At 62.3% G+C, this 54370-nt stretch carries 45 protein-coding genes and 1 tRNA gene; 14 read left to right on the top strand and 32 right to left on the bottom strand.

Going from position 1 to position 54370, the window contains the following annotated elements:
- Positions 1-263 precede the first annotated feature (263 nt).
- A complete protein-coding gene (gene gltX, locus ACTJJX_RS31230) occupies positions 264-1748 on the bottom strand; it encodes a glutamate--tRNA ligase (protein ID WP_003104596.1) in 1485 nt (494 codons plus the stop codon).
- Between the two features lie 37 nt (positions 1749-1785).
- Positions 1786-2706: a LysR family transcriptional regulator gene (locus ACTJJX_RS31225; RefSeq protein WP_003091419.1), complete on the bottom strand. Its 921-nt coding sequence runs from the start codon at positions 2704-2706 to the stop codon at positions 1786-1788.
- 102 nt (positions 2707-2808) lie between these two features.
- On the opposite strand from ACTJJX_RS31225, the gene ACTJJX_RS31220 reads away from it, so the two are divergent.
- Positions 2809-3843, top strand: a complete 1035-nt coding sequence (locus ACTJJX_RS31220; RefSeq protein WP_003104593.1) for an HlyD family secretion protein — start codon at positions 2809-2811, stop codon at positions 3841-3843.
- Positions 3844-3892: 49 nt separating this feature from the next.
- On the top strand, positions 3893-5392 hold the full coding sequence (locus tag ACTJJX_RS31215) for an MDR family MFS transporter (protein ID WP_073662552.1): 1500 nt from the start codon (positions 3893-3895) through the stop codon (positions 5390-5392).
- A gap of 3 nt (positions 5393-5395) precedes the next feature.
- On the opposite strand, the gene uvrB is transcribed toward ACTJJX_RS31215, so the two are convergent.
- Positions 5396-7408, bottom strand: coding sequence for an excinuclease ABC subunit UvrB (gene uvrB, locus ACTJJX_RS31210; RefSeq protein WP_003104590.1), 2013 nt, complete (start codon positions 7406-7408; stop codon positions 5396-5398).
- A gap of 187 nt (positions 7409-7595) precedes the next feature.
- On the opposite strand from uvrB, the gene ACTJJX_RS31205 reads away from it, so the two are divergent.
- The gene (locus ACTJJX_RS31205; protein ID WP_016852642.1) at positions 7596-8792 is read left to right on the top strand and encodes an amino acid aminotransferase; all 1197 of its coding nucleotides are present in this window, start codon (positions 7596-7598) and stop codon (positions 8790-8792) included.
- Positions 8793-8860: 68 nt separating this feature from the next.
- Positions 8861-8936 (top strand) — tRNA-Asn (locus ACTJJX_RS31200).
- A 72-nt stretch (positions 8937-9008) separates the two neighbouring features.
- On the opposite strand, the gene ACTJJX_RS31195 is transcribed toward ACTJJX_RS31200, so the two are convergent.
- From ACTJJX_RS31195 to mtnA, 22 genes are all read right to left on the bottom strand, one after another.
- Positions 9009-9338: a ComEA family DNA-binding protein gene (locus ACTJJX_RS31195; protein ID WP_003104586.1), complete on the bottom strand. Its 330-nt coding sequence runs from the start codon at positions 9336-9338 to the stop codon at positions 9009-9011.
- 190 nt (positions 9339-9528) lie between these two features.
- Positions 9529-11526: a polysaccharide biosynthesis protein gene (locus ACTJJX_RS31190; protein WP_003122257.1), complete on the bottom strand. Its 1998-nt coding sequence runs from the start codon at positions 11524-11526 to the stop codon at positions 9529-9531.
- 197 nt (positions 11527-11723) lie between these two features.
- On the bottom strand, positions 11724-12761 hold the full coding sequence (locus tag ACTJJX_RS31185; protein ID WP_003452706.1) for an MraY family glycosyltransferase: 1038 nt from the start codon (positions 12759-12761) through the stop codon (positions 11724-11726).
- The gene (locus ACTJJX_RS31180; RefSeq protein WP_016253165.1) at positions 12761-13723 is read right to left on the bottom strand and encodes a UDP-glucose 4-epimerase family protein; all 963 of its coding nucleotides are present in this window, start codon (positions 13721-13723) and stop codon (positions 12761-12763) included. The genes ACTJJX_RS31185 and ACTJJX_RS31180 overlap by 1 nt, the downstream gene beginning before the upstream one ends.
- Positions 13720-14850, bottom strand: a complete 1131-nt coding sequence (locus ACTJJX_RS31175; protein ID WP_003452711.1) for a glycosyltransferase family 4 protein — start codon at positions 14848-14850, stop codon at positions 13720-13722. The genes ACTJJX_RS31180 and ACTJJX_RS31175 overlap by 4 nt, the downstream gene beginning before the upstream one ends.
- A 43-nt stretch (positions 14851-14893) precedes the next feature.
- Positions 14894-16045, bottom strand: a complete 1152-nt coding sequence (locus ACTJJX_RS31170) for a glycosyltransferase family 4 protein (protein WP_003452713.1) — start codon at positions 16043-16045, stop codon at positions 14894-14896.
- Complete coding sequence (asnB, locus tag ACTJJX_RS31165; protein WP_023082221.1) at positions 16042-17925, bottom strand: asparagine synthase (glutamine-hydrolyzing); 1884 nt, start codon at positions 17923-17925, stop codon at positions 16042-16044. Before asnB ends, ACTJJX_RS31170 begins: the two co-directional genes overlap by 4 nt.
- Before the next feature lie 4 nt (positions 17926-17929).
- On the bottom strand, positions 17930-18901 hold the full coding sequence (locus ACTJJX_RS31160) for a glycosyltransferase family 4 protein (protein WP_169787782.1): 972 nt from the start codon (positions 18899-18901) through the stop codon (positions 17930-17932).
- Positions 18902-19097: 196 nt separating this feature from the next.
- Positions 19098-20522, bottom strand: coding sequence for an oligosaccharide flippase family protein (locus tag ACTJJX_RS31155; RefSeq protein WP_003122250.1), 1425 nt, complete (start codon positions 20520-20522; stop codon positions 19098-19100).
- A 198-nt stretch (positions 20523-20720) separates the two neighbouring features.
- Positions 20721-21743 carry an NAD-dependent epimerase/dehydratase family protein gene (locus ACTJJX_RS31150; protein ID WP_003122249.1) on the bottom strand — a complete coding sequence of 341 codons (1023 nt, stop codon included), beginning with the start codon at positions 21741-21743 and terminating at the stop codon, positions 20721-20723.
- A gap of 40 nt (positions 21744-21783) precedes the next feature.
- Entirely contained in the window at positions 21784-23052 is a 1269-nt protein-coding gene (tviB, locus tag ACTJJX_RS31145) for a Vi polysaccharide biosynthesis UDP-N-acetylglucosamine C-6 dehydrogenase TviB (RefSeq protein WP_003122248.1), read from the bottom strand.
- Positions 23053-23161: 109 nt separating this feature from the next.
- A complete protein-coding gene (locus ACTJJX_RS31140; protein WP_014602695.1) occupies positions 23162-24226 on the bottom strand; it encodes an LPS O-antigen chain length determinant protein WzzB in 1065 nt (354 codons plus the stop codon).
- Positions 24227-24610: 384 nt separating this feature from the next.
- A complete protein-coding gene (locus tag ACTJJX_RS31135) occupies positions 24611-24865 on the bottom strand; it encodes a lipopolysaccharide assembly protein LapA domain-containing protein (protein WP_003452745.1) in 255 nt (84 codons plus the stop codon).
- 25 nt (positions 24866-24890) lie between these two features.
- A complete protein-coding gene (ihfB, locus tag ACTJJX_RS31130) occupies positions 24891-25175 on the bottom strand; it encodes an integration host factor subunit beta (protein WP_003091441.1) in 285 nt (94 codons plus the stop codon).
- 136 nt (positions 25176-25311) lie between these two features.
- Positions 25312-26991: a 30S ribosomal protein S1 gene (gene rpsA, locus ACTJJX_RS31125; RefSeq protein ID WP_003091442.1), complete on the bottom strand. Its 1680-nt coding sequence runs from the start codon at positions 26989-26991 to the stop codon at positions 25312-25314.
- A gap of 267 nt (positions 26992-27258) precedes the next feature.
- Entirely contained in the window at positions 27259-27948 is a 690-nt protein-coding gene (gene cmk, locus ACTJJX_RS31120; protein ID WP_003106707.1) for a (d)CMP kinase, read from the bottom strand.
- The gene (locus ACTJJX_RS31115; protein ID WP_016852636.1) at positions 27948-30188 is read right to left on the bottom strand and encodes a bifunctional prephenate dehydrogenase/3-phosphoshikimate 1-carboxyvinyltransferase; all 2241 of its coding nucleotides are present in this window, start codon (positions 30186-30188) and stop codon (positions 27948-27950) included. The genes cmk and ACTJJX_RS31115 overlap by 1 nt, the downstream gene beginning before the upstream one ends.
- Positions 30181-31290 (bottom strand): histidinol-phosphate transaminase, encoded by a 1110-nt coding sequence (hisC, locus tag ACTJJX_RS31110; protein ID WP_003115433.1) that lies wholly within the window; start codon positions 31288-31290, stop codon positions 30181-30183. Before hisC ends, ACTJJX_RS31115 begins: the two co-directional genes overlap by 8 nt.
- Positions 31291-31358: 68 nt before the next feature.
- On the bottom strand, positions 31359-32456 hold the full coding sequence (pheA, locus tag ACTJJX_RS31105; protein WP_003091446.1) for a prephenate dehydratase: 1098 nt from the start codon (positions 32454-32456) through the stop codon (positions 31359-31361).
- Positions 32456-33541, bottom strand: a complete 1086-nt coding sequence (serC, locus tag ACTJJX_RS31100) for a 3-phosphoserine/phosphohydroxythreonine transaminase (RefSeq protein WP_003111764.1) — start codon at positions 33539-33541, stop codon at positions 32456-32458. Before serC ends, pheA begins: the two co-directional genes overlap by 1 nt.
- An 87-nt stretch (positions 33542-33628) precedes the next feature.
- Entirely contained in the window at positions 33629-36400 is a 2772-nt protein-coding gene (gene gyrA / locus ACTJJX_RS31095) for a DNA gyrase subunit A (protein ID WP_003091448.1), read from the bottom strand.
- 236 nt (positions 36401-36636) lie between these two features.
- Positions 36637-37713: an S-methyl-5-thioribose-1-phosphate isomerase gene (mtnA, locus tag ACTJJX_RS31090; RefSeq protein ID WP_003091449.1), complete on the bottom strand. Its 1077-nt coding sequence runs from the start codon at positions 37711-37713 to the stop codon at positions 36637-36639.
- A 109-nt stretch (positions 37714-37822) separates the two neighbouring features.
- On the opposite strand from mtnA, the gene ACTJJX_RS31085 reads away from it, so the two are divergent.
- The 8 genes from ACTJJX_RS31085 (at position 37823) to ACTJJX_RS31050 (ending at position 45731) form a co-directional block, all read left to right on the top strand.
- On the top strand, positions 37823-39157 hold the full coding sequence (locus ACTJJX_RS31085) for a TRZ/ATZ family hydrolase (protein ID WP_003116418.1): 1335 nt from the start codon (positions 37823-37825) through the stop codon (positions 39155-39157).
- A 150-nt stretch (positions 39158-39307) separates the two neighbouring features.
- On the top strand, positions 39308-40006 hold the full coding sequence (gene ubiG / locus ACTJJX_RS31080; protein ID WP_003122245.1) for a bifunctional 2-polyprenyl-6-hydroxyphenol methylase/3-demethylubiquinol 3-O-methyltransferase UbiG: 699 nt from the start codon (positions 39308-39310) through the stop codon (positions 40004-40006).
- Positions 40003-40683, top strand: a complete 681-nt coding sequence (mupP, locus tag ACTJJX_RS31075) for an N-acetylmuramic acid 6-phosphate phosphatase MupP (RefSeq protein ID WP_010895650.1) — start codon at positions 40003-40005, stop codon at positions 40681-40683. The genes ubiG and mupP overlap by 4 nt, the downstream gene beginning before the upstream one ends.
- Before the next feature lie 64 nt (positions 40684-40747).
- The gene (locus tag ACTJJX_RS31070) at positions 40748-41488 is read left to right on the top strand and encodes a YciK family oxidoreductase (RefSeq protein WP_003091453.1); all 741 of its coding nucleotides are present in this window, start codon (positions 40748-40750) and stop codon (positions 41486-41488) included.
- A gap of 158 nt (positions 41489-41646) precedes the next feature.
- The gene (locus tag ACTJJX_RS31065) at positions 41647-42375 is read left to right on the top strand and encodes an IclR family transcriptional regulator (protein ID WP_003091454.1); all 729 of its coding nucleotides are present in this window, start codon (positions 41647-41649) and stop codon (positions 42373-42375) included.
- Positions 42376-42390: 15 nt separating this feature from the next.
- Positions 42391-43326, top strand: coding sequence for a formimidoylglutamase (hutG, locus tag ACTJJX_RS31060; protein WP_003091455.1), 936 nt, complete (start codon positions 42391-42393; stop codon positions 43324-43326).
- 38 nt (positions 43327-43364) lie between these two features.
- Positions 43365-44579 (top strand): sodium/glutamate symporter, encoded by a 1215-nt coding sequence (gene gltS / locus ACTJJX_RS31055; protein ID WP_003105930.1) that lies wholly within the window; start codon positions 43365-43367, stop codon positions 44577-44579.
- 228 nt (positions 44580-44807) lie between these two features.
- Complete coding sequence (locus ACTJJX_RS31050; protein ID WP_003105929.1) at positions 44808-45731, top strand: GGDEF domain-containing protein; 924 nt, start codon at positions 44808-44810, stop codon at positions 45729-45731.
- Positions 45732-45837: 106 nt separating this feature from the next.
- Here ACTJJX_RS31050 and ACTJJX_RS31045 read toward each other — a convergent pair whose 3' ends face one another.
- A complete protein-coding gene (locus ACTJJX_RS31045; RefSeq protein ID WP_003116415.1) occupies positions 45838-46215 on the bottom strand; it encodes a hypothetical protein in 378 nt (125 codons plus the stop codon).
- A gap of 92 nt (positions 46216-46307) precedes the next feature.
- Positions 46308-47468 (bottom strand): 23S rRNA pseudouridine(2605) synthase RluB, encoded by a 1161-nt coding sequence (gene rluB, locus ACTJJX_RS31040; RefSeq protein ID WP_003113439.1) that lies wholly within the window; start codon positions 47466-47468, stop codon positions 46308-46310.
- A 147-nt stretch (positions 47469-47615) separates the two neighbouring features.
- On the opposite strand from rluB, the gene ACTJJX_RS31035 reads away from it, so the two are divergent.
- Positions 47616-48053, top strand: a complete 438-nt coding sequence (locus tag ACTJJX_RS31035) for an NUDIX hydrolase (RefSeq protein ID WP_003107683.1) — start codon at positions 47616-47618, stop codon at positions 48051-48053.
- Between the two features lie 89 nt (positions 48054-48142).
- Here the strand turns inward: ACTJJX_RS31035 and ACTJJX_RS31030 are convergent, their stop codons facing one another.
- Genes ACTJJX_RS31030 through zwf form a run of 3 tightly spaced genes read right to left on the bottom strand, consistent with a single transcriptional unit; the run spans position 48143 to position 50995 of the window.
- Positions 48143-48805, bottom strand: a complete 663-nt coding sequence (locus tag ACTJJX_RS31030) for a bifunctional 4-hydroxy-2-oxoglutarate aldolase/2-dehydro-3-deoxy-phosphogluconate aldolase (protein ID WP_003138452.1) — start codon at positions 48803-48805, stop codon at positions 48143-48145.
- A 17-nt stretch (positions 48806-48822) separates the two neighbouring features.
- On the bottom strand, positions 48823-49539 hold the full coding sequence (gene pgl, locus ACTJJX_RS31025; RefSeq protein WP_003113441.1) for a 6-phosphogluconolactonase: 717 nt from the start codon (positions 49537-49539) through the stop codon (positions 48823-48825).
- Complete coding sequence (gene zwf, locus ACTJJX_RS31020) at positions 49526-50995, bottom strand: glucose-6-phosphate dehydrogenase (RefSeq protein ID WP_320535442.1); 1470 nt, start codon at positions 50993-50995, stop codon at positions 49526-49528. Before zwf ends, pgl begins: the two co-directional genes overlap by 14 nt.
- Before the next feature lie 186 nt (positions 50996-51181).
- On the opposite strand from zwf, the gene ACTJJX_RS31015 reads away from it, so the two are divergent.
- Complete coding sequence (locus ACTJJX_RS31015; protein ID WP_003091466.1) at positions 51182-52039, top strand: MurR/RpiR family transcriptional regulator; 858 nt, start codon at positions 51182-51184, stop codon at positions 52037-52039.
- 8 nt (positions 52040-52047) lie between these two features.
- Here ACTJJX_RS31015 and ACTJJX_RS31010 read toward each other — a convergent pair whose 3' ends face one another.
- Together ACTJJX_RS31010 and oprB are read right to left on the bottom strand one after the other, a co-directional pair.
- Positions 52048-52899 (bottom strand): D-hexose-6-phosphate mutarotase, encoded by an 852-nt coding sequence (locus ACTJJX_RS31010; protein WP_003112064.1) that lies wholly within the window; start codon positions 52897-52899, stop codon positions 52048-52050.
- Positions 52900-53113: 214 nt separating this feature from the next.
- Positions 53114-54370: carbohydrate porin OprB (gene oprB / locus ACTJJX_RS31005; RefSeq protein WP_019396298.1), on the bottom strand; the 1257-nt coding region annotated here is incomplete at its 5' end.

Below are 54370 nucleotides of genomic sequence, written 5' to 3'. Positions count from 1 at the left end.
GGGATCGAACCGTCGACCTCTTGCATGCCATGCAAGCGCTCTCCCAGCTGAGCTATAGCCCCAAAGTACCGCTGGATCGCTTCACTTCGTTGAGTTCGTCGTGAAGACGGGGCGCATACTAAGGGCGAGGCTTGAGGCTGTCAACATTATTTTTCATCGAAACCTAAAAAATTTTACCGGAAGAACAATCACTTACCTCCCCTCCCCCAAAAACGAGGCCCGCAACTGGGCGGGCCTCGTCATCGACTGTGGAAGAAAGCCGGTCAGCCGGGAATGGCGTCGCGGATCTTCTCCCATTCCTTGGTTTCCTTTTTCGACGCCCCGCCCAGCAGCTCCAGGGCCTGGCGCAAGCGATAGCGCGACAGGTCGGCGCCAAGGATCTCCATGGCGTCCAGCACCGAAACCGAGCTGGCATGCCCGGTGATGGCCGGGAACATCAGCGGCATCACGTCGCGCAGCTTGAGCTGGAGGTGTTCGGCGACAGCCTGGATGCAGCCGGTGATGCGTTCCTTCTCCCACTGGCGCAGGGATTCGAGTTTCCACAGCACCAGTTGCAGGACCTGGCGGACCTGGGTCGGATCGAGCTTCTTGTGTTCGAACAGCGAAGCGTCCAGCGGCACCCCGCCGCTGAAGAAGAATCCGGCCAGCGGCGCGATCTGGCTGAAGTTCTCCACCCGTCCCTGCACGTGCGGAGCGATCTTCATCAGGTATTCGGGATTCAACGCCCACTTCTGCACCTCACGGGCGAACTCCTCCACGGACTGCTCGCGGATCCACTGCCCGTTCAGCCAGGAGAGCTTCTCCAGGTCGAAGATCGGTCCGCCCAGGGAGACGCGCGACAGGTCGAAATGCTCGATCATCTCGGCGAGGGTGAATTTCTCGCGCTCGTCCGGCATCGACCAGCCCATCCGCCCGAGGTAGTTGAGCAGCGCCTGCGGCAGGTAGCCCATGCGCTCGTAGAAGGTGATAGAGGTCGGATTCTTGCGCTTGGACAGCTTGCTCTTGTCCGGGTTGCGCAGCAGTGGCATGTAGCACAGCTGCGGCTGCTCCCAGCCGAAATACTCGTAGAGCTTGATCAGCTTGGGCGCCGACGGCAGCCACTCTTCGCCGCGCAGGACGTGGGTGATGCCCATCAGGTGGTCGTCGACCACGTTGGCGAGGAAGTAGGTGGGCAGGCCGTCGGCCTTCATCAGCACCTGCATGTCCATGCGATCCCACGGAATCTCGACATCGCCGCGGAGCATGTCCGGCACCACGCAGACGCCCTCGGTCGGCACCTTCATGCGGGTGACGTGGGACTCGCCGGCGGCGAGGCGGCGCTGCACCTCATCCTTCGGCAGGTGCATGCAGTGGCCGTCGTAGCGCGGGGTTTCCTTGCGCGCCATCTGCTCGGCGCGAACCGCATCGAGGCGCTCGGGCGTGCAGAAGCAGGTGAAGGCATGGCCCTTCTCGACCAGTTCGTCCGAATACTTCTTGTAGATATGCCCGCGCTCGCTCTGCCGGTACGGGCCATGCGGGCCGCCGACGTCCGGGCCCTCGTCCCATTCGATGCCGAGCCAGCGCAGGGCGTCGTAGATCTGCTGCTCGGACTCCCGCGTCGAACGCAGCTGGTCGGTGTCCTCGATGCGCAGGATGAACTGACCGCCGTGCTGACGCGCGAAGCACAGGTTGAACAGCGCGATGTATGCGGTACCGACGTGCGGGTCGCCCGTCGGCGACGGGGCGATGCGAGTACGAACAGTGGTCATGGAGACTCTCTTGCCAAGCGGAAGTTAAAACGGAAATTCAGGGGCGCGATGTTATCAGGCGGGCCGCCTCCGGCTCCAGTAAACGACCGGTGTCGGCCGGCAGGCGGCTGATCAGGAAATCGAGGAAGGCCTTGACCTTCATCGCCTGGAAACGCCGCGAAGGATAGACCGCATACAGTTCGCCGACCGGCAACGGCACGTCCGCCAGCAAACGCACCAGACGCCCGCTGTGCACGCTCTCCGCACAGATCAGCGCCGGTAGCGCGGCAATGCCGGCACCGGCGACCACCGCCTCGCGGGCGAAGGTGATGTTGTTGCAGGACAGCACCCGCTGGCAGGGCAGGCTGTCTCCGGAAAGCGGCCAGTAGCGCTGGGAGTCGGTGGACAGAAGGACCGCGCGATGCCCGGCAAGCTCGGCCACCGATGTCGGCGTGCCGTGCGCCGCCAGGTAGTCGGGGCTGGCGCAGAGCCAGCGGCTGGTAGAGAGCAGGCGACGGGCCACCAGGGTGGAATCCTCCGGCTGGCCGACCATGATCACGATGTCGACGCCCTCCTGCAGCGGATCGACGCTGCGCGAGGCCAGCTCGACCTCGGCGGTGATCTGCGGGTACTGGCGCATGAAGTCGCCCAGCAGGCTGGCGAGGAACATCTGGCCGAACTCTATCGGCGAGGTGATCCGCAGCAATCCCGACGGCGCCTGTTGCAACTGCATGACCGCCTGCTCGGCCTCGGCGAAATCGTGCATGATCTGCCGGCAGCGCTCGTAGTAGGCCTGCCCTACTTCGGTCAGGCGCAACTTGCGGGTAGTGCGATTGAGCAGGCGCACGCCCAGGCGCTCCTCCAGCAGGGCGATGCGCCGGCTCACCGTGGACTTCTGCATGCCCAGGCTCTGCGCGGCCTGGGTGAAGCTGTGGTACTCCACCACGCGGGTGAAGATCAGCGCATCATCAAGCCCCATTATTGTTCCCTATAAGCAACAAAGAGTCCGAAGTGTAGCGCCTATAACGTCCGGCGGAACACTGCTAGATTGGCCGAATTTTGCCGACGGAACACTCCACCCATGCCCGCCCAACTCAAACGTCGCCTGACCGTCTTCCTGGTGGCCGTCGGCCTGATCGCCCTGGCCTTCTTCCTGCACTGGTGGTTCATCGGCCGCCACGTGGAAAGCACCGACAACGCCTACGTCCAGGGCGAGATCACGCGGGTGGCCAGCCAGTTGGGCGCGCGGGTCGAGGAAGTCCTGGTGCGCGACAACCAGCACGTGGACAAGGGGCAGCTACTGGTACGCCTGGAAGACGCCGACTTCAAGCTCGCCGTCGAGCGCGCCCAGGCCGCGCTGGCCACCCGCGAGGCGGAACTGGCCCAGGCGCGCAGCAAGCTGGTGCAGCAGGGCAGCCTGATCGCCGCCAGCGCCGCCGACGTCAACGCCAGCCAGGCAACCCTCGGTCGCGCACAGATCGACCTGAACCGCGCCGAAGCCCTGCGCAAGCCCGGCTACGTTTCCGAGGAACGGGTCACCACCCTCACCGCCGACAACCATGTGGCTCGCTCGCAACTGGCCAAGGCCCGCGCCGACCTCGAGGCACAACGCGTCCAGCGCGACACCCTGGGCGCCGAGATCAAGCGCCTGGAAGCGCAGATCGCCAGCGCCCGCACCGAACTGGCGCAAGCCGAAATCAACCTGTCACGCACCCTGATCCATTCGCCGATCAGCGGCCTGGTCGGCCAGCGCAGCGCACGCAACGGCCAGTACGTGCAGGTCGGCACCCATTTGCTGTCGCTGGTGCCGGACGAAGACATCTGGGTCCAGGCCAACTTCAAGGAGACCCAGGTAGGCCGCATGCGCGACGGGCAGAAGGCGCGCCTGACCTTCGACGCCTTCCCCGACACGCCTATCGACGGCCGCATCGATAGCCTGTTCGCCGCTTCCGGCGCGCAGTTCAGCCTGCTGCCACCGGACAACGCCACCGGAAACTTCACCAAGGTGGTGCAACGCATCCCGGTGAAGATCGTGTTCGAGGCCGACAACCCGCTGCATGGCCGCATCCGCCCCGGCATGTCCGTCGAAGCCGAGGTCGAGCTCCGTGACCGCTGAGGCGCTGGCCCGGCCGCTTGGCGAACCGACCCGGCGCGACTGGATCGCGGTGCTCAGCGCCATGCTCGGCGCATTCATGGCGGTGCTCGACATCCAGATCACCAACTCCTCGCTGAAGGACATCCAGGGCGCGCTGGCGGCAACCCTCGAGGAAGGCTCGTGGATCTCCACCTCCTACCTGGTGGCGGAGATCATCATGATCCCGATGACCGCCTGGCTGGTGCAACTGCTCTCGGCACGCCGCCTGGCGGTGATGATCTCGGTGGGCTTCCTGGTGTCCTCGCTGCTCTGCTCGTTCGCCTGGAACCTGGAAAGCATGATCGTGTTCCGCGCCATGCAGGGTTTCACCGGCGGCGCGCTGATTCCGCTGGCGTTCACCCTGGCCCTGGTCAAGTTGCCGGAACACCACCGTCCGAAGGGCATGGCGCTGTTCGCCATCACCGCCACCTTCGCGCCCTCCATCGGACCGACCCTGGGAGGCTGGCTGACGGAAAACTTCGGCTGGGAATACATCTTCTATATCAACGTGCCGCCGGGCCTGTTGATGATCGCCGGGCTGCTCTACGGCCTGGAGAAAAAGGCGCCGCATTGGGAACTGCTGAAGAGTACCGACTACGCCGGCATTGTCACCCTCGGCATCGGCCTGGGCTGCCTGCAGGTCTTCCTCGAGGAAGGTCACCGCAAGGACTGGCTGGAGTCGCAACTGATCGTCAGCCTCGGCAGCGTCGCCCTGTTCAGCCTGGTCCTGTTCGTCATCCTGCAACTGTCGCGGCCGAACCCGCTGATCGACCTGGGCATCCTGCGCAACCGCAACTTCGGCCTCGCGAGCATTTCCAGCATCGGTCTGGGCATGGGCCTGTACGGCTCGATCTACGTACTGCCGCTGTACCTGGCACAAATCCAGGGCTACAACGCCATGCAGATCGGCGAGGTGATCATGTGGATGGGCATTCCCCAGCTGTTCCTGATCCCGCTGGTCCCGAAGTTGATGAGGCTGGTCTCGCCGCGCCTGCTCTGCGCCGCCGGCTTCGGCCTGTTCGGCCTTGCCAGCTTCTTCTCCGGGGTGCTCAACCCGGACTTCGCCGGACCGCAGTTCAACCAGATCCAGCTACTGCGCGCCCTCGGCCAGCCGATGATCATGGTGACCATTTCGCTGATCGCCACCGCCTACCTGCAGCCACAGGATGCCGGCTCGGCCTCGAGCCTGTTCAACATCCTGCGCAACCTCGGCGGCGCCATCGGCATCGCCCTGCTCGCGACCCTGCTCGACAGTCGCGCCAAGGTGTACTTCGACTATCTGCGCGAAGCCCTGGTGCCGACCAACCCGCAGGTCGACGAACGCCTCGCGCAACTCGCCGCGCAACTGGGCAGCCAGCAGGCGGCGCTGGGCAAACTCAGCGAGATCACCCACCAGCAGGCGATGATCATGGCCTACAACGATGCTTTCCATGTCATCGGCATGGTGCTCGCAGTGAGCATGCTCGCGGTGCTGCTGACCCGCTCGCTGCCGGCCGGCATCGGCACCCGCGCCGACGCCGGGGCTCACTGAGGATCAGACGTTGACCAGGCGCTCGCGCAGCGTCTGGATCTCGTCGCGCAGTTGCGCCGCCGCCTCGAACTCCAGGTCGCGGGCCAACTGGTACATCTTTTCCTCCAGTTGGCGGATGCGCTTGCTGATCTCGCTCGGCGAGCGCAGTTCGTTCTCGTAGCGCCCGCTCTCCTCCGCCACCTTGGCCACGCCCTTGCGCTTGCCGCGCGCGCCGGGCACCACGGCGCCTTCGAGAATGTCCTTGATGTCCTTGCGCACCCCCTTGGGCACGATGCCATGGGCTTCGTTGAAGGCGATCTGCTTGGCCCGACGCCGCTCGGTCTCGTCGATCGCACGCTGCATCGAGCCGGTGACGTTGTCGGCGTAGAGGATCGCCTTGCCGTGCAGGTTGCGCGCGGCACGACCGATGGTCTGGATCAGCGAGCGCTCCGAGCGCAGGAAGCCTTCCTTGTCCGCGTCGAGGATCGCCACCAGCGACACCTCGGGCATGTCCAGGCCTTCGCGCAGCAGGTTGATCCCCACCAGCACGTCGAACGCACCGGCGCGCAGGTCGCGGATGATCTCCACTCGCTCGACGGTATCGATGTCCGAGTGCAAGTAGCGCACCCGCACGTCGTGATCGCCGAGATAATCGGTGAGGTCCTCGGCCATGCGCTTGGTCAGGGTAGTCACCAGCACCCGCTCGTCCTTGGCCACACGCTGGCGGATCTGCGAGAGCAGGTCGTCCACCTGGGTCATCGCCGGACGTACCTCGATCTCCGGATCGACCAGCCCGGTGGGACGCACCACCTGCTCGATGACCCGCCCGGCATGCTCCGCCTCGTAGGGGCCCGGGGTGGCGGAGACGAAGATGGTCTGCGGACTCACCGCCTCCCACTCTTCGAAGCGCAGCGGCCGGTTGTCCAGCGCCGAAGGCAGGCGGAAACCGTATTCCACCAGGGTCTCCTTGCGCGAGCGGTCGCCCTTGAACATCGCACCGACCTGCGGAACGCTGACGTGCGATTCGTCGATAACCAGCAGCGAGTTGGCCGGCAGGTAGTCGTAGAGCGTCGGCGGCGGCTCGCCGGGGGCCCGCCCGGAAAGATAGCGCGAGTAGTTCTCGATGCCGTTGCAGTAGCCCAGCTCGAGGATCATCTCCAGGTCGAAACGGGTGCGCTGCTCCAGGCGCTGCGCTTCCACCAGCTTGTTGTTGTTGCGCAGGTAGTCCAGGCGTTCCTTGAGTTCGGCCTTGATCTGGTCGACCGCCTCCAGCAGCGTCTCGCGCGGGGTCACGTAGTGGCTCTTGGGGTAGAAGGTGAAGCGCGGCAGCTTGCGGATCACCTCGCCGGTGAGCGGATCGAAGGCCGAGAGGCTTTCCACCTCGTCGTCGAACAACTCGACACGAATCGCCTCGAGATCGGATTCGGCCGGGAAGATGTCGATCACATCGCCACGCACACGGAAAGTCGCACGGGCGAAATCCATGTCGTTGCGGGTGTACTGCAGGCTGGTCAGTCGCCGCAGCAGTTCGCGCTGGTCGATGCGGTCGCCGCGGTCCAGGTGCAGGACCATCTTCAGGTAGGACGCGGGATCACCGAGGCCGTAGATGGACGACACGGTGGCGACGATGATCGCATCCGGACGCTCGAGCAGCGCCTTGGTCGCCGACAGGCGCATCTGCTCGATATGGTCGTTGATCGAGGAGTCCTTCTCGATATAGGTATCGGAAGACGGGACGTAGGCCTCCGGCTGGTAGTAGTCGTAGTAGGAAACGAAGTACTCCACGGAATTGTGCGGGAAGAACGTCTTGAACTCCCCGTAGAGCTGGGCCGCCAGGGTCTTGTTCGGCGCCAGGACCAGGGTCGGGCGCTGCACCTGGGCAATCACGTTGGCGATGCTGAAAGTCTTGCCAGAGCCCGTCACCCCCAGCAGGGTCTGGTGCGAAAGCCCCGCCTCCAGCCCCTCGACCATCTGCCGGATGGCTTCCGGCTGGTCGCCGGCGGGCTTGAAGCGCGAGTCGAGTTGGAACGTATCCATGAAAAACCTCGCAGGGAGCTGTGACGCCAAGGAAAATCCGGCGTCAGAAATAGCTGAAAGCATGCACCTAAATGTCGCCGCATGCATCAAGGGGTGTCTATAATAACCCCCCGTTTGCGCAACCCTTTGCGCCCCCGCATAACGGGTTGCGTTGCCCTCCTCTCTTCACACTCCGAGCAGCCGCAAAATGAGTCTGTTTTCTGCCGTCGAAATGGCACCGCGTGATCCCATCCTTGGCCTGAACGAAGCCTTCAACGCCGATACCCGTCCGGGCAAGATCAACCTGGGCGTGGGCGTGTACTACAACGAGGAGGGGCGCATTCCGCTGTTGCGTGCCGTGCAGGCTGCCGAGAAGGCCCGCATCGAGGCCCACGCGCCGCGCGGCTACCTGCCGATCGAAGGGATCGCCGCCTACGACCAGGGCGTACAGAAACTGCTGTTCGGTAACGAGTCCGAGCTGCTGGCCGCCGGCCGTGTGGTCACGACCCAGGCCGTCGGCGGCACCGGCGCGCTCAAGCTCGGCGCCGACTTCCTCAAGCGCCTGCTGCCCGACGCCACCGTGGCCATCAGCGACCCGAGCTGGGAAAACCACCGCGCACTGTTCGAAGCCGCCGGCTTCCCGGTGCAGAACTACCGCTATTACGACGCCGCCAGCAATGGCGTGAACCGCGCCGGCCTGCTGGAAGACCTGAATGCCCTGCCGGCCCGCTCGATCGTGGTTCTGCACGCCTGCTGCCATAATCCGACCGGCGTCGATCTCGAGCTGGACGACTGGAAACAGGTGCTGGACGTGCTCAAGGCCAAGGGCCACGTGCCGTTCCTCGACATCGCCTACCAGGGCTTCGGCAACGGCATCGAGGAAGACGCCGCCGCGGTGCGCCTGTTCGCCCAGTCGGGCCTGAGCTTCTTCGTTTCCAGCTCGTTCTCCAAATCCTTCTCGCTCTATGGCGAACGCGTCGGCGCCCTCTCGATCGTGACCGAAAGCCGCGATGAATCGGCCCGCGTGCTGTCCCAGGTGAAGCGGGTGATCCGCACCAACTATTCGAACCCACCGACCCACGGCGCCAGCGTCGTCTCCTCCGTGCTCAACAGCCCGGAACTGCGGGCCCTCTGGGAGCAGGAACTGGGCGAGATGCGCGACCGCATCCGCGACATGCGCCTGGCGATGGTCGAGCAACTGGCAGCCCACGGCGCCAAGCGCGACTTCAGCTTCGTCGGTCGCCAACGTGGCATGTTCTCCTATTCCGGCCTGACCGCCGACCAGGTCGAGCGCCTGAGGACCGAGTTCGGTATCTACGCCGTCAGCACCGGCCGTATCTGCGTCGCCGCGCTGAACAAATCGAACCTGGAGACCATCACCAAGGCCATCGTCCAGGTCCTGTAGGGAAAATGGGGAAGTCATCGGGAGAGGCTTGACTTCCCCTTTTTAATCAGTAACATACGCCTCGCTGTTCCGCGATAGCTCAGTCGGTAGAGCAAATGACTGTTAATCATTGGGTCCCTGGTTCGAGTCCAGGTCGCGGAGCCAAATTCAAAGCCCTCGGCACATGCCGGGGGCTTTTTCGTTATCGGGACGAAAGTTCGCCCCTTCAGTCGCACCTCACTCGATGACGATCCGCGCCCGGTTCTTCTCCAGCAACGCCGGGCCTACCCCTTTCACTTCCAGCAGTTGATCCACCGAGACGAACGGACCATGGGCCGCACGATACTCGAGGATCGCCCTGGCCTTGGCCTCGCCGACACCGTTGAGCCCCCGTATCAGGGCGGCCTCGTCGACCGTATTGATATTGACCTGCTCCCCCGGCGACACGGTCGTCGCAGGTGTCGTTGCGGCCAGCGGATTCTTGGCGACGGCGACCGGTGCGGCGGAAGCCGAAAACGGAAGACAGGCGAACAGGATGAGAAGCAGAGCGGATTTGATTAGGTGCATGGGTGCACTCCTTCAGAGATGAATGACCACGTAGAGGGCTTCATGCCCATCCACGAAACCACCTTATCGCCGTGGAACGCGCCTGGATCGACAGCCCCAGCAAAGCAGTCGCTTCCTGGTCCGGCACCGGAAACATCGTACGGAGAAAACAAAAAAGGCCGCTAGGCGGCCTTTTCCGGAGAACGATGACTCAGGGTTCTCGCCGCCTCTGGCGATAGATCCAGTCGACGATTTCACCGTCAGGCGCATAGCCGCTGACGGTTTCCCGCAGCAACTGGCGAACCCGCGAGTAGTCGTCCTTCTCCACGGCGGCCAGCAACTGCTCCAGCACGACCTTGAAGGCCTCCCAGCTCAGGTGTTCCTCGTTGGCCCGCATGATCATCGGATGGTCGGTGGGATTCACGTTGTCACCGATCAGCAGCTCTTCGTAGAGCTTCTCGCCAGGACGCAGGCCACTGAACTCGATGGCGATGTCACCATGGGGCGAACGCTCGGAACGCACGCTCAGGCCGGACAGGTGGATCATCTTCTCGGCGAGCTCCAGGATCTTCACCGGCGGCCCCATGTCCAGCACGAATACATCTCCGCCCTGCCCCATCGAACCGGCCTGGATGACCAACTGCGCTGCCTCGGGAATGGTCATGAAGTAACGGGTGATGCTCGGGTGGGTGACCGTCACCGGGCCGCCGCGCTTGATCTGCTCGCGGAACAGCGGAATGACCGAACCGGACGAACCGAGGACGTTGCCGAAGCGGACCATGGTGAAACGGGTCTTGTTGACGTGATGCACGTCCTTCCGATCGCCGAACAGCACCGGTGCCGATTCGTTGCTGAGCGCCTGAAGGACCATCTCCGCCAGGCGCTTGGTGCTGCCCATCACATTGGTCGGTCGCACCGCCTTGTCGGTGGAAATCAGCACGAAGTTCTGCACGCCGACCTGCACCGCGGCCTGCACCGCATGCAAGGTGCCTATCACGTTGTTGAGAACGCCCTCGGCGATGTTGTGCTCGACGATCGGCACATGCTTGTAGGCCGCCGCATGGTAGACGGTATTGACCTTCCAGGTACGCATCACGTCCACCAGGCGCTCGGGATTGCGCACCGAACCGAGGATCGGCAACAGGTTCACCGAAAGCGACTCGCGCTTGATCCGACGCTCCAGTTCCTGATGGATGCTGTAGAGGTTGTATTCGCTGTGCTCGAACAGGATCAGCACGCTAGGCGAACAACTCATGATCTGCCGACAGAGTTCCGAACCGATAGAACCGCCCGCCCCAGTCACCATCACCACCTGACCGCGGATGCACCGTTCCAGCAGCTCCTTGCGCGGTGCGACGCTGTCGCGCCCCAGCAGGTCAGCGATGTCCACCTCCTGCAGGTCGTCCACCTTGACCCGGCCGCTGGCCAGGTCCATGAAGCCGGGCATGCTGCGCACGTGCAGCGGGAACGGCTCCAGGGACTCGAGAATCTCTCGGCGCCGGGCCCGAGTGGCGGAAGGAATCGCCAGGAGAACCTCCTGCGCGCCCGTCTCGTCGATCATCTGGCGGATATGCTTGGCGGTATAGACCCGCAGACCGGCGATGACCCGGTTGGCGATCTGCTTGTCGTCATCGATGAACGCCACCGGACGCATCGCCCGACCGAGACGCAATGCCGCAACCAACTGGTTGCCGGCCGCCCCCGCGCCATAGATGGCCACCCTGGGCAGGCCATCCTGGCGATTGAGAAATGGTACCGACTGCACAGCAGAGTACCAGTCGCCCATGAAATACTGGCGCATGGCCAGACGCAAGCCGCCGATCAGCAGCATGCTCAACCACCAGTAGTTGAACACCAGGGAACGGGGCACCACCGCCGGCGGGGAGCGGTACCAGTAGACCAGCAACGACAGGACCAGCGCGGAAATGGTGACGGCCTTGGCGATCGCGATAAGGGCGTCGTTGCCCAGGTAGCGCATCACCGCCCGGTACATGCCGAAGCGGATGAAGAGCGGGATGGCGGTTAGAGGCGCCGCTATGAACAGCCAGGCGTGATCCCCGAACGGATCGATCATGTCTTCGGTGCCGAGACGCACCAGGAAAGCCAGCCACAATGAAAGCCACACCAGGCCGATGTCCGTCGCAACCTGGAGAATGCGCTTCTGGCGGCGCGGCAATCCCAGGAGGCGTCCACGCAAGTTATCCAACATCCTATTAATCAGCCCCCTTCACTGCACCCGCATCCACCCGAACAAGTCCGGGCAGTCCATTTCCTTGGTCTGGCAAATACCATTCCGGAACCCAAATCACGCTATCGGCAGTAGTCACTACTGATCATCGCTTGCACATTCCTTTCATATTATACGTTCCCGGAAAATCGTCCCGCGCCTCCAGCCAACCGGGACATTCAAGCAGCGCGTGATTCCAGGACTCCGGCCTTAAAACGGAGCGCCAGGAACGCCAGAGGCAGGTAGCCAATCAACAAAGCAAGCATGCCGTCGATCTTCCCCGCTGCGACAAGCAGTGCCAGTGGCAACAACCAGAAGATGTTGATGCCTCCCACTGCCAGGGTAACAGGAAGATGACGCCCGTAATGACGAGAAGCATACTGGTATGCGTGACTGCGATGCGCCTCATAAACCTTGTCTCCCCGCAGCAACCGGCGCAACAAGGTCAGGGTGGCATCAACAATGAATACCCCCAGCAGGATGAGCCAACCCCAGAAGAGTTGCGGCGAGACCCATGCGGCTTGCAGGGAAAGGCCACCAATGATAACCCCCAAGAAACCGCTACCAGCATCCCCCATGAAGATCCGCGCAGGAGGGAAATTCCAGAAAAGGAACCCCGTCACCGCGGCTGCCAGCAGCGCCGCCAACCAAACGCCCTGGGATGCCTCATCGGAACCTACACCACTGACCACGACAAGCAGGGCAGCGCCAACGCACACACACACAGCCTCAACGCTGGCAATCCCATCGATACCGTCCATGAAATTGTAGAGATTGAGCATCCATACCAGATAGAACGCCGCAGCTATGTGTCCAACCCACCCCAGATCGACCACAAGGCCGAAAAAGGCCAATGCAGGCAAACCTCCAAGCCAGTACAGCAGCCAGCAAGCACCGGCGAAATGGCCGAGCAAACGCCAACGGGCAGCGATATGGCCATGATCGTCGAGGAAGCCCAGCAATGCGATCCCAATACCCGCCCCCAGGATACCAGTGGCCAGATCCGGTTTCACCGCGCCCAATATCGCCGCAAGCAGCACTGCCAGCAGGAAGGAGAGCACGATAGCGACACCGCCCCCCCTAGGCGTCGGCACCTGGTGAGAACTTCGAGCATTGGGTACATCGATCAAGCTGCGGGCAATCGCGTAACGGCGCAAGCCGGCGGTCAACAGCAGGGAAAGAGCGGCAACCGCCGGCAACAACAACCATAGATTCATCATTGGCGATCCAGGAAAGAGCGGGCGGTTTTCTCCAATGCCTGGTCCACCCCTACCGGCGGAGTCCAGCCAAGCACTTGGCGGGTTTTCATGATATCGACTTGCAATGAGCCGCACAGGCGGCGAGCAAATGCCTGCCTGTTCAGAACTTTCGCCGCTGCACCGATCCAACTGGCGGGAACAGGCAGCAGGCGAGCGGGAGCGCCCAAGGCGCGTCCCATTCTCCGCAGCAACTCGGTGGTGGAAAGATCCTCACCGTCGCTTACGAGGAAAACTTGCCCGACCGCAGCCGGATGCTCGATGCAGGTGATGATGAGGTCGACAAGATTATCCAGCGACACCAGACTACGCCGATTATGAATAGCCCCTAGAGGGAGGGGCACGCCGCGCTTCAGCCAGCGCATCATGGTCTGTACGTTGGCCTTGACCCCTGGACCATAAACCAGGACCGGTCGGATGATCACAACCTCCAGTCCGGTCTCTTCCGCCAGATCCAATAGCGCTTGCTCCGCTTCCCGTTTGGAAACGCCATAGGGATCGACAGGATTGGGCGGACTGTCCGCAGTATAGGGCCGACCGGGCTCAGTTCCCTCGCCATTGACCTTTATCGAGCTGATAAAGATGAAACGCCGCACTCCCCGGGATACGGCCTCCCGGGCCAGATCAAGTGTCCCCTGAACGTTGGCCTTGCGGAACTCGACGAGCGGATCGGAGGCCGTCTCGCTCATGACATGCACGCGGGCAGCGCAATGAACCACCGTATCGATGGCCGACTCCGCATCCCAGACAACAGAACTGCCCAGTTCACCCAGAAGCAAGGGAGTAACCCCTCGAGGCCAGGCCCCACCTCTTCGGCGGCACCCGGCCCAAACCTTGTACTGCCCGGAAGAACAGAGACTATTGACCAGCGCGGCCCCGATGAATCCGGTTGCCCCCGTTACCAATACATTATGTCGCGTCAAGCTCCGCTCCCTAGTGCCCGATAAATATCCAGGTGCTGTTGGACGATACTTTCGATCGCAAAATCACGCTCTGCCAACGCTCGCCCAGCAGCTCCCATCTTCTTGCGCAACTCTGGCGACTCAATAAGACGCTGAATGGCATCCGCCAGAGCAGCAGAATCACGCACCGGCACGAGCAGGCCCGTAACATCAGCCTGGATTGCATCCCGGCAACCCGGTACATCGGTCGTCACAACCGCACGCCCGCACGCCGACGCCTCGACCAGGACCTTGGGAAGCCCTTCACGATAAGAAGGCAGAACGACTATATGCGAACGGGCGAAGACAGACGCGATATCCTGGCGATAACCAAGACACTCGATCGTGCCTTCACTACGCCAACGCTCTAGTTCGGACGGCTCGATACTGGTGGGGTTCCCAGGATCCAGGTCTCCGACCAGTTGAAAATGTGCCGGTACGCTGCGCTGCCTAAGGATATTTGCCGCTTCGACGAATTCCAGCACACCCTTGTCCCTGAGCAACCGAGCCGCCAATGTGACCACCGGCGTTTCGGGGCTTTCCGGGGCCGGCTGGTACTGCGTCAGGTCGACCCCCGAACCGCGAATCAGGACGGACTTTTCAAAAGTGATCGCACCCAGGCCGATCAGCGCGTCCCGATCATCGGGATTTTGAAAGATGACACGCAACTTTTTCTTGCCCAAAGCCCGCCGATAAAGCCAGGCGACACAGGCACGAAACGCGCAGGCCTTCAGACCCTTGGCCATGAAAACGAAACCAAGTCCGGAAACGGCCGCCACGACCCCCTTCACCGGCGCCAAGCGTGCGGCGATACCGCCATAGATTACCGGCTTGATGGTAACCAGGTGTAAAACATCAGGCCGCAATCTCCACAAAAGGCGCCAGACATAAGTCAGCAGATACAGCTCTGAAAAAGGATTTTTTCCGCTTCTGGACAGTGGCAATTCATGATGCAGAAAACCTTGGGAGACGATCTTTTTCACCGCTTCACCAGGGCGTGTGGCGATATGTACCTGGAAACCAGCCTGCTGGGCTCCGACAGCGACCGGTAAACGGTGAGACATGAAGAAAGCCGGGTCGTTCACTATCATCAACAATACCGGCTTCATGCAAACTCCTCGATGCGTTTTACAAACATAACCTTCAAGCTCGTCAAGCTTTTCTTTTTACAAGAATGTCGCGATACAGACTCATGAAACGCTGAGAGGCACTGGCCATCGTGAAGTTCGAGTAAATCCTCTGTCTTGCAGCCTCACCAAGTGCCCGACGACCCTCGACATCCAACGCAATGAGATCCTCGATACCTTTGCCGAGCGCATTCGGATCCAAGGCCGGAACGACGACACCGTCGTTACCTAGCAAATAAGCCGCATCCCCCACATCAGTGGTAATACAAGGCAATCCCATGGCCATGGCTTCACCAAGAACATTGGGGAATCCCTCCGTGCGAGAATGCAGACAGAAGATATCCATGGCTTTCAGACACGAAGCTACATCTTGCCGCTCTCCAAGCAGGATGAAGCGCTCCGCATACCCGGTAGCTTCGATGAGGCGCTGCAATTCAGCATTGGAAGACAGCAGCTCCCGTCCCACCAAAAGAAACTTCAAGCGCGAATAACGTGGAGCCAGCAGACCGGCAGCTGCGACAAAGGAAGCATGATCCTTTACCGGGTGGAATCTGCCTAGACTGCCAATCACGATATCGCTGGCCTCTATACCAGATTCACTCCTGATAGCGGACCGCTGTTCGTCGGTCGCCTGCAGGCGAGTGAGATCGAAACCGTTGGGAATGACCAGCATCCTGCTTGCGTTGTAGCCAACAGCAATGTGTGAGCGCCTTGAGGCCTCGGCGGCGCAAACAATATATTTTGGCAAGAATCCGGATAGCCAGGCACACACCTTCCGTACCAGAACAGTCGTACTCTTGCCGCCCTCTTGAAGGTCGGTCGTGCGGACTCCCCATATAATCCCGCCAATACCGGCCATTCTGGCAGCCAATCCACCAAGAAGATCGGAATGATACATCCATGTTTGGACTATATCGGGCCTCCTTTCACGAAATATCCCTATCAGACGAAGGAGCACCCGAGGCATATCCCTCATCGAGGTCATGCCAAGCACATCAACAGATATACCAGCCTCAATCAGACCCTGCCCAAACTCACCAAGATCAGACAGTGAAATAATCGAATGTTCGAATTCACTGCCGCCATTTTGAGTCTCGATCAACCGCTTGAGCATTAGCTCAGCACCGCCGACTTTCTTCAGGCCGGCTATCACGTGGATAACTTTTACTGTGGTCATGACTCCAACCACGCTTGGAACATGAGAACACTCCAGAGGCGTCTTGAGTGGTCCCGCCTTCCCGCCAAGTGGTCGTTCCAGATCCTGCGTATCAACCTACTATCCAAATAACCTTCTTGCTGAAGGCGTCGCTCATCAAGCAGCGATTCAGCCCACTCTTTCAGAGGGCCTCTCAGCCAATCGGAGACAGGAACGGAAAACCCCTTCTTGGGCCGCTCTATGAGCTCTCGCGAAACATGCCTATACAAGACTTCACGAAGCAACCACTTTCCTTTTCCATTGCGAATCTTCATATGCAACGGCATGCGCCAAGCCAGTTCGAACACGCGATGGTCTATCAGTGGAACCCGGGTTTCCAGGCTGTTAGCCATCGCTGCTCTGTCTACCTTCACCAGAATGTCGTCAGGCATGTAGCCCTGAACATCCATGGCCATCATCCAGTGCTGGAACGAGTCCACCCTTGGCCATCTTTCTGGAGTATCCAATAGTGCCGTGTGACCCTTTGCACCTATGACCGGGTATTCGTGATTTCTCCAGTGACTGTTCAATCGATAGAAAAGCTCCTCGGCCGTCCTCGAAGCAAATACGTCACGCAGCTTCCCCAACTTGTCAGGTAAAGGTAAATCCTGAGCAAAAGCCGATGCGAAACGCCGCATGGAATGAGGAAATCGCTCCAGCATGCGCCAGACACGGGGAGTAAACTGATAGGGATTGTAGCCGCCAAACAGTTCATCACCACCATCTCCACTCAGCGCAACAGTAACTTGCTGCCTGGCCAATCCACTGACAATCAAGGTTGGTATCTGCGAACTGTCACCAAATGGCTCACAGTAGATCTTTGGCAAAGATGGAATTACATCTAGAGCATCTTTTGAATTGACATAGAGCTCTGTATGATCGGTACCGATATGTTCTGCAACCGCCTTTGCGTAAACAGCCTCATCATACCCAGGCTCATCAAAGCCAATAGAGAATGTCCGTATAGGGCGTGAGGACTGCTGCTGCATCAGCGCCACGACCGTACTACTATCCACCCCACCGCTCAGAAAAGCTCCCAAAGGAACATCGGAGACCATCTGATCCGATATGCTAGTTCTCAACTGGCTTTCCAGAAGATCAACTGCCTCGGCATCCGTTCCCTGGAATGGATTGGAGAGAGCCTCTTCTATCGCGGCGTTCGCACTCCAATAGGCAGCAGGTTCGCAGGTCTCGTTCAATGAACGTTCCGATAGGACCAAATAGCTCCCTGCCCTTAGCTTCCCGATACCTTTATAAATACTATAGGGAGCCGGGACATATCCATATCGTAGAAATAGGGCCAAGGCATCTCTATCAATATCCCCCCTAAAAAGCGGATGTTCTTTCAGGGCCTTCAGTTCGGATGCAAAAAAAAGCACGCCATTCTGCCAGCCCCAATAGAGAGGCTTTTCGCCCATTCGATCACGAGCCAGAGTAATTGTTTTCTCCTGTCGATCCCACAAGGCCAGAGCGAACATACCCACGGTGAGCTTGAGGGTACTCTCCACGCCCCATTGGGCAAAGCATGCCAATAAGGTTTCGGTGTCCGATCCGCCACGCCAGGAATGTGTTACACCTGCCTCGCTCAGGCGAGCCCTAAGAGCCAGATGGTTGTATATCTCGCCATTGTAAATCAGCACATACCGACCACAGTCGGAGTGCATGGGCTGGCTGCCTGCGGGGGAAAGCTCCAGAACCGCAAGACGCGCATGGACAAGTATCGGGGCGCGCGGAGCCTCGTACCAAATCCCCGACTCATCCGGTCCACGATGATGTATGGCGGCAGCCATCTGCCGGGCCACACGTGCATTATCCCCTAGGAGAGTTCCCGTAATATTCCAGAAGCCAGCGATACCACACATCAAATCACCTCGTTCCCTTTCCAGGCGCTACCGAGCCAATGACCATTGCCCACAGGTCACAAACGACATCGAGAGAATAGTGCCTTTCGATAATATCTCTTCCATTTTGCCCTGCACGCACACGGGCTTCCGGATCTTTGACCAAAGCCGCAAGTGACTCATACCAGCCCTCGTCGTCCACCGCACCATATCCGATGAAGCCTCGGGCTAGAACATCGCGGTTCATACCATACTCGGAAACCACTACCGGCAAGCCACAGGCCATATAAAGCAACATTTTGTAGCTACACTTCCCCCTCGACCATAGATCATCGGCAAGAGGCATTATACCGATATCCATTCCGGCAATCGTTTCGACCTCATTGGTCTCTGTCCAGCGAATGAACTCAACCTTTTCGGCTGGAATGACCTTGAACTCGGGAGGACGGTCCGAAACGATCCTCAATTTCCATTCGGGGTGATCTCTGAACAGGTGGGACAGCGGGATTTCTATGTCATAAAGAAAGCGGTAGCCACCCGACGTGCCGGACCAGCCGATCACTCTATTCTCCCTGCGTTCCCTTCTGGGTGAAAAACGAAGAGTATCGACGCCCGTCGGAATGATCGTAGTCGGCCTACCGAACTGACCGAAGTAATCGGCCAGGTATTGATTGCCACACACGATATGGTCGACACGACGAGCAATCGAATTCGCGGCGATCCCCCTACGATGCAGCCATATTGCATCATCGACATCCAGAATTCTGGGCGCCTTGGTAAGAAACTCAAGAGTTGGAATTGTCGAGAGAAGCTCTCGTTGAAGGATCACAACGTCACTTCCGTAAGAGCCGATTACCTGAGGAAGGCGGTGAAGCAGTTCTCTCAGCAACCAAAGCGGGCGATCCAGTCGACGAGGCGGAGGATAGGCAGAGACCAGCGCTTCCGACATATGCATGTCGATACCTCGCGTGCCAAGCCCTTCGAGCAGAGCCTTCACGCGAAATCTCGAACTGGGAACGGATCTACCTTGGGTAAAAGCCCGAACCCGCACTGCTGGGAGCTCCGCTATCATGATTTACCCCTCCTTGATTCCTGGACACGCCTGTCCAACGGGAGATCGCAGTGCTCTGGGCACTCCCCACCAAACCGGGACCCATCCCCTCCAAACAGAAAGCAAGTCGGCATACTGCTTATCATCGAATTAGCTTGCTCTTCAGGAAAGTACGCATGCCAGATACATCAAGAGCAATCATTGCCGCCAAATAGACCCCTCCCCCCAAGACAACTTTCACAACCAGGCCAAAAAAAGCACTCTCCAAACTGAAGGATGCAACTGACACCGCCATCAACAGCACAGACAACGCAATTTTCATAGCATCTTTCCCCGGAAGGGCGGGCATTGGGAAAACACGTCGCCCCAAGAAGATACTAATTAGTATTGCAGAGGAAAACGCCATAACAGAAGATACCGCCGCGCCAACTATCCCAAACTCCGGAATAAGGATTAAATTAAACACAACATCAACCACTGCCGACACCGCCACTGTCACAACCTGCACTCGTGTAGCACTAGCCAATTGGAAAGAGTAGTCAAAGTAAAAAGATTTCAAGGCCCCCAGAAAAGCCGAAAGGGATATCAACGGAATTATCTTTAGGGCACCCTCACGAAACTCTTCGCCCATAATAGATCCTGAAATTTCCGGAGCCACCATGGCCAGACCACAGGCAGCAGGCGAGACTACTGCAAAGATAAAAATAAAGGTCTTCCGCAGTTGGTCCTGTGTCTGTGGCAAGCCGCTCTTGGAAAGTTTCTCCATTACCAGCGGAAAAGCCGCCAGGTGAACGACAGAAGCCACTGTACCAACACTATATTGCGCTAGGTCATATGACACCGAGTAGACACCTACCGCGGCATCCCCCAGAAATGCCCCAATAAAGAAGCGATCAGACGCATTGACTATGAATGCAAAAAGGAAAGTAAGCGTCAGTGGTGCACCATAGGCAAACAACCTGGTTAACTGCTCCTTGTCTACCAACGCCCAACTGACTCCCCGCCACGCATCTTGGAAGAAAATGGTCGCCAGTACCAGAGACACAAGCGTACCCAGCAGCAAACCATCAACGCCAAACCCGAAATAAACAAGGAGAACACCGATAAAGAAGCTTCCAGCCCCTTTGATCAACAACATTTTCCCGTAGGTCAGCGGCTGCAAGATCGCATTTTGAATCTTCAGATTCAAATCATGCCAAGCCTGTGCCAGGCAAAGAAAACCGACCATATAATAAAGAATAGAGAAACCTATCTCTTCACGCCACTCCCAAAGCAGGAACGTGACGAATATGATAACGAGTGAAACAAGGAAGCTAATGGCCCTAGCCGTGCCAAGAAGCCTCGCCCGAGCTTGGTCATCACTACACTCAGGCAGATAACGACCAACCCCCAGCGCCACCCATTGCAAGAAAACCGTATTGAGGAAGCCAACAACTATAATTGTCAGCGAATAGACTCCATACTCACCCGGACTCAACAGACGAGTAAAAACGGAAAGACCGACAAGAGTCAATATTGCCGGAAAAGACTTGAACAAAAAATAAACCAGACTATGTTTTCCCAGCATACTTTTCTAAACCATAAAAAAGAGAAAACAATGAGTAAAAAATAAAAAAACAATCATAGAAAAAGTGCTCCGCGATGAAAATAGAGAATCACACGCCCCTAATATTGAGCACTTGGAGCACCAGGCGACTCTCAAAAGCAAAAATAGCGCCGCTCTTGGAAACGACGCTACTTTCATCCAAACGCACCAGAGTGAATATCATTTCAAAAACATGATGTACCAAGGCATGGCCAACGCCACACCTGCAGACACATCATATTTCGGCGCATACCCCAGCAGTTTGGCAGCCTTGCTGATATCAGCGAGAGAGTGACGTACATCCCCCTCCCTAAAATCACGATAAACAGGTTCCCGGTGATAGGACACACCGTTTTCGGCAAGGCCGTCGCGAAGCGCAAAGAACAACTGATTCAAACTCGTCCGCCCGCCAACAGCAATATTGTAAACTTGATTACGAGCATCAAGCCCCGCGGTTGCAGCAAGCAGATTGGCCTGAACGGTGTTTTCAATATAACAAAAATCCCGACTGGTCTCGCCATCACCGTTAATATAGACGTCATCACCCTGGATCATCGAAGAGGTCCATTTTGGTATGACTGCCGCATAGGCACCATTGGGATCCTGTCGACGACCGAACACATTGAAATAACGAAGCCCAATGGTCGAAAAGCCGTAGCAGCGCGAAAACACATCGGCATAAAGCTCATTCACATATTTGGTAACCGCATAAGGGGAAAGAGGCTTACCTATAGTATCCTCCACCTTCGGTAAACCGGGATGATCTCCATAGGTAGAGCTACTTGCCGCATAAGTGAAACTCTGCACCTTGGCATCTCTGGCTGCAATCAGCATATTCAAGAAACCATCGATGTTCGTTGCATTGGAGGTGATCGGATCGTTAATAGAACGCGGCACCGAACCCAAGGCAGCTTGATGTAAAACGTAATCAACACCTGCACAGGCGTTATTGCAATCATCCAGATTGCGAATATCACCTTGAATAAGTTTAAAATTTGACCATTGCTTCTCGCTAACCAAGGACCGCACTTCGTCCAGGTTCCGCTGATGACCAGTAGCAAAATTATCCAGGCCGACAACCTTCTGATCAAGTTTTAGCAAAGTTTCAAGAAGATTAGAGCCAATAAAGCCCGCCACACCTGTAATCAGCCAGACTTTCGGCTGCGCCGGCAATTCCTTTCTTAGCTCTTCATAACGACTCATCATATTCCCTCTCGTCTACTCACAAAGCTTACAACTGATCTTACAGGCGTAGATCAGACTGATCTTCATCGAGTAGATATTTCAGATCATAGAGAACATGCTCAGCCTTCCCTAACTTTCGTATATTTTCTGCGCCCATATTTTTGAATTCACTGTGCGCGACCGCAAGGATAATTCCATCATAAGCGCCATGGGATGGCGTACCGACTGGAGTAATCCCATACTCATGCATGGCATCTTCGGCGCTCACCCAAGGATCAAAAACATCAACCTGTATGTTGTATTCCGCCAACTCACGGACAATATCGACGACTTTGGTATTGCGGAGGTCTGGACAATTTTCCTTGAATGTAAGCCCCATAAGCAGAACGCGAGCACCGTCCACGTGGATACGACGCTTGAGCATAGCCTTGACCAGTTGCGAAACGACGTAGGCACCCATACCGTCATTCAAACGGCGGCCAGCCAGGATGATCTCTGGATGATAGCCAATACTCTGGGCTTTATGAGTCAGATAATATGGATCGACTCCGATGCAATGACCGCCGACTAGGCCCGGGCGGAACGGCATGAAATTCCATTTCGTGCCGGCAGCCTTGAGGACCGCCTCGGTATCGATACCCATTCGATTGAAAATGATGGCGAGTTCGTTGATCAGAGCAATATTGAGATCTCGCTGCGTATTTTCGATCACCTTGGCAGCCTCAGCGACTTTAATGCTGCTCGCCTTGTGAGTACCGGCAGTGATGATTTCTCTATACAGGGAGTCAACCAACTCCGCGATCTCCGGCGTAGAGCCGGAAGTGACCTTCTTGATCGAAGAGACCCGATGTTCCTTATCGCCGGGATTGATGCGCTCGGGGCTATAACCGGCGAAGAAGTCCTCGTTAAACCTCAGCCCGGAAAATTTTTCCAGAACAGGTACGCAGTCTTCTTCCGTCGCTCCCGGGTAAACGGTAGACTCATAAATTACAATATCGCCCTTCTTCAGAACCTTTCCGATGCTCTCCGAGGCCTTTACAAGAGGGGTGAGGTCGGGTTGCTTATGTTCATCAATAGGTGTAGGAACCGTCACAATGAAAACATTGCACTTTTGCAAGTCCTGAAGATTGAAAGTAAAGCTCAGTTCGGACGCTTCTTTCAACTCAGCCGCATCTACTTCAAGAGTAGAGTCAATGCCTTGCCGCAGTTCAGCGATTCGCCCCTGATTGATATCGAAACCGACAACGGTTCGTTTTTTACCAAATTCAACAGCAAGCGGAAGACCAACATAGCCTAGCCCAACAACTGCAACCTTCAGATCCTTCATTTAACGCGCACCTCACTTCATGTAAAACAGTTCTCAACCAAAATCCGATGGATTGAAAACTGAAAATCCCATTGACTATAAACTTCTGCCGACCCTACAAGCAAAAAACTCATGCAGCATCGACCGTGCGCCTAAACCCACCTCTCACCATAAGGATGGCTAGAGCCACCGCAACCCCCAAAAAACCACCGGCAAGCATGCTTAGGATAAGCACTATGCCTTTTCTTGGACGGACGGGATCATCTGGCACCTCTATCGTACCATCCTGACGAAAAACAGCGACTTTATCGAGATTCAGCGTCAGCCCCTCCAGAAGAGCATACTTCTCCTGCAAGCCTCGTAATGCGGGAATGAAAGGATCATCGGAGACACGATCTTGCAGCGTTTTTATTTCTGCCCGAATAGCCTTGGCACCACGCATGTACATCAGTCCGCCTTCCATGATGGAGGAAAGCTGTTGATCAACCTGCCCTTCTATCAACGGAGGATTTTCCAGCTTCAAGGCCTCCGCAACGCGCAACGCCTCTTTCAGTCGAGAGATACGATCTTCACGGCGAGCCTTCGCAGTTTCACGCAAGATGTCGATCTGTTGCTGTATATTGCGATTCTTCACTTGAAACTCGCGGCGTACTCCTTCTTGCATTTCCTGCATGGAACGCTTGACTGCAATTCCTATATATTTTTCGCCCCACTCCGCCGCCTGCGAAGGATCATGCCGCTCGATGACGACAGTGTAGCGCTCGCTATCCTCTTTGCTAGGCTTCTGAATAGTTACCGAATTCATGAGAAGCGCATAAAGCTGATCCCGCGAACCAACAGAAGCCCCCTCCTCCAAGGAAGGAATATATACATCTCGAAAGAACTGACGGCGAGTCTCTTCGGACTGGAGATTTCGCACGAAGATTGAATAGACACCATTTGCCGAAAACGCGGGAAGCCCGTTTTCCGATCTTCCCAAGTTGAAACCAGCTATATCGCTGAGTGAAGGAGGCAGCGTCGAGACACGAGCCTCATAGACGGGCTTGGTGATGAATAGATAAACAATAGCCAACAACACGGGCAACACTGCCAGCAAAGCAATCAGCCATCTCAGGGACCACAACCCACTCATAATCTCTATCAGATCGAACTCGCCGCTCTTGGCTTTATAGGAGGGAAAATTTTTTTCTGTCACAACGGATCCAATTCTTGGGTTAAGGAGTCATCATGCGGCAGCCCCCCTCCTGACGTGGAGATGCATCAGGAAGCTGCTGCATTTTGACAGCATGCTACGAGATTACAAGCCGCACGGTCGCGACCATCGACTCCAGGAGATAGGGATACGACGCAAACACCTTCAGCGCACCAATCGCTGATAACAGAGCCTAGCTCGCGATTCAGGATGCACGGACGTATGTTAGACAAGACAGTCAGAGATTAGTGCCCACAGCAGAAAAATGGGGTCAAGCAGGCCAGAGGATACCTTCCACGAGAGGTTACGACCCGCCGGCAGCAACCCTTTTCAGCAAGAAGAGACCCACTGCGGAGCTGGCACGCAATTAGTTCGGAAGGGACGAACTTATAGAGAGGTTGATTCAGAGCGAAGAGATTTTTGTCGACGCCCCCTCAAACGAAGCAATGCCCCACTCAACAACCCACCGAGCCCACCGAGGATGAAAGCCAGAGACACGAAGAGAGAAAGCGGACCGTCAGGAGTGTGCCACCCAAGGAAGGCAAGGCTGACGCTATTCTGATTTTCCAATACGAAAACCAGGACCACCAGCGCAACCACCAACACAAACACAGCAGTCAAAATCCGCCCGAGCCATTGCATTGAAAAAACCTCGTATCTGCCAGAGTCACTCCGGCTCGTTGACCCGATCCCGCAACTCCTTGCCCGGCTTGAAGTGCGGCACGAACTTGCCGTCGAGGCGTACCGACTCCCCGGTCTTGGGGTTGCGACCGACGCGCGGGGCGCGGTAGTGCAAGGAAAAGCTGCCGAAGCCACGGATCTCGATCCGGTCCCCGGTCGCCAGGGCCTGGGACATTTGCTCCAGCATGGTCTTGATTGCCAACTCGACATCCTTCGCGGACAGTTGCCCCTGATGGGTAACGATCCGTTCGATCAACTCCGACTTGGTCATGGTTTTCCCTTCTTTTTCAAGCGGCTAGATCAGCTCAGGTCTCTTTTAGCATGCTGATCAGTCTTTGAACAGGTCCAAGAAGGGGAAAACGAAAAAGGGCGGCCTAGGCCGCCCTTTTTCATGATGGATCAGAGACTTAGCCCTGATTCTCCATCTGAGCACGGATCAGATCACCAATGGTGGTCGGACCAGCGCTTTCTACTTCCTGCTTACGCAGTTCTTTCATTGCGTCCTTCTCGTCGTCGACGTCCTTGGACTTGACGGAGAGGCTGATGACGCGGCTCTTGCGGTCGATGCTGATGATCTTGGCTTCGACTTCCTCGCCTTCCTTCAGAACGTTGCGCGCGTCTTCGACGCGGTCACGGCTGATTTCGGAAGCCTTCAGGATACCTTCGATGTCGTCGCCCAGGCTGATGACAGCGCCCTTGGCGTCAACTTCCTTCACGGTACCGCGGACGATGCTGCCTTTCTCGTGCAGGGACGCGTAGTTGGAGAACGGATCGTCTTCCAGCTGCTTGATGCCCAGGGAGATGCGCTCGCGCTCCGGGTCGACCGACAGGATGACGGTTTCCAGCTCGTCGCCCTTCTTGAAGCGACGTACGGCTTCTTCGCCGACTTCGTTCCAGGAGATGTCGGACAGGTGGACCAGGCCGTCGATGCCGCCGTCCAGACCGATGAAGATACCGAAGTCGGTGATCGACTTGATGGTACCGGAGATACGGTCACCCTTGTTGAACTGGCTGGAGAAGTCTTCCCACGGGTTGGATTTGCACTGCTTGATACCCAGGGAGATACGACGACGCTCTTCGTCGATGTCCAGAACCTGAACTTCCACTTCGTCGCCAACCTGGACGACTTTCGACGGATGGATGTTCTTGTTGGTCCAGTCCATTTCGGAGACGTGTACCAGGCCTTCCACGCCCTCTTCCAGCTCGGCGAAGCAGCCGTAGTCGGTGAGGTTGGTGACGCGGGCCATGACGCGGGTGCCTTCCGGGTAACGCGCCTTGATGGCAACCCACGGGTCTTCGCCCAGTTGCTTCAGGCCCAGGGATACACGGTTGCGCTCGCGGTCGAACTTCAGGACCTTGACGTCGATCTCGTCGCCAACGTTGACGATCTCGGACGGATGCTTGATGCGCTTCCAGGCCATGTCGGTGATGTGCAGCAGGCCGTCTACGCCGCCCAGGTCCACGAATGCGCCGTAGTCGGTGAGGTTCTTGACGATACCCTTGACCTGCTGGCCTTCCTGCAGCGATTCCAGCAGAGCTTCACGCTCGGCGCTGTTCTCGGCTTCCAGGACGCTGCGGCGGGAAACGACAACGTTGTTGCGCTTCTGGTCGAGCTTGATGACCTTGAACTCGAGCTCTTTGCCTTCCAGGTGGGTGGTGTCGCGAACCGGACGAACGTCGACCAGCGAACCCGGCAGGAACGCGCGGATGCCGTTGACGTCGACGGTGAAACCGCCCTTGACCTTGCCGTTGATGACGCCCTTGACCACTTCGTCGGCAGCGAAAGCCGCTTCCAGAACAATCCAGCTCTCGGCGCGCTTGGCTTTCTCGCGGGACAGCTTGGTCTCGCCAAAGCCGTCTTCTACCGCGTCCAGTGCGACGTGGACTTCGTCACCCACCTTGATGGTCAGCTCGCCCTGTTCGTTGTAGAACTGCTCGACCGGGATGACGCCCTCGGATTTCAGACCGGCATGGACGGTGACCCAGTCACCATCGATGTCGACCACGATGCCGGTGATGATGGCACCCGGCTGCATGTCGAGGGATTTCAGACTTTCTTCAAAGAGTTCTGCGAAGCTTTCGCTCATGTTCATACCTGTAGTCAAAGGCCCGGAAGGGCCCGATTCCGCATCACCAGCCAATGCGGTCAAGTCATTAAATGAAGCCGCAGGACAATTTGCTGGTTTCCTGCTAGCTTCTGATTGCACTCCCGAATGGGAATGCCCAGTTGGGTTGTTCTGCGATGGCGCCAGGCAAGTCGGGAGGCAACCCTCGTCGCACCTGCAAAACGCCACAACATAAGGTCTGGAATATTAGCAACCAGGCCCTGTATCGTCAATTCCCGCGCCGAAACCTCAGACGTCCCAGCCCTGCCGCTCGCAGTGCCGGATGATCGTCTCGACCACCGCCTCGATGCTCATTTCGGTGGAGTCCAGCAGGATCGCGTCATCGGCCGGTTTCAGCGGCGCGACCGCGCGCTGGCTGTCGCGCTCGTCGCGCTCGCGGATTTCTTCCAGCAAGGCAGACTGGTCGACATCCGCGCCCTTCGCCTTCAACTGCAGGTAGCGTCGACGCGCACGCTCCTCCGCCGAGGCGGTGAGGAAGATCTTCAGAGGCGCATCGGGAAATACCACGGTGCCCATGTCGCGGCCGTCGGCCACCAGTCCCGGAGCCTCGCGAAACGCCCGCTGGCGCTGCAGCAGCGCATCGCGCACGGCCGGCAGCGCCGCGACCTGGGAAGCGCCGGCACCGACCTGCTCGGTTCGGATCACATCGGTCACTTCCTCGCCTTCGAGAATGATGCGCTGCCCATGGCTGCCATCGGCGGCGACGAACTGCACATCGAGGTGCGCAGCCAGGACCTTCAGCGCCTCTTCATTGGTCAGGTCGACACCATGGTTGACCGCGGCGAACGCCAACAGCCGATAAAGCGCCCCGGAATCCAGCAGGTTCCAGCCCAGGCGCCGGGCGAGCAGCCCGGCGACCGTGCCCTTGCCGGCGCCACTGGGGCCATCGATGGCGAGCATCGGTACAGCGCCGTTCATCAATTGTTCTCCACGGCGACCCGGATACCGGTCTGGGCACACAGGGCGAGGAAGTTGGGGAAGGAGGTGGCGACGTTGGCGCAGTCGTGGATGCGGATCGGCCCGCTGGCACGCAGCGAAGCGACGCTGAAGGACATGGCGATACGGTGGTCGCCGTGCGCCCAGACTTCGCCGCCACCGAACGCACCACCCTCGATGACGATGCCATCCGGGGTCGGCTCGGCCTTCACGCCCAGGGCCTTCAGGCCGTCGGCCATGACCTGGATACGGTCCGACTCCTTGACCCGCAGCTCTTCGGCGCCACGCAGGACCGTGCGCCCCTCGGCGCAGGCGGCAGCCACGAAGAGTACCGGGAACTCGTCGATGGCCAGTGGCACCAGGTCCTCGGGAATGTCGATGCCCTTGAGCCGCGCGGAGCGCACGCGGATGTCGGCGACCGGCTCGCCGCCGACCTCGCGCTGGTTTTCCAGGCTCAGGTCACCACCCATCAGGCGCAGGATCTCGATGACGCCGACGCGCGTCGGGTTGATGCCGACGTGCTGCAGGACCAGTTCCGAACCCTCGGCGATACTGGCGGCAACCAGGAAGAAGGCTGCCGAGGAAATGTCGGCCGGGACCTCGATATGGGTGGCGCTCAACTTGTGCCCGGATTCGACCTTGGCGGTGCTGCCCTCGACCGCCACCGGATAGCCGAAGCCGCGCAGCATGCGCTCGGTGTGGTCGCGGGTCGGCGCCGGCTCGGTGACCGAGGTCTCACCCGCGGCGTAGAGCCCGGCGAGCAACAGGCAGGACTTCACCTGGGCGCTGGCCATCGGCATGTCGTAATGCATACCGGTGAGGCGCTGGCCGCCGCGAATGGTCATCGGCGGACGGCCTTCCGGCCCCGTCTCGATTACCGCGCCCATCTCGCGCAGCGGCTTGGCTACGCGATTCATCGGCCGCTTGGAAAGGGAAGCGTCGCCGGTCAGGGTGCTGTCGAACGGCTGGGCCGCCAGCAGACCGCTGAGCAGACGCATGGAAGTACCGGAGTTACCCAGGTAGATCGGCCCAGGCGGCGCCTTGAGGCCGTGCAGGCCAACGCCATGGACGGTGACGCGGCCGTTCTGCGGCCCCTCGATCACCACTCCCATGTCGCGGAACGCCTGGATGGTTGCCAGTGCGTCCTCGCCCTCGAGGAAGCCCTCCACTTCGGTGGTGCCTTCGGCCAGGGAGCCGAGCATGATCGAGCGATGGGAAATCGACTTGTCGCCCGGTACCCGGATGGTTCCGGACAGGCTGCCGCCCGGCTGGGCCAGATAAATCAGGTCGTTGTTGTGCATGGCGTCCACATAGGCCCGACGGGCCAGGATTTTGCTGAAATGCTCACGGGCTACCCGGGCGCGCGTGAAAACGCCCAACAACTGGTGCCCGTCCCCAGTGTCGACGGCCTCGCGCAGCGCGTCGAGGTCGTCACGAAAAACATCCAGTGTACGCAGCACCGCCTCGCGATTGGCGAGAAAGATGTCGTGCCACATCACCGGGTCGCTGCCGGCGATCCGCGTGAAATCACGGAAACCGCCGGCGGCATAGCGGAAGATCTCCAGATTCTCGCTGCGCTTGGCCAGGGAGTCGACCAGGGTGAAGGCCAGCAGGTGAGGCAGGTGGCTGGTGGCCGCCAGAACCTCGTCGTGATGCTCGACCTCCATGTGCTCGACGTCCGCGCCCAGCGCGCGCCACAGGCTGTCGACCAGCGCCAGCGCGTCGGCATCGGTCTCCGCGGAGGGCGTGAGAATCACCTTGTGCCGGCGGAACAGGGTCGCCTTCGCCGCGGTCACTCCGCTCTGCTCGGAACCCGCGATCGGATGCCCCGGTACCAGGTACCGCGGCATCCCGCCGAACGCGACACGCGCGGCACGCACGATATTGCCCTTGGCGCTGCCAACGTCGGTCAATACAGCCTTGCCCAGGTCGAGCTTCGCCAGGTCGGCCAGCACCCGCTCCATCGCCAGGATCGGCACCGCCAACTGGATCACGTCGGCGCCGACGCAGGCGCGGCCAAGATCCTCCTCGCAACGGTCGACCACGCCGAGCTCCACCGCCAGGCGGCAAGACTCGGCATCCCGATCCACGCCGACCACTTCCCGGAACAACCCTTTGCTCCGCAACCCCTTGGCGAAGGAGCCGCCGATCAGGCCCAGCCCCACCACCACCAGGCGGCCCAGCTTAGGGGTCGACTGTTGCAGCGGCGTGACCTCAGTCATGCGCCAGCACCTTGCCCAGCGCCTGGAGGAAACGATCGTTCTCTTCCGGCAGCCCGATGGAGACGCGCAGAAAGGTCGGCATCCCGTAGCCAGCCACCGGACGCACGATCACGCCTTCGCGCAGCAGCGCCTGGTAGACCGGACCGGCATCGCGAGCCAGATCCACGGCGATGAAGTTGCCCTTCGAGGGAATCCAGGACAGGCCCAACGCATGGAAGCCATCCTCCAGCTGCGCCATGCCGGAATCGTTTAGGCGGCGACTCTGCGCCAGGTAGTCATGGTCATCCAGCGCCGCGCAGGCAGCCGCCAGGGCCAGGCTATTGACATTGAACGGCTGGCGCACACGGTTGAGCACATCGGCCACCGCCTTGCTCGAAAGCGCGTAGCCGACCCGCAGCGAAGCCAGGCCATAGGCCTTGGAGAAAGTCCGCGAGACCAGCAGGTTGGGATGGCGCGCCAGGTAGTCCAGGCCATCGGGCAGCTCGTCGCCCTCGGCGTATTCGATATAGGCCTCGTCCAGCACCACCAGCACCTCCGCCGGCACCTGGGCGAGGAACCGCTCCAGGGCGTCCGCACCGAACCAGGTCCCGGTCGGGTTGTTCGGGTTGGCGACGAACACCACGCGAGTTTGCCCATCGATGGCGGCGAGCATCGCTTCCAGGTCATGCCCCCAGGCGCGCGCCTTGACCGCCCGCCCCTCGGCGCCCACGGCCTGGGTGGCGATCGGGTAGACGGCGAAGGCATGTTCGCTGAACACGGCGTTCAGACCAGGCGCGAGGTAGGCACGGGCGACCAGGTCGAGAATGTCGTTGGAGCCGTTGCCCAGGGTCACCTGCGCCGCATCCACCGCGCAACGCTCGGCCAGCTTGCGCTTGAGTTCGAAACCGTTGCCGTCAGGATAACGGGTCAGTTCCGCCAGTTCGGCGCGGATAGCCTCCAGCGCCTTTGGGCTCGCACCCAGCGGGTTCTCGTTGCTGGCGAGCTTGACGATCGCCGCAGGGTCGATGCCCAGCTCGCGGGCCAGTTCGTCCACCGGCTTGCCAGGGACGTAGGGCGACAGCTTTTGCACCCCCGGCTGGGCCAGGGCAAGGAAATCGGACATGGATAGTTCAGCCTCGACGCGGGACGGGGCATTCATCGATGACCCGTCTCTTCGGAATGACAGCGCGCTCAGAGCACCGCTTTCGGATAGGAGCCCAGGACCTTCAGGGCGACGGCTTCCTGGCCGATCTTCTCCAGGACGTCCTTGATCAGCGGTTCTTTATGGTGGCCGACGAAATCGATGAAGAACACGTAGGTCCATTTGCCGCTGCGCGACGGGCGGGTTTCGATGCGGGTCAGGTCGATACCATTGTTGTGGAACGGTACCAGCAGCTCGTGCAGGGCCCCCGGCTTGTTGCGCATGGAAACGATGATCGAGGTCTTGTCGTCGCCGGTCGGCGGCACCTCCTGGTTGCCGATGATCAGGAAGCGCGTGGAGTTGTCCGGGCGGTCCTCGATCTTCTCGTGCAGCTTGCTCAGGTCGTACAGGCTGGCCGCCATGTCGCCGGCGATCGCTGCCGAATTCCACTCGCTCTTCACCCGCTTGGCCGCGTCGGCGTTGCTCGACACCGCCACCCGCTCGACGCTCGGGTAGTGCGAGTCCAGCCACTTGCGACATTGCGCGAGGGATTGGGCATGGGAATAGATCCGGGTGATGTTGTCGGTCTTGGTGGTTTCGCCGACCAGCAGGTGATGGTGGATACGCAACTCGACTTCGCCGCAGATCACCATGTCGTGCTCAAGGAAGCTGTCGAGGGTATGGTTGACCGCCCCCTCGGTGGAGTTTTCCACAGGCACCACGCCGAAGTTCACCGCGCCGGCGGCGACCTCGCGGAACACCTCGTCGATCGCCGCCATCGGCGTGCTGATCACCGCGTTGCCGAAATGCTTGAGTGCCGCGGCCTGGGTAAAGGTGCCCTCGGGTCCGAGATAGGCCACTTTCAGCGGCTGCTCGAGCGCCAGGCAGGACGACATGATCTCGCGGAACAGCCGCGCGACCTCTTCGTTGTCCAGCGGCCCCTTGTTCAATTGCATGATGTGCTTGAGCACCCAGGCTTCGCGCTCGGGACGGTAGAACACCGGCGCCTCGCCCTCGCCCAGGGTCTGGGTCTTGACTCGCGCCACGTCCTGGGCGCAACGGGCACGCTCGCTGATCAGCTCGAGCAACTTCTCGTCGAGGCTGTCGATGCGCAGGCGCAAGGCCTTGAGCTGGTCCTGGTCCGCCATCAGCCGTGCTCCTTCTCGAACTCCGCCATGTATGCGACCAGCGCCTCGACCGCGTCCAGGCCAAGGGCGTTGTAGATGGAAGCGCGCATGCCGCCGACCGAGCGGTGGCCTTTCAGGTTGAGCAGCCCGCGCGCCTCGGCGCCTTCCAGGAACGGCTTGTCGAGACGCTCGTCGGCCAGGCGGAACGGCACGTTCATCCAGGAGCGGGCGCTCGGCTGGATCGGGTTGGTGTAGAAGTCGCTGGCATCGATGGTCTTGTACAGCAGGTCCTTCTTGGCGCGGTTGCGCTGCTCCATCGCGGTCACCCCGCCCTGCTCCTTCAGCCATTCGAAGACCAGGCCGGACAGGTACCAGGAGTAAGTCGCCGGGGTGTTGTACATGGAGCCGTTGTCCGCGGCGATCTTGTAGTTGAGCATGGTCGGACAGACGCTGCGGGCGCGGCCGAGCAGGTCTTCGCGAACGATCACCACCACCAGGCCGGACGGGCCGATGTTCTTCTGCGCCCCGGCATAGATCAGGCCGAAGCGGGACACGTCGAGCGGGCGCGAGAGGATGTCGGAGGACATGTCGGTGACCAGCGGCACGTCGCCGGTCTCGGGAATCCAGTCGAACTCGAGGCCGCCGATGGTCTCGTTGGAGGCGTAGTGCACATAGGCCGCGTCCTTGGTCAGCGTCCACTCGTTCTGACCCGGAATGGCGAAGTAGTCGTACTCCTTGGCGCTGGCCGCGACATTCACGGTGCCATAGCGACGAGCCTCCTCGATGGCCTTCTTCGACCAGATACCGGTATCGATATAGTCGGCGACGCCATCTTCGGGCAGCAGGTTCAGCGGAATCTCGGCGAACTGCTGGCTGGCGCCGCCCTGCAGGAACAGCACCTTGTAGTCCGAGGGAATGTCGAGCAGGTCGCGCAGGTCCTGCTCGGCCTTGCTGGCGATGGCCACGTAGTCATCACTACGGTGGCTCATTTCCATGACCGAAAGGCCCTTGCCCCGCCAGTCGAGAAGCTCGGCCTGGGCACGTTGCAGAACTGCGTCGGGAAGCGCCGCGGGACCGGCGCAGAAATTGAAGGCTCGCTTGCTCACATCCACTCTCGCTATAGGTAGGGCGGATAGCCGTGAGTTATCCGCCGAGGTCATCGGCCGGGCGGGCGCAGGCGCCCGCCCCGAGCCTTACTCTTCGTTGCCTTCCGCTTCCGCCGCGGGCTCGGACTCGGACTCGGCCGACTCGCCCAGAGATTCGGCAGCTTCCTCGCCCTCGGGCAGGTCCTCGTCATCTCCGCCCGACGGCTCCTGGACACGCTCCAGACCGACCAGTACCTCGTCGCTGGCGAGCTTGATCAGGGTTACGCCCTGGGTATTGCGGCCGGACAGGGAGACTTCGTCGACACGCGTCCGCACCAGGGTGCCCTGGTCGGAAATCAGCATGATCTCCTCGCCTTCCTGGACCTGTACCGCGGCGATCAGCGCGCCGTTGCGCTCGTTGGTGACCATGGCGATCACCCCCTGGCCGCCACGGCCGCGACGCGGGAACTTGCTCAGCGGGGTACGCTTGCCGAAGCCGCGCTCGGAGGCGGTGAGGATCTGCGCCCCGGACTCCGGAATCAGCATGGAGATCAGCTGCTGCCCCTTGCCCAGGCGCATGCCACGTACGCCGCGGGCGTTGCGGCCCATGATGCGCACCACGCTCTCGGCGAAGCGGATCACCTTGCCGGCGCTGGAGAACAGCATGACTTCCTTGGCGCCATCGGTGATCGCGGCGGCGATCAGGGTGTCGCCCTCTTCCAGTTTGAGCGCGATCAGGCCGCTGCTGCGCGGACGGCTGAACTGCACCAGCGGGGTCTTCTTCACGGTACCGAAGGCGGTGGCCATGAAGATGTAGGCGCCGGTCGGCTCGGCCACCAGCTCGGCGGTCTCGCCCTCGACTTCCTCGACCTCGGCGGCCTCGACCACCTCGCCCTCGAGCACCGCGCCTTCGGCTTCGTCGAGGTCGTCATCGGCGCCGCCGTTCTGCTGCAGCGCCTCCAGGTCGATCTGCAACATCGCGGTGATCCGCTCGCCCTCGTCCAGCGGCAGCAGGTTCACCAGCGGCCGGCCACGCGCGGTACGCGAGGCTTCCGGAATCTCGAAGGTACGCAGCCAGTACACCTTGCCCTTGCTGGAGAACAGCAGGAGGGTCGCATGGCTGTTGGCCACCAGCAGGTGTTCGATGTAGTCCTCGTCCTTCATCCCGGTGGCGGACTTGCCTTTGCCGCCGCGACGCTGCGCCTGGTAGGCGGCCAGCGGCTGGGACTTGGCGTAGCCGCCGTGGGAGATGGTCACCACGCGGTCTTCCTCGGTGATCAGGTCGGCGATGGTCAGGTCGACCTGGGAAGCCACGATCTCGGTGCGGCGAGCATCGCCGAATTCGGCCTTGACCGCTTCCAGCTCCTCACGGATCACCTCCATCAGGCGCGCCGGGTTGGTCAGGATGCGGATCAACTCGCCGATCAGGTTGAGGATTTCCTGGTATTCGGAGAGCAGCTTCTCGTGCTCCAGGCCGGTCAGGCGATGCAGGCGCAGCTCGAGGATCGCCTGGGCCTGTTCCGGCGACAGGTAGTACTTGCCGTCGCGCAGGCCGTACTGCGGATCCAGGTCTTCCGGGCGACAGGCGTCGGCGCCGGCACGCTCGACCATCGCTTCCACCGCGCTGGACTCCCAGGCAGTGGCGATCAGGCGTTCCTTGGCCTCGGCCGGGGTCGGCGAACTCTTGATCAGCTCGATCACCGGGTCGATGTTCGACAGGGCGACCGCCTGGCCTTCCAGGATGTGCCCGCGCTCGCGGGCCTTGCGCAGCTCGTAGACGGTACGCCGGGTCACCACTTCGCGGCGGTGGCGGACGAACACTTCGAGCATGTCCTTCAGGTTCAGCGTGCGCGGCTGGCCGTCGACCAGGGCCACCACGTTGATGCCGAACACGCTCTGCAGCTGGGTCTGGGCGTAGAGGTTGTTGAGGACCACCTCGCCCACCTCGCCGCGACGCAGCTCGATGACCACGCGCATGCCGTCCTTGTCGGACTCGTCGCGCAGCTCGGAAATACCCTCGATCTTCTTCTCTTTCACCAGCTCGGCGATCTTCTCGATCAACCGCGCCTTGTTCAACTGGTACGGCAGCTCGGTGATGATGATCTGCTCGCGACCGCCGCCCTTCTCCATCTCCTCGACGACGGCGCGGGCACGGATGTAGATGCGCCCGCGACCGGTGCGGTAGGCCTCGATGATCCCGGCGCGGCCGTTGATGATGCCGGCGGTGGGGAAGTCCGGACCGGGGATGTACTGCATCAGCTCATCGACGGTCAGGTCGGGGTTGTCCATCAGCGCCAGGCAGCCGTCGATCACTTCGCCGAGGTTGTGCGGCGGGATGTTGGTCGCCATACCCACGGCGATACCGCTGGAACCGTTGACCAGCAGGTTGGGAATCTTGGTCGGCATGACCGCCGGGATCTGCTCGGTGCCATCGTAGTTGGGCACCCAGTCGACGGTTTCCTTTTCCAGGTCCGCCAGCAGTTCATGGGCCAGCTTGGCCATGCGCACTTCGGTGTATCGCATGGCTGCGGCGTTGTCGCCGTCCACCGAACCGAAGTTGCCCTGGCCGTCTACCAGCATGTAGCGCAGCGAGAACGGCTGCGCCATGCGCACGATGGTGTCGTAGACCGCGGTGTCGCCGTGCGGGTGGTACTTACCGATCACGTCGCCGACCACACGGGCGGATTTCTTGTAGGGCTTGTTCCAGTCGTTGCCCAGCTCGCTCATGGCATAAAGCACACGGCGGTGCACCGGCTTCAGGCCGTCACGTGCATCCGGCAGGGCCCGCCCGACGATCACGCTCATCGCGTAGTCGAGATAGGACTGTTTCAGCTCGTCTTCGATATTGACCGGGAGAATTTCTTTGGCCAGTTCGCCCATGAGAAGCCTGGTTCCTTTTTCTGGTGGAACTTCGCCGCCTCGATCCTGAGGCAAACGAAGTAGGTCGGCGCATGCCCGAGCAGCGCCAACTCACTACAAATCAACGACTTGAGTCAAGGATTCGCGCACTCTCGAGGCCCCTCCGCGGGGCGCTCGAATAACCGTCGGAGCTTACCACAGCCCACGCCCCAGCCCAAGGCAAAGGCCCTGGCGGGGACGACCTCCAGTCGCCTCGTTCAATGCAGGCGCTTGCGGCTCATCAGGGCGGCCATGCGCTCGGCGTCGGGACGCTCGACGACGCCACGCTCGGTCACGATGGCATCGATAAGGTCCGCCGGGGTCACGTCGAATACCGGATTGTAGGCATCGACCTCGGCCGCCACCCGTCGCCCGCCGATTTCCAGCAGTTCGCGACCGTCGCGCTCTTCGATCGGGATGTCCTCGCCGCTCTCCAGGTTCATGTCGATGGTCGAACTCGGCGCCACCACCATGAAGCGCACGCCGTGGTGCATGGCGTTGACCGCCAGCTGGTAGGTGCCGATCTTGTTGGCGACATCGCCATTGGCGGTGATGCGGTCGGCGCCGACGATGACCCAGGTGATGTTTTCGGTCTTCATCAGGTGCGCGGCGGCCGAATCCACGTTCAGGCTGACCGGGATGCCTTCGTTGGCCAGCTCCCAGGCGGTCAGTCGCGAGCCCTGGAGCCAGGGCCGGGTTTCGTCGGCGTAGATGCGATTGACCAGGCCTTCCAGGTGCGCGGCGCGGATCACCCCCAGCGCGGTGCCGAACCCGCCGGTCGCCAGGGCGCCGGTATTGCAGTGGGTGAGGATGTTCTGCGGGCTGCCCTGCTGCTTGCGGATCAGCTCCATGCCCAACTGGGCCATGGTCAGGTTGGCCTCGCGGTCGCTTTCATGGATGGAGATCGCCTCGGCTTCCAGCACCGCCAGCGGCTGGTCGCCCTCTTTCATTCGCTCCAGACGGTCGCGCATGCGGTTCAGCGCCCAGAACAGGTTGACCGCCGTGGGTCGCGAGTCGGCCAGCAGGCGGAAGTCCTCCTCCAGCGCGGCGCGCCAGTCGCCGCCCTGCGCCAGGCGCGCGCGGGCGCCAAGGACGATGCCGTAGGCGGCGCTGATGCCGATGGCCGGCGCGCCGCGCACGACCATATCGCGAATGGCCTTGGCCACCTCGGCCGCCGACTCGTGTTCGAGCCAGACCTCCTCCTGGGGCAGCAGGCGCTGATCCAGCAACCGCAGCGTACCGTCCCGCCACTCGATCGCCTTGACCCGCTCGGCCGCCAGCAGTCGCTCTCGCATGCACACACCTCTCGCTGAATCACGGAAAAGCTGCGGATTATAACGAGCCCCAGCCGCGGACGCTCGGGTATACTTCCGGCTTCCCGCTCTGCGCCCAGGATGCGCCGCCATGCCCAACGTCCGTAACCCCTTCGACCTCCTCCTGCTGCCGACCTGGATCGTCCCCGTGGAGCCCGCCGGGGTGGTGCTGCGCGACCACGCGCTAGGCATCCGCGACGGCCAGATAGCCCTGGTCGCGCCGCGCGAGCAGGCCATGCGCCATGGCGCCACGGAAATCCGCGAATTGCCCGGCATGCTGCTCGCCCCCGGTCTGGTCAACGCCCACGGCCATTCGGCGATGAGTCTGTTCCGCGGTCTCGCCGACGACCTGCCGCTGATGACCTGGCTGCAGGACCACATCTGGCCGGCCGAAGGCCAATGGGTCAGCGAGGATTTCATCCGCGACGGCACGGAGCTGGCCATCGCCGAACAGGTAAAGGGCGGCATCACCTGTTTCTCCGACATGTACTTCTATCCACAGGCCATCTGCGGCGTGGTCCATGACAGCGGGGTCCGCGCCCAGGTGGCGATCCCGGTACTGGACTTCCCGATCCCCGGCGCCCGCGACAGCGCCGAGGCGATCCGCCAGGGCATGGCGCTGTTCGACGACCTCAAGCACCACCCGCGCATCCGCATCGCCTTCGGCCCGCACGCCCCTTATACGGTGAGCGACGACAAGCTGGAGCAGATCCTGGTGCTCACCGAGGAACTCGACGCCAGCATCCAGATGCACGTCCACGAGACCGCCTTCGAGGTGGAGCAGGCCACGGAGCGCAACGGCGAGCGCCCGCTGGCCCGCCTGCACCGCCTCGGCCTGCTCGGCCCGCGCTTCCAGGCGGTGCACATGACCCAGGTGGACGACGACGACCTGGCGATGCTGGTGGAAACCAACAGCTCGGTGATCCACTGCCCGGAATCCAACCTCAAGCTGGCCAGCGGCTTCTGCCCGGTGGAAAAACTCTGGCAGGCCGGGGTCAACGTAGCCATCGGCACCGACGGCGCGGCGAGCAACAACGACCTCGACCTGCTCGGCGAGACCCGCACCGCGGCGCTGCTGGCCAAGGCCGTGTACGGCCAGGCCACCGCCCTCGACGCCCACCGCGCGCTGCGCATGGCCACCCTGAACGGCGCCCGCGCGCTTGGCCTGGAGCGCCTGATCGGCTCCCTGGAAGCCGGCAAGGCCGCCGACCTGGTGGCCTTCGATCTGTCCGGCCTGGCCCAGCAACCGGTCTACGACCCGGTTTCGCAACTTATCTATGCCAGCGGCCGCGACTGCGTGCGGCACGTCTGGGTCGGCGGCAGGCAACTCCTCGACGACGGCCGCCTGCTCCGTCACGACGAACAGCGCCTGATCGCCAGGGCCCGCGAATGGGGGGCGAAGATCGCCGCCAGCGACAGGTCCTGAACCGCGGCGGGCCGGCCCGCTGCGACAAACTGACATAGGAAGGCGAACCGCCGCCGGCCCCATCCCTCCGCCAAAGCTGGCAACATGAAGGATTGGATTCCGCCGCCGCGGCCCTTCCCCCAAAGGCTTCACTCTTCAACGGGAACGATTATGAGCAACGTCGACCACGCCGAGATCGCCAAATTCGAGGCACTGGCCCATCGCTGGTGGGACCGCGAGAGCGAGTTCAAGCCGCTCCACGACATCAACCCGCTGCGCGTCAACTGGATCGACGAGCGCGCCGGCCTGGCCGGCAAGAAGGTGCTCGACATCGGTTGCGGCGGCGGCATCCTCAGCGAAGCCATGGCCCAGCGCGGCGCCAGCGTCACCGGCATCGACATGGGCGAAGCGCCGCTCGCGGTGGCGCGCCTGCACCAGCTGGAATCCGGCGTCGCCGTCGACTACCGGCAGATCACCGCCGAGCAGATGGCCGAGGAAATGCCCGGGCAATTCGACGTGGTCACCTGCCTGGAGATGCTCGAACACGTGCCGGACCCGGCCTCGGTGATCCGCGCCTGCCACCGCCTGGTCAAGCCGGGCGGACAGGTATTCCTCTCGACCATCAACCGCAATCCCAAGGCCTACCTGTTCGCGGTGATCGGCGCGGAATACATCCTCCAGTTGCTGCCGCGCGGGACCCACGATTTCCGCAAGTTCATCCGTCCGTCGGAACTCGGCGCCTGGTCGCGCGAGGCCGGTCTCGAGGTCAAGGACATCATCGGCCTGACCTACAACCCGCTGACCAAGCACTACAAGCTGGCCAACGACGTCGACGTCAACTACATGGTCCAGACCCAGCGGGAGGCGTGAAGCGCATGCGGCTCAAAGCGGTACTGTTCGACATGGATGGCACCCTGCTCGACACGGCGCCGGACTTCATCGCCATCACCCAGGCCATGCGTGCCGCCCACGGCCTGCCGCCGGTGGACGAGCAACGGGTGCGCGACGTGGTCTCCGGCGGCGCGCGCGCGATGGTTGCCGCGGCCTTCGGCCTGTCGCTGGACAGCCCGGAAGTGGAACCCCTGCGCCAGGAGTTCCTCGACCGCTACCAGGAGCATTGCGCGGTTCTCAGCCGGCCCTACGACGGCATCCCCGAACTGCTCGCGGCGATCGAGAAAGCCGGGTTGATCTGGGGCGTGGTGACCAACAAGCCGGTGCGCTTCGCCGAACCGATCATGCAGCGCCTGGGCTACGCCGAGCGTTCCAGGGTGCTGGTCTGCCCGGACCACGTGACCCGCAGCAAGCCCGATCCCGAGCCGCTGCTACTGGCCTGTAGCCAGCTCGGCATCGATCCGTCGAGGGTGCTGTTCATCGGCGACGACCTGCGCGACATCGAATCCGGCCGCGACGCCGGGACCAAGACCGCGGCGGTGCGCTACGGCTACATCCACCCCGAAGACAACCCCGCGCACTGGGGCGCCGACGTGATCGTCGACCACCCGCGCGAACTCATCGACGTTCTCGACCGCGCGCTCTGCGACTGCTGATCCGCAGCGCCGCCGACAGACAACGACCCGCCGCCAGGCGGGTCATGCATTCAAAGGATTCGACATGTTCCAGTACTCCGCCCGCCCCGACCTGCTGAAAGACCGCGTGATCCTGGTCACCGGCGCCGGCCGCGGCATCGGCGCCGCCGCCGCCAAGACCTTCGCCGCCCACGGCGCCACCGTGCTGCTGCTGGGCAAGACCGAGGAGTACCTGAACGAGGTCTACGACGCCATCGAGGCCGCCGGCCATCCGCAGGCCGCCGTGATCCCGTTCAACCTGGAGACCGCCCAGCCGCACCAGTTCGAGGAACTGGCGGCAACCCTGGAGAACGAGTTCGGCCGCATCGACGGCCTGCTGCACAACGCTTCGATCCTCGGTCCGCGCTCGCCGATGCAGCAGATTTCCGGGGAGAACTTCATGCGCGTGATGCAGGTGAACGTCAATGCCATGTTCATGCTGACCACCGCCATGCTGCCGCTGATGAAGCTCTCCAGCGACGCCTCGATCATCTTTACCTCGAGCAGCGTGGGCCGGAAGGGCCGCGCCTACTGGGGCGCCTATTCGGTATCGAAGTTCGCCACCGAGGGCCTGATGCAGACCCTTGCCGACGAACTCGACGGTACCAGCGCGATCCGCGCCAACAGCGTCAACCCCGGCGCCACCCGCACCAGTATGCGCGCCCTCGCCTACCCTGGGGAAAACCCGCTGAACAACCCCACCGGCGAGGAGATCATGCCGGTCTACCTGTACCTCATGGGGCCGGACAGCGCCGGCGTCAACGGCCAGGCCTTCGACGCCCAGTGATTCCCCGGCAGCCTCGCCGCCCGGCGAGGCTGCCCTGTCCTTCCCTTCCCTCTTCCCGTCCGGAACTTCCCATTCTTTTTGCATATTTTTCCCACTGAGTGGGAAAGTGGTTTCATTTTCCGGGAAATCGCCTTCACCCTGTGGGTCAAGGAGTTCCCATGTCGAAGCATTCCCCCACCGATCGCCTGCTGCAGATCCTCATTGCCCTCGGCCAGGCTCCCGAAGCCCTGTCTGCCAAGGAGCTGTCGCTGACCCTGGAGCAGCCGCTGAGCAGCACCTACCGGCACCTGAAGACCCTGTTGCGCTGGGGCCTGGCCGAAGAACAGGCCGGCCAGGGCCGCTACCTGCCCGGCCCGGCCTGCCTGCAACTGGCGAAGAAATTCGATCGCGAGGCCTCGCTGATCGGTCTCGCCAAACCGGAACTCAAGCGCCTGGCCGACCTGAGCCAGGAGAGCGTGGCGCTGATGGTGGCCAGCAACCAGCAGGCGATCTGCCTGGAACTGTTCGACAGTCCGCAGCCACTGCGCTGCTGCTACCAGAAAGGGCTGGCGCAGCCGCTGTTGCATGGCGCCTCGGCCAAAGCCCTGCTGGCGCACCTGGAGGACGAACGGCGCGAGGAGCTGTACCTCGCCCAGGAACTCTCCGCCGAGCGTATCGACAAGCTGGAGCAGGAACTCCGGCTGATCCGCGAACAGGGCTACGCCGTCAGCCAGGGCGAGATCGACGAAGGCGTCTGGGGCATCAGCGTACCGCTGCTGGACAGCCGCCAGCGCCTGCACGGCGCCCTCAGCCTGATGGCCCCCGCCTTGCGCGCCCAGTCGCGCAGCGAACGCTTGCGGCAATGGACCCTCGACGCCGCCGCGCGACTTTCCGCGCGGCTGGACTGACCAACAGGAGTTTCGATGTACCCCGCCCCCGACATGAGCCTCTGGCAAGGCCGGATCGATAGCCAGGAAGGCGCCGACGCGCGGCGCTGGCACCAATGGATGCGTCCCTACGCAGACGACGCCGAAGCGGCCAGCGTGCTGCTCGGTTTCGCCAGCGACGAAGGCGTGCGCCGCAACCAGGGTCGCCAGGGCGCGCGCCACGGACCGCCAGCCTTGCGTCGCGCGCTGGCCAACCTGGCCTGGCACGGCGAGCAAGCGATCTACGATGCCGGCGACATCGTCGCCGGCGACGATCTGGAAGCCGCCCAGGAACGCTACGCGCAACGCGTCGCCGACCTGCTCGCGCGCGGCCACCGGGTGGTCGGCCTGGGCGGCGGCCACGAAATCGCCTACGCCAGCTTCGCCGGCCTCGCCCGCCACTTGAGTCGGCATGAGCGCCTGCCGCGCATCGGTATCCTCAATTTCGACGCGCATTTCGACCTGCGCCACGCCGAACGGGCCAGCTCCGGCACGCCGTTCCGCCAGATCGCCGAACTCTGCCAGGCCAGCGACTGGCCGTTCGCCTACTGCTGCCTGGGCATCAGCCGCCTGAGCAACACCGCGGCGCTGTTCGACCAGGCCCAGCGCCTGGGTGTGCGCTACCTGCTGGACCGCCAGTTGCAGCCGTGGAACCTGGAACGCAGCGAAGCCTTCCTCGACAGCTTCCTGCAATCCGTCGACCACCTCTACCTGACCGTTTGCCTCGACGTGCTCCCGGCCGCCCAGGCGCCCGGCGTCAGCGCGCCCTCGGCGCACGGCGTGGAGATGCCGGTGGTGGAGCACCTGGTCCGCCGCGCCAAGGCCAGCGGCAAGCTGCGCCTGGCCGACATCGCCGAACTCAACCCGCAACTCGATAGCGACCAGCGCACCGCCCGGATCGCCGCGCGCCTGGTCGACAGCCTGGTCAACTGATCGCCCTTTCGCCCACACAACAACAATAGAGCCACGCCATGCCGACATTGCACCTGGACGCCCTGTCCACCACCGCCCTCGCCCTGCTCCTGCTCGCCCTCGGCAGCCAATTGAAGAAGCGCAGCCGCTGGCTGACACGTCTGTGCGTACCGTCGCCGGTGATCGCCGGCTTCGGCTTCGCCTTCCTGGTCTGGCTGCTCAGGGATCGCGGCTGGCTCGACATCGGCCTCGACACCAGCCTGCAGACACCCCTGATGGTGGCGTTCTTCACCACCGTCGGCCTCGGTGGCAGCCTCGGCCTGCTGCGCAAGGGCGGCAAGACCCTGCTGGTCTACCTGTCGGCCTGCTGGGCGCTGGCGATACTGCAGAACCTGATCGGCGTCGGCAGCGCCGGACTGCTCGGCCTCGACCCGTTGCTCGGGATCATGGCCGGCGCGGTCTCGCTGGAAGGCGGCTTCGGCGCGGCGGCGGCCTTCGGCCCGGTTGCGGAAGGGCTCGGCGCCCAGGGCGCGACCACCGTGGCGCTGGCCTCGGCCACCTTCGGCATGGTCGCTGGCGGGCTGCTCGGCAGCCCGGTGGCGCGCTGGCTGATCGAACGCAACCGCCTGCCGGTGCAGGCGGAAAGCGACAATCGGCTGGAAGCCCTCGGCCAGCAGGAGCGACGCCAGCATGCGGCGGCCACGCTGGACGGCAATCTCCTGCTGCGCCTGCTGACCTGCGTGCTGCTGGTGATGGTGCTCGGCTTCTGGCTCGGCGACGCGCTCGAGGAACGCCTGGGCCTGGTGCTGCCCAGTTATGTCGGGGCGATGTTCATCGCCATCGTCCTGCGCAACCTCGACGACCGGCTCGGCTGGCTGCGCATTCCGGACCACGCCGTCGGTACCCTGGGCGACGTCTGCCTGGGCATCTTCCTGACCATGGCGATGATGAGCCTGAAGTTCTGGGAGCTGGAGAACCTCGGCCTGCCGCTGCTCGGCGTACTGTTCATCCAGGTCGCGGTGCTGTTGCTGCTGACGATCTTCGTGCTGTTCCGCCTGCTCGGCCGCAACTACGACGCCGCGGTGCTCTGCGCCGGCTTCCTCGGCCACGGCCTGGGCGCCACGCCCAACGCGGTGGCCAACATGGGCGCGGTCTGCGAGCACTATCGGGTGTTCTCGCACAAGGCCTTCATCATCGTGCCCCTGTGCGGCGCGGTACTGATCGATCTCGTCGCCATCCCGGCGATCACCTGGTTCATCAACGCCTTCAGTTGAACCATGACGGCGCTCCGCTAGCGGAGCGCCAGCTTTCCGACGAGCGCCTCGGCCACTCGCCAGCAAAACGCCATTATTCCGTCGAAATCTCTCCGAAATTCCTACAGAATGTGGAAACCATTCCTAGGAAAACCTGTCTGTGCCTCTGATTTCTCCGTTCTTCAGTTGGCTGGCACGAAACTCGCCTTAGCCCTACTGTCGCCGTCTTTCGCGCCAGAGGTTCCGCGCATGGCTCCTCCCAAGCAGTCCAATACCATCGATTTCGACGCCGCCAAGCAGAAGCGCGGCCCCCAGCCCGGCGGCAACGCCAGCGGGCCGCGCGCCAGCAACCTGACGGAGTTGCGCCAGCAACTGACCCTACAGTTGCAGAGCAGCCTGGAGGCAGAGCGGATTCTCGGCCTGTTCTTCGAGGAAGTCCGCCAACTGATCCCGCTGGACGCCCTTGGCTACCGCCATCCGGGCTCCGACCTGCGCCTGGAGTTCGGCAGCAGCGCCAAGCATTCGGTGAGCTATCGCCTGAGCCATGACAGCGACTACCTCGGCGAACTGATCTTCCGTCGCCGCCAGCGCCTCGGCGAAGACGAACAACGGCAACTGGAGAGCCTGCTCGGCACCCTGCTGTTCCCGCTGCGCAACGCCCTGCTCTATCGCGCCGCGATCCAGACCGCCCTGCGCGACGCCCTGACCGGCACCGGCAACCGCATCGCCATGGACCAGGCGCTCGGCCGCGAACTGGAACTGGCCCGGCGCAACCTGCAACCGCTGTCGGTGCTGATGCTCGATATCGACCACTTCAAGCGGGTCAACGACCACTACGGTCACGCCGTCGGCGACGAAGCCCTCAAGGCCGTGGCGGAAACCATCAAGGACCACCTGCGCAATGTCGACATGGTGTTCCGCTTCGGCGGCGAGGAATTCCTCGTCCTGCTGTCCAGCACGCCGCTGCAGGCTGCCTGCATGGTCGGCGAACGCCTGCGCCAGGCTGTGGAGGAACTGGACTACCGGCACGCCGGCGAACCGCTGAAGCTGTCGATCAGCCTCGGTTGCGCCGACCTGCGGCCCGGCGAAGGCAGCGACGACCTGCTGCGACGGGTCGACGAGGCGCTCTACGAAGCCAAGCGCGACGGCCGCAACCGCCTGCGCTGCGCCTGAGGCTTGCCGACTCGCACACCCCGAAGCGCGGAGCGGGCGCATCGGGCGACGGCAGTAGCAACGGCTCTCACCGGCGCAGTCACGGTTTCCGCCAAGGTCCTGCCTCTTATGGCTGCGCCGGCTCGTCCGGGCCGCCATAGGCCTGGCGCAAGCGGACGCGCTTCTCCAGCAGCCAGCCGCTGGTTTCCTTGCCGTCTCGAGCCACGTACATGACGTTCAGCCACTCGCCGCTCGGCTTGTAGACAGTGATGAAGTCGCCGGGAATCACGAAGACCCCGGTGACACAGTCGGCACGCGGCGCGCTGTGGAAATAGGCGCGCCCCTTGTCGATCACCTCGCCCTCCAGCGGCGGACGGAAGTTGTCCTCGGGGCCGGCCGTCGCCTCGCCAAGGCTTGCGCAGCTCTGCGCCGGCATCGCCGCATCCGCGGCCAGCCCGGCGACGCTCCATAGCATGCAGAGCGCGATAGCCAGGATCCTGTGCATTTCACCACCTCCTTGTGTGCGGGCGACCATTAGACACCGATTCCCAGGCATGAAAAAGGCCCCCGAAGGGGCCTTTCCAGGGCGCTTTCCGCTCAGCGGCGGAAGCCCGGACGCATACCGTCGCCGGCCGGTTTCGGCCGCCGCTTGACCTGCGGCTTGCGGGCCGCCGGCTTGTCGCCCGGCGCGCTGGCCGGACGCTCGTCGCGCGGCTTGCTCGGGCGCGGCTTGCGGTTGCTCTCGCGGGGCCGCTCGGCAACCGGAGTACCCTGCTCGCGCCCCTTGCGCTCGGCGCTCGGCTGCGGACCGCGCGCGGGACGCGAAGCCGGCGCGCGACGAGCGGCATTTTCGCCGTCCTCGCGCCGCGGCGCACGCTTGCGCCCGGCTTCCGGACGCTCGCTGCGCGCCAGCGGACGGGCCTGCTTGCGCTGCTGGCGTTCGGCCTTCTCGCGCGCCTTGGTGGTCATGCCCGGCAGGGCCACCGGCTTGAGGCCGACTTCCTCGCTGAGGATGTCGATCTCGCGCTGGTCCATTTCGCGGTAGCGGCCCATGGTCAGCTCGGAGGTCAGGAACACCGGGCCGAAACGCACCCGCTTGAGGCGGCTGACCACCAACCCCTGGGATTCCCACAACCGGCGCACCTCGCGGTTGCGGCCCTCCATCACTACGCAGTGGTACCAGTGGTTGAAGCCTTCGCCGCCCGGCGCCTGCTGGATATCGCTGAACTTGGCCGGGCCGTCCTCGAGCATCACGCCGTTGAGCAGGCGCTCGATCATCTCTTCGGTGACCTCGCCGCGCACCCGTACCGCGTATTCACGGTCCATCTCATAGGAAGGATGCATCAGGCGGTTGGCCAGTTCGCCATCGGTGGTGAACAGCAGCAGGCCGGTGGTATTGATGTCCAGGCGACCGACATTGATCCAGCGACCGGTGCGCAGGCGCGGCAGGCGGTCGAAGATGGTCGGGCGGCCTTCCGGATCGTCGCGGGTGCAGACCTCGCCTTCCGGCTTGTTGTAGATCAGCACGCGACGGACACTCTCGGCGGCCTCTTCGCGGCGGATCAGGTGGCCATCGACGGTGATCGCATCGTGGCTGTCGACCCGCTGGCCGAGGCTGGCCACGCTGCCATTGACGTTGACCCGACCTTCGGCGATCCACACTTCTACGTCGCGCCGGGAACCGACGCCGAGACGGGCGAGGACTTTCTGCAATTTTTCCCCGACCGGTACGTGGGGATTCTCTGGGGTATCGTTCATCTGGGCACCTCCCGGTGTGGCTGGCAACGAATCGAAGGGCGCGCATCATACGCGCTTCGTCAGGACAAAGCACCGTCCCCGGGCGGAAACCCGGACAATCCCGCTAGACTAGGCCGGGTTCACCCACCCCGCCACCCGGAGGCCCCGGTGCACGATGTCCCTCCCTTCAGCGGCGCCAAGCTGGCGCTGTTCTATGGCGACCACCTGGTCGTCTACAAACGCGACGAAAAACCCGGCATTCCCTTCCCCGGCTACTGGGACTTTCCCGGCGGCGGCCGTGAGGGCCTGGAGACGCCTGCCGAATGCGCCCTGCGCGAACTCGAGGAAGAGTTCTCCATCCGCCTGGAAGAACCTCGTATCGAATGGCAGCGACAGTATCCGAGCACCAGCGGCAGCGCGCCCTTCGCCTACTTCCTGGTGGCGCGCCTGGAGGACCGCGAGTTCGAGGCCATCCGCTTCGGCGACGAAGGACAATACTGGCGATTGATGGAGGTGGACGCCTACCTCGCGCATGCCATGGCCGTACCCTACCTGCAGAGCCGGCTCGGCGACTATCTGCGGGAACGCCGGCGCATCGGCGAATAACGCCGATGACGTTAGCCGTTCCATGCCCCGGATAATCCGGACGGCATAAAAAAACCCGGCCGAAGCCGGGCATGCCCAGGCGGGCAGTCTCAGTGTCTGCGGTGCTCGGCGAAGCGCTCCAGGGCTTCGCGGCTGAGGCGCTCGACCTGGGCCCAGTCGCCGCGGTCGACCACGGCCTTGGGCAGCATCCAGGTGCCGCCGACGCACATCACGTTGGGTACCGCCAGGTAGTCGGCGAGATTGTTCAGGCTGACGCCTCCGGTGGGGCAGAAGCGGATATCGGGGAATGGTCCCGAGAACGCCTTCAGCGCCGCCGGGCCGCCGCTGACTTCGGCGGGAAACAGCTTGAAGCGGCGGTAGCCATGGCGGTAGGCGAGCATGATCTCGGAAGCGCTGGCCACGCCGGGCAACAGCGGGACTTCGCTGTCCAGGGCGAAGCGCAGCAACTCGTCGGTGCAACCCGGGGTGACCACGAAGCTCGCCCCGGCCTTTTCCGCAGCGGCGAAGGTCTGCGGGTCGAGCACGGTGCCGGCGCCGATGCGCAGGTGCGGGCGCTCCTCGCTGAGGCGCCGGATGGCGGTCAGCCCGTGCGCCGTGCGCAGGGTGATCTCCAGGGCGGTCAGGCCGCCGGCGGCGAGGGCATCGGCCATCGGCAGGATGTCCGCCTCGCGGTCGATGGTGATCACCGGGAGGATGCGCGCCTCCCGGCACAGCGTGTCGATGCGGGCGGTCTTCTGTTCAAGGTTGTGCATGGTTACAGCTCCGCCACTCAGGGGTACCAATGGATCGTCAGCGGCGCGCGGAGGAAGGCGCGAACCGGCATCCGCCGTTCGTCCTCGACCGCCAGCGCGGCGTTCAGGGTGGCCAGCTTGGACTGGCCCTGGATCGCCAGCAGCTGCACCTTCGCCGCCGCCAGCACGGCGCGCGGCAGGGTCAGGCGCTGGTGCGGCACGCTCGGCGCCCACATCGGCAGGCAACGGCGCGTCCCCTGGGGATCCATCGCCAGGTCCAGGCCAGGGCTGTTCGGGAACAGCGAGGCGGTATGGCCGTCGTCGCCCATGCCGAGGACCAGCACGTCGATCGGCAATGGCAGCTCGTGCAGGTGATGGTCGGCCAGCTCGGCCGCTTCCTCCAGGCTCGCCGCCGGCTGGTAGAGGCCGATGAAGCGCGCCTTCGCCGCCTCGCCACGGAGCAGGTGGCGGCGAACCAGGCCGGCGTTGCTATCGGCATGCGACTCCGGCACCCAGCGCTCGTCGGCCAGGCTGACGGTGATCCGCGACCAGTCCAGCGGCTCCTCGCTCAAGGCTTCGAGGAAGGCCACCGGACTGCGCCCACCGGACACCACCAGCAGCGCCTGGCCCTGCTCGGCCAGCGCCGAGCGCAACCGGCCGGCGACCTCGGCGGCCAGGCCGCGGGCCTGCTCGGCGGCGCTGCCCCAGACCTGCAGGCCGACGCCGGCCGGCAGCTTCAACTCAGAAATCGCCATACCAACTCCTCCCATCGCGGGCCACCAGGGCCACCGAGGCCACCGGCCCCCAACTCCCCGCCGGATACGGCTTGGGCGCTTCGCTCAGGCGTTCCCAGCCAGCGATCAGCTGGTCGCACCACTTCCAGGCGAACTCCACCTCGTCCTTGCGCACGAACAGGTACTGGTTGCCCTGGGTGACCTCCAGCAGCAGACGCTCGTAGGCATCGGGAATCCGCGCCGCGTGGTAGGTCTCGGAAAAACTCAGTTGCAGCGGGCCGGTACGCAATTGCATGCCCTTGCCCAGGCCCTGGTCCTTGGTCATCACTTGCAGGGAGATACCTTCGTCCGGCTGCAGGCGGATGATCAGCCGGTTGCTGATCAGCGAACGCTGCTCGGGAGCGAAGATGTAGTGCGGCGGCTCCTTGAAGTGGATGACGATCTGCGACAGCTTCTGCGGCATGCGCTTGCCGGTGCGCAGGTAGAACGGCACGCCCGACCAGCGCCAGTTGCGGATATCCACGCGCAGGGCGACGAAGGTTTCCGCGTCGCTGTCGCGATTCGCATGTTCCTCCTCCAGGTAGCCCGGCACTGCCTTGCCGTCGCTGAAACCGGCGGTGTACTGCCCACGCACCACGCGCGAAGCCAGTTGTTCTGCGGGAATCGGCTCGAGGGCGCGGAGGACCTTGACCTTCTCGTCGCGAATGCTGTCCGCCGAAAGGTCGCTGGGCGGATCCATGGCGATCAGGCAGAGCAGTTGCAGCAGGTGGTTCTGCACCATGTCGCGCAGTTGCCCGGCCTGGTCGAAGTAGCCCCAGCGGCCTTCGATGCCGACCTTCTCGGCCACGGTGATCTCCACGTGGGAGATGTGGTTCTGGTTCCACTGGGTCTCGAAGAGGCTGTTGGCGAAGCGCAGGGCGATCAGGTTCTGCACCGTCTCCTTGCCCAGGTAATGGTCGATCCGGTAGATGCGGCTTTCCGGGAAGAACCGGGCGACTGCCTCGTTGACCTCGCGGGACGACTCCAGGTCATGACCGATAGGCTTCTCCAGCACCACCCGGGTGCGCTCGGCGAGACCGGCGGCGGCGAGGTTCTCGCAGATGCCGCCGAACACCGAGGCCGGCGTGGCGAAGTAGGCGACCAGCGGCAGTTCGTCATCCACCGCCTCGCGCAAGCCGACATAGGCCTGCGGGTCGAGGAAGTCCATGCTCAGGTAGTCGAGGCGTTCGCGGAAACGCTGCCAGACCGCGTCGTCCCACTCCTTCGCCGGCACCGCCAGGCGCAGGCGCTGCTCCAGCGTCGCCAGGTGTTCGGCGGGAGCGCCTTCGTCACGGGCCAGGGCCAGGACGCGGGTATCGCGGTGCAGCAGGTTCTCGCGATCGAGTTGGTAGAGCGCCGGGAACAGCTTGCGCAAGGCGAGATCGCCCAGCGCACCGAACAGCGCTAACGTGCGAGGCAGAACGCGGACATCAGGCATTTGTTGTTACCAACCAAATATTGAGTGATATTGAGCCATCCACTGCGCAATTAAGACAAATATGTAGTAATTAAACAACATATTTTTCCCAGCCCGCCACGCTGTTGGTCGCATGCCGGCCTGACGTTAGGATAGGCGCCGCCGCCGGCCCTTCCCCGCCGGGCCGACAGAACACGAGGAACCCGGATGAAAAACCTGCTGGAGCAGATCCAGAGCCGCCTGGACGAACTGAACAAGGCGGAGCGCAAAGTCGCCGAGGTCATCCTGCAGAACCCGCAGCAGGCCACCCGCTTCAGCATCGCCGCCCTGGCCCAGGCGGCAGCGGTCAGCGAACCGACGGTGAACCGCTTCTGTCGCTCCTTCGGCATGAGCGGCTATCCGGAACTGAAGATCCAGCTGGCCCAGAGCCTGGCCAGCGGCGCTGCCTTCGTGACCCAGGCGGTAGCCGAGGACGACGGGCCGGAAGCCTATACGCGGAAGATCTTCAGCAACACCATCGCCTCCCTCGACAGCGCCCACAAGCTGCTCGACCCACGCGTCATCGACCGCGCCGTGGACCTGTTGATCCAGGCCCGGCAGATCCACTTCTTCGGTCTCGGCGCCTCGGCCTCGGTAGCGCTCGACGCGCAGCACAAGTTCTTCCGCTTCAACCTGGCGGTGAGCGCCCAGGCCGACGTGCTGATGCAACGGATGATCGCCTCGGTGGCGCATACCGGCGACCTGTTCGTGGTGATTTCCTATACCGGACGCACCCGCGAGCTGGTGGAGGTGGCGCACCTGGCGCGGGAGAACGGCGCCTCGGTGCTCGGCCTGACCGCCGCCGGCTCGCCGCTGGCCAGGGCCAGCACCCTGTGCCTGGACATCCCGTTGCCGGAAGACACCGACATCTACATGCCGATGACTTCGCGGATCGTCCAGCTCACCGTGCTCGACGTACTGGCCACCGGAGTGACCCTGCGCCGCGGCGTGGACTTCCAGCCGCACCTGCGGCGGATCAAGGAAAGCCTGGTGCCAACCCGCTATCCCCTCGACGAGGACAACTGACCGCCCGCCTATTGCAGGCCGGCGGCGAGACTCAGGCGCATGCGTTCGCCGGGCGCCAGGATCAGCCCGCCCGGGCGGTAGCCAGCGGCGCCGATACAGAGGAAGCGTTCCGCTTCGCCCGGCTCGACCTGCTCCACCGGGCGGCTGCCGGGGTGCCAGATCACGCTGCCGGCGCTGACGTTCTTGTCGATCCGCAAGCGGCGGTTCCAGCCGCCGTCCTCCAGCACCAGCGATCCGGGATGGTAGAGCACCTGCTTGACCGCGCCGCGCGGTATCCAGGTTCCCGGAATCCGCGAAGCGCCGCGCTGGCCGCGAGCCGACTCCAGCTCCATGCCGTGCACCACCACCCGGCTCAGCGCGCCGACCCGCCAGTAGGGCTGCAGGGCGAAGCTGAACAGGCAATCGTCGTCTTCCTCATGGTAGCTGCACAGCTCCAGCTCCAGGCGCTGGCCAAGGCGCGCATCGAGGCGCACGTGCCAGTCCTCCAGGTCCAGTTGCCAGCTCACCACCACCTTGCTTTCGTCGGCGTAGGCATCCAGCAGGCGCCATTCGCGTTGCCGCGCCCAGCCCTGCTGCGGCCATTCGCTGCCGTTCGGATGGCTGCCGAACCACGGCCAGCAGACCGGGATGCCGCCGCGCACCGGCGCGCTGCTGAGGGCCGGCCATTCGCTGGCGCACCACAGCAACGGGCGTTCGCCCTGCGGCTGGAAATGCAGGAGCTGCGCCCCTTGCCGACTGAATACGGCCTGGCACAGCGGATGGTCGATCAACAGCAGATCGCGACGTTGGAAGCGTACCCAGTCGAACGGTCGCTTGGCCCGCATGGAATGAAAGAAACGCTGCAGCGGATGCTCAAGCATGTCCGATTGTCCTACCCTCTCCCCTTCCCGGAAAGCCCGGGCGTGCATCCGTGTAGTTTTACTACATTTCGCACGCAAGCCCCAAATGATCGGCACAGGAAAAGCGTAGTCGGTTTGTAACAGGCAGCCGGGAAGAGCGGTCGCCGGAAAAAAACGGCCCGCCCGAAACGCTCGGGCGGGTCCAGGCACAACACCGGAGCAGGCAACGCGACGATCAGAACACCGTCTGGATCTTGATCCCCGCCACCAGCGCGTTGTCGACCTCGTCGACCCCGCCCGGCTGCTTGATGTACTGCAGGTTCGGCCGCACCGTCAGCCAGTCGGTCACATGCACCCCGTAGTACAGCTCGGCGTTGTACTCGGTGTCCTGCAGCGGCTGGTACAGCGGGTTGTCGTAGTCGTCGATGCCGTTCACCTGGTTCACCAGGCGCTGGCGCTTCTTCACATCGTCGTTGACATGGATGCGCGCGATGCCCAGGCCGATGTCGTCCTTCGGCCGCGCGTCGAACGGACCCTTGTAGACCACCCCGAGCTGCTGGTAGTTGTCCACCACGTTGGTCGCCTTGTCGTGGACCGTCAGGTTGGCGAACAGGCTCAACCCGCGCGAGGCATCGCCGTTGTGCGAAGTGACCTGCTGCTGCGCCACCACCCACCAGCCATGCTTGCTGCCGCGCGACTTGAAGTCGTTGCCGGTCAGCCCCTGCGGCTGGCCGTCGACGTCGTCGTAGACGTCATCGGCCTTCGCCGTGCTGTAGTAGTAACCCAGCCGGTACTCGCCCGGCAGTTGCTCGGCGCCGACCTTCGGCTGCCAGATCAGCTCCACCGGCAGCAACGCGCCCTTGGTCCCGCTGCCGCTCATCTTGAAGCCGTTGCCGGTCTCCAGGTTCGACGGGTTCTGCTCGTAGGCGCCGACCTGCACGTACCAGTCCGGCGCGAAGTTGTACTTCACCCGCAACGCCCACTGGCTGACCGGCCAGTTGTACCAGATGCTCCCCGCCCAGTTGCCCACCTGCGAGCCGCAGAAGGCCAGGTTCTGGAAATCGCAGGGGAAGCTGTTGAAGTCCTCGCCCTCGCCGAAACGGCCGAATTTCACGTCCAGCGCGCCGTCGAAGTACTGCTGCTTGAGCCACAGCTGGGTCAGCCGCCAGGTCTGCCCGCGGCCCCAGACCTCCTGCACCGAGCTGATGTGCCCGGCACGCGGGTCGCCGATGCGGTCGTTGGAAAGGTTCTTGCCGTTGCGCTCGGTGACGGTGAACTGGAACTCGGTAGCCTTCCAGCCGAGGATCTTCTCCAGGTCCATGTGCACGCCCAGGGCGAACTGGTCGGTGTAGCGTCCGGTCTTGTCGTCGTCATAGCCGCCGTCGAGGTTGGCCGCCGCCTCGCCGACGTACTCCAGCTTGAAGTCGTAGCCCTTCTCCAGCAGCTCGGTGCGCTTGCCGCCCCAGTCGCCGAGCATCCATTTCGAGTTCGG

The organism is Pseudomonas sp. 22490 (genome assembly GCF_052044465.1).
Classification (GTDB): Bacteria; Pseudomonadota; Gammaproteobacteria; order Pseudomonadales; family Pseudomonadaceae; genus Pseudomonas; species Pseudomonas aeruginosa.
This window is presented reverse-complemented; position numbering and strand designations above follow the sequence as displayed.

Excerpts from the sequence above, each read along its gene's own strand:
- gltX (WP_003104596.1), bottom strand. The coding sequence starts at position 1,748 with ATGACCACTGTTCGTACTCGCATCGCCCCGTCGCCGACGGGCGACCCG.
- ACTJJX_RS31225 (WP_003091419.1), bottom strand. The coding sequence starts at position 2,706 with ATGGGGCTTGATGATGCGCTGATCTTCACCCGCGTGGTGGAGTACCAC.
- ACTJJX_RS31220 (WP_003104593.1), top strand. The coding sequence starts at position 2,809 with ATGCCCGCCCAACTCAAACGTCGCCTGACCGTCTTCCTGGTGGCCGTC.
- uvrB (WP_003104590.1), bottom strand. The coding sequence starts at position 7,408 with ATGGATACGTTCCAACTCGACTCGCGCTTCAAGCCCGCCGGCGACCAG.
- ACTJJX_RS31205 (WP_016852642.1), top strand. The coding sequence starts at position 7,596 with ATGAGTCTGTTTTCTGCCGTCGAAATGGCACCGCGTGATCCCATCCTT.
- ACTJJX_RS31195 (WP_003104586.1), bottom strand. The coding sequence starts at position 9,338 with ATGCACCTAATCAAATCCGCTCTGCTTCTCATCCTGTTCGCCTGTCTT.
- ACTJJX_RS31190 (WP_003122257.1), bottom strand. The coding sequence starts at position 11,526 with ATGTTGGATAACTTGCGTGGACGCCTCCTGGGATTGCCGCGCCGCCAG.
- ACTJJX_RS31185 (WP_003452706.1), bottom strand. The coding sequence starts at position 12,761 with ATGAATCTATGGTTGTTGTTGCCGGCGGTTGCCGCTCTTTCCCTGCTG.
- ACTJJX_RS31175 (WP_003452711.1), bottom strand. The coding sequence starts at position 14,850 with ATGAAGCCGGTATTGTTGATGATAGTGAACGACCCGGCTTTCTTCATG.
- ACTJJX_RS31170 (WP_003452713.1), bottom strand. The coding sequence starts at position 16,045 with ATGACCACAGTAAAAGTTATCCACGTGATAGCCGGCCTGAAGAAAGTC.
- asnB (WP_023082221.1), bottom strand. The coding sequence starts at position 17,925 with ATGTGTGGTATCGCTGGCTTCTGGAATATTACGGGAACTCTCCTAGGG.
- ACTJJX_RS31155 (WP_003122250.1), bottom strand. The coding sequence starts at position 20,522 with ATGCTGGGAAAACATAGTCTGGTTTATTTTTTGTTCAAGTCTTTTCCG.
- ACTJJX_RS31150 (WP_003122249.1), bottom strand. The coding sequence starts at position 21,743 with ATGAGTCGTTATGAAGAGCTAAGAAAGGAATTGCCGGCGCAGCCGAAA.
- tviB (WP_003122248.1), bottom strand. The coding sequence starts at position 23,052 with ATGAAGGATCTGAAGGTTGCAGTTGTTGGGCTAGGCTATGTTGGTCTT.
- ACTJJX_RS31135 (WP_003452745.1), bottom strand. The coding sequence starts at position 24,865 with ATGCAATGGCTCGGGCGGATTTTGACTGCTGTGTTTGTGTTGGTGGTT.
- ihfB (WP_003091441.1), bottom strand. The coding sequence starts at position 25,175 with ATGACCAAGTCGGAGTTGATCGAACGGATCGTTACCCATCAGGGGCAA.
- rpsA (WP_003091442.1), bottom strand. The coding sequence starts at position 26,991 with ATGAGCGAAAGCTTCGCAGAACTCTTTGAAGAAAGTCTGAAATCCCTC.
- cmk (WP_003106707.1), bottom strand. The coding sequence starts at position 27,948 with ATGAACGGCGCTGTACCGATGCTCGCCATCGATGGCCCCAGTGGCGCC.
- ACTJJX_RS31115 (WP_016852636.1), bottom strand. The coding sequence starts at position 30,188 with ATGACTGAGGTCACGCCGCTGCAACAGTCGACCCCTAAGCTGGGCCGC.
- hisC (WP_003115433.1), bottom strand. The coding sequence starts at position 31,290 with ATGTCCGATTTCCTTGCCCTGGCCCAGCCGGGGGTGCAAAAGCTGTCG.
- pheA (WP_003091446.1), bottom strand. The coding sequence starts at position 32,456 with ATGGCGGACCAGGACCAGCTCAAGGCCTTGCGCCTGCGCATCGACAGC.
- gyrA (WP_003091448.1), bottom strand. The coding sequence starts at position 36,400 with ATGGGCGAACTGGCCAAAGAAATTCTCCCGGTCAATATCGAAGACGAG.
- mtnA (WP_003091449.1), bottom strand. The coding sequence starts at position 37,713 with ATGCGAGAGCGACTGCTGGCGGCCGAGCGGGTCAAGGCGATCGAGTGG.
- ACTJJX_RS31085 (WP_003116418.1), top strand. The coding sequence starts at position 37,823 with ATGCCCAACGTCCGTAACCCCTTCGACCTCCTCCTGCTGCCGACCTGG.
- ubiG (WP_003122245.1), top strand. The coding sequence starts at position 39,308 with ATGAGCAACGTCGACCACGCCGAGATCGCCAAATTCGAGGCACTGGCC.
- ACTJJX_RS31070 (WP_003091453.1), top strand. The coding sequence starts at position 40,748 with ATGTTCCAGTACTCCGCCCGCCCCGACCTGCTGAAAGACCGCGTGATC.
- ACTJJX_RS31065 (WP_003091454.1), top strand. The coding sequence starts at position 41,647 with ATGTCGAAGCATTCCCCCACCGATCGCCTGCTGCAGATCCTCATTGCC.
- hutG (WP_003091455.1), top strand. The coding sequence starts at position 42,391 with ATGTACCCCGCCCCCGACATGAGCCTCTGGCAAGGCCGGATCGATAGC.
- gltS (WP_003105930.1), top strand. The coding sequence starts at position 43,365 with ATGCCGACATTGCACCTGGACGCCCTGTCCACCACCGCCCTCGCCCTG.
- ACTJJX_RS31050 (WP_003105929.1), top strand. The coding sequence starts at position 44,808 with ATGGCTCCTCCCAAGCAGTCCAATACCATCGATTTCGACGCCGCCAAG.
- ACTJJX_RS31045 (WP_003116415.1), bottom strand. The coding sequence starts at position 46,215 with ATGCACAGGATCCTGGCTATCGCGCTCTGCATGCTATGGAGCGTCGCC.
- rluB (WP_003113439.1), bottom strand. The coding sequence starts at position 47,468 with ATGAACGATACCCCAGAGAATCCCCACGTACCGGTCGGGGAAAAATTG.
- ACTJJX_RS31030 (WP_003138452.1), bottom strand. The coding sequence starts at position 48,805 with ATGCACAACCTTGAACAGAAGACCGCCCGCATCGACACGCTGTGCCGG.
- pgl (WP_003113441.1), bottom strand. The coding sequence starts at position 49,539 with ATGGCGATTTCTGAGTTGAAGCTGCCGGCCGGCGTCGGCCTGCAGGTC.
- zwf (WP_320535442.1), bottom strand. The coding sequence starts at position 50,995 with ATGCCTGATGTCCGCGTTCTGCCTCGCACGTTAGCGCTGTTCGGTGCG.
- ACTJJX_RS31015 (WP_003091466.1), top strand. The coding sequence starts at position 51,182 with ATGAAAAACCTGCTGGAGCAGATCCAGAGCCGCCTGGACGAACTGAAC.
- ACTJJX_RS31010 (WP_003112064.1), bottom strand. The coding sequence starts at position 52,899 with ATGCTTGAGCATCCGCTGCAGCGTTTCTTTCATTCCATGCGGGCCAAG.